This is a genomic window from Planctomycetota bacterium (assembly GCA_039182125.1).
GTDB lineage: Bacteria > Planctomycetota > Phycisphaerae > Tepidisphaerales > Tepidisphaeraceae > JBCDCH01.
This window is the reverse complement of record JBCDCH010000010.1, coordinates 1-57,671: the sequence shown is the minus strand read 5'-3', so window position 1 is coordinate 57,671 and position 57,671 is coordinate 1. Positions and strand designations below refer to the sequence as shown.

Genomic DNA, 57,671 nt, shown 5'->3' with positions numbered 1-57,671 from the left:
TGGACGTGCAGTGCGGTCGAGACGCTCGTGCCGAACCGCTCGGCCTGAACAAGCATCGCGGCCAGACCCTGCAACGGCGGGTTCTGCGTGCGTTGCCCGAGGTTCTTGAGCGCGTCGGACCGGCCGATGCCGATACGGGTCTCCATGTTCATGATGCCGAACTCACGCGCGATCGCCGGGTGAGCGACGGACAACTCCTCGGCCACGCGCTGCATGGCCGCGTCGATCGTCAGGCCCGCCTCGACACAAACCACCAACAAGTCCAACGCATCGGGCAGGCCGAACTGCAACTCCTTCTGGTTGCCGCTGATCTTGTTCTTGAGCCAGAAGCTGGGCAGGAAGTATCCGATGAAGCCGAACACGGCGATGAACAACGCGAACTTCCCGAAGATCGAACCGAGTAGCAATCCGAGGATGGCCCCGCCCATCAGGCCGGCGACGCGGAAGCCGATGAACACATGCACCGCGCTGGGCGAGTAGATCCCGGCGGCGATCATCTTGCCTCGCAGGTTGCCGAGCGCGCCGCCGTCTTCGGGCAGGAACGGCTTGGCGACCTTCTGGAACAGCGCCTTGATGTGGGTGGCGGCCGACGGCTTTTCCTTGGTGATCGCAACGGCCTGCCCCTTGCCACCGCGGAGGCGGTCGCCGAGCTTGTTGCCCGTACCGCTAAGCACGAGCTGTCCGACACCATAAGCGATCAGGCCGACGGTCCCCGCGGCACAGATGGCGAACATGATCGGCATCGCACCGGACGCGGCCAGATGAAGAAGTGAGTGTGTCATATGAAAATCCCCGTGCGGGTTACACCTTGAGCGTGGTCATCTTGCGGATCATGAACAGCCCCATGAGCTGCATGCAGAACGCACCGCCGAGCATCATCTGGCCCAACGAGTCTTCGAGCAGCACGCCCCAGTTGTCCGGTGCCATGACGTAGCAAATCACGAACAGAACGGCGGGGAAGGCGGTGAGGATGTAGCCGGTGAAGCGGCCTTCGGCGGTCTTGGCCTTGACCGACTTCTGCAGCCGGATGCGCTGGCGGATCATCTCGGAGATGTTCTCGAGCACTTTGCACAAGTCGCCGCCCGTCTGGCGTTGGATGAGTACCGCGGTGACGAAGAACGCGAAGTCGGTCGACTCGACGTGCTTGATCATCTGCTTGAGCGCGTCCTCCATGCTCGTGCCGAGCGAGTGCCGGTCGTAGGCGCGGGCGAACTCCTCGTTGATCGGCGCGGGCAGTTCCTCGCCCATCATCTGGAAGCCGGTCGAGAGCGAATGGCCGGCCTTGAGGCTTCGGGCGAGGAAGTCGAGCGAGTCCGGAATCTGGTCTTCCATGAGCCGCTGACGCTTGTTGCGTTTGCGGGTGAGCCACATGAACGGCATGAGCCCGAACATGATCGCCGCGACCAACGCAACGAAGGCCGATCCGGTAAAGAGCAGGACGATCAGCGCCGCCCCGCCGCCGAAGCCGGCCACGAGATAGAAGAACTTGTCGAGCCCGAAGTCCGGGTACGCCTGCACAAGCAACTGGCTGACGTTCTGAACTAGACGGTACTTGGCGATCTTGGCCGTCCAGCCGGGGAAGTCGTCCTCGGCGCTGATGATCATCGAGCGCGGGTCGACGAGTCGGCCTTGCTTGTCCTCGGCTTCCTTGGGTTTCTCCGTGCGGTCCAGACGCCGTTTGAGCTGCTTGGCGTCCTTGTCGGTCATCGACAGGATCACCTGCGTTGCCCCGAACACGAGACAACCCACGGCGAGAAACGCGAAGATGGTGAGGATGATGGGGCTCATGGCGGGAACGTGTCGGAAGTAAATCGAACAGGCAATCTGGAACGTGTCACACTTCGATCCGCCGCTTCTCGAACATGTCGGCGGGCAGGCGGATGCCGCGGTGTTCGATGCGATCGCTCACGGCAGGTCGCATGCCGGTGGCTTCGAAGTGGCCGCGGGCTTTGCCGTGTTCGTCGATGCCGTCCTGGTTGAACCGGAACAGATCGTGCATGGTGATCTGCTCGCCTTCCATACCGACGACTTCGGTAACGTGCGTGACTTTTCGGGGGCCACCCGTGAGTCGGCGAGCCTGAACGATGATGTCGACTGCGCTGCCGATCTGTTGCCGCATGCCGCGGACGGGGATGTCGTAGCCGGCCATGGCGATCATCACTTCGAGACGGCTGATGGCATCGCGTGGCGTGTTGGCGTGGATCGTGGTCATCGAACCGTCGTGACCGGTGTTCATGGCCTGGAGCATGTCCAGTGCCTCACCCGCACGACATTCGCCGACGATGATCCGGTCCGGACGCATACGCAGACAGTTCTTCACCAGCTCGCGAGCGGTGACCTCGCCCTTGCCTTCGATGTTGGCCGGGCGGGTTTCGAGGCGGACGACGTGCGGTTGTTGCAGTTGCAGTTCCGCGGCGTCCTCGATCGTGATCACACGTTCGTCGGCCGGCACGTAACGGCTCAGCGAGTTCAATAGCGTCGTCTTACCAGAACCCGTACCACCGGAGATGAGAATGTTGCAGCGGGCCTGCACCGCGGCGGCGAGGAAGTCCATCACTTCCGCCGGGAACGCCCCGAATCGAATGAGGTCCTCCAACTGCAACGGCTTGGAACCGAAGCGACGAATCGACATCGCACAACCGTCGAGTGCCAGCGGCGGGATGATCGCGTTCACACGAGAGCCGTCGCTCAAACGCGCGTCGACCATCGGCGAGGTTTCGTCCACGCGCCGACCCACGCCCGCACAGATGCGGTCGATGATCTGACGCAGGTGGGTGTTGTCGCGGAAGTTGACGTCGGAGACCTCAAGCTTGCCGCCCTTCTCGACATAAATCTGGTCATGGCGGTTGATGAGGATGTCGCTGACCTTGGGATCCTTGAGGATGGTTTCGAGCGGGCCGAGACCGAACGTCTCGTCCATCACCTCTTCCATCAACGTTTCCTGTTCGCTTCCGGTGAGCAACGAATCTTCATCGCGACACAGTTCGCGGACCAGGTTGCGCACCTCGGCGCGGACGACGTCCGCGGGGAGGTTGCGCATGTTCTGCATGTCGAGCCGATCCACCAACTGTTGGTGGATGCGCACCTTCATCTGCGTGAGCTTCTGCTGGCGTTCGGGGGCGGCCGGCGGGACGACGAGTTTGGTCCGCTTGGCCTCGGCGGCGGCGTGGGCGGCGGCGCTGAAGACCGGCTTGTCACCGTCTCCTCCCGACGCGGGCGAAGGTGCTTTGGCAGACGGCGCGGATTCGGGCGCGGCCTGCTGATCGTCTTCCTTCTTTCCGTCGAAGCTCGGGAGCATCTTGGGGTCCGGGAGCGTGACGCCGCTGCTTTTGGTGAATAGGCCCATGGCTTATGTCCTCGGTGTGGCTACTGCAGTGTCCAATTCGGTGTCCGACTTGGCAGCGGGTTCAGGCGGCCTGTTTGGTGTCGGCCAGCGCGTTGATCGAGTTGGCGAACTGACGCAGTGACTGTGAAATCTCGCTACGCGGCGCACGCAGCACCACCGGCTCGCCATAGTTGATCGCGGCGATCGCGTTCTTGAAGTCGTTGGGCACCATCCAGGCGATCTCCAACCCCAGGGCCTTCTCGACCTCACGCGGATTGATGTCCCAGCCCTTTTTCACATAGCGGTTCACGACGACCTTGATCTTGCTGCTTTCGACGCCCATGCGGCGGAGCGTGCCTACGAAACGTTCCGCGTTACGCGCACTAGGCACGTTGAGCTGCATCACGATCACGTTCATGTCGGCCAACTGGATCGTCGTCGAATAAACCGGGTCGATGCTCATCACCGAGTCGACCACGGTGTAGTCGAACATGCGGCCGAGCAGGTTCATCAGCTTGTTGATGCCGGCCTGGTTGATCCGTTGGGTGTCCTCGGGGAGGTCGGGGCGCGGCAGGATGTTCAGGCCGCTGTTCTCGTGAACCCACAGGGCACGATCGAGCACTTGCGGATCGACCTGCTGGGCATTGTCCATCACATCGGCGAGGTTGTAGCGCGGCTCGGCGTCGAAGGCCGAGGCACAGCCGCCACGAACCAAGTCCATGTCGACGAGGCACGCCTTGCCCTGTTCGGCGAGGCTCGCCGCGATGTTGCACGCAACGGTGGTGCTACCACAGCCGCCGATCGTCGGGATGACCTGAATGATCTTGCCCTTGCGGCCGACGTTGTGAACCTTGGCGACACGCTCAAGGCTCGCGCCGAACTTCTGTTCCTGGATTGGCAGCGGAACGAACTCGCGGAAGCCGTGGGCCATCGCGTCCATCAGCAACTGAGGATCGAGCACCTGGCTCATCACGAAGAACGCCACGCCGGGGTACTTACCCGGCAGGTCGCTGATCGTGTGGAGCATGTCCGCCGCGTTGGGATCGAGGTTGACGATCGCAAGCTGCGGGGCTTCAGACCGTGCGAGGTAAGTGTCGAGGTGCTCGACACTGTCGAGTTGCTGGGCGACGTTGACGCCGAGCCCGTTGAGGAACTCGCACAGTTCGACGCGGTTTTCGGCGTCGGAGTCCACGATGATGGCGGAGAGCTGAATGAACATGGTTTGTCCTATTGGCCGGTCATTTGCCGGCGGATTGCTGCGTGTCTAACTACTTGCGTGCGTGGATGGGTGGGCGTGCTTATTTTTCGCTGAAGCCGATGAACCCGATGAAGCGCGGCCCGGTGGGCAGCTCGCGTTGCGTGGTCGCCGAGAATGGCGTCGGCTCGGCGGCGTCTTTTGCGGTGGCGGGTTCGATGACCATGGGTGCAGCCGTCTCGCGACGGGGCTGATCGTCGATCGCCTCGGTGCTCTGCTCGATCGCTTCTTCCACCTCGGCCGGTGCTTCGAGCTTCGCGTCTTCGGCGGCGGGCACGGTGTCGGTCTCGACGGCCTGGTCTTCAACCATGACGTCTTCGTCTTCCTTGACCGCGATCACTTCGGTGACGTCGGGTTCTGCTTCGCCTTCGTTGGCCAGCACGGTTTCGGTATCGCTTACTTCACCATCGACGACGGGCTCGACCACCGGTGCCGGCTCGGGTTTGTTGGAGATGTCCTCACCGAACTCGCCGAACCCGAAGAGTTCAAGATCATCCGGGTGCCGCCAGCGATCGCCGGGGACTTCCGGTGTCACGTCCGGGTTCATCCCTTCAACGAGCGTCGGCGTGACCATCACGACTAGCTCGGTCTCGGCACGCTCGTAGCGAACCGAACGGAACAGTGCACCGACGATCGGAAGTTCGCCCAGGCCCGGCACGGACGAGCGGTTCGCGGTGACCCGGCTCTCGAGCAGCCCGCCGATCATCAGCGTCTGGCCCGGGGCGAGTTCGACCGTGGTCGAGTTTTCCTTGGTGTTCAGGGCCGGGATCTGCAGGCCGGCGATCGTGACCGCTCGGGCAAAGTCGAGGTCGCTGGAACGTGTGTCGAGCTTGAGACGGATACGCCCGTCGCCGAGCACGGTCGGCACGTAGTCGAGCCGCACACCGAACTCTTTGTATTCGATCGTAATCGTTTCTTCCTGCGGCACAGGGACGGGGATTTCGCCACCGGCGAGCATCGTGCCCTTCTGGCCGCTCATGACGGTGACGTTCGGCTCGCTGAGCATCCGCAGAAGGTTGGCCTCCTTGAGCGCGTTGACGAAGCCGAAGAACGGATCGCCATCGATGCTGCCGGTGGCGAAAGCCTGCACGCCCGGCGAACTGCCCAGCGGCGTGATGATCGAACCGCCGGCCTGGCCGATCGGGGCGATTGCGCCGATGTTGCTGCCGAAGATCGTCGGTCCGTCCTGGAAGCCGAAGTTGATGCCCAACTCGCGTGACATGTCACGGCTGACCTCGGCGAACCGAACGCGAAGCATCACGGTCTGTCCGCCACCGATTTCGAGCAGGTTCACGACTTCATCGGCGAACGTACTGGCGACTTCGAGGATCTGCTCGGCGGTGTCGATGTCCGACACGCGGCCCTGCAAGGCGATCGTGTTACCGACCGGCGTGATGCTGATGTCTTCGTTCGGAAACGCCACGAGCATCGCATCCCGAAGTGCGGCAAAGTCCGGCTCCACCGCGAGCTGGATCATCTCGCTCTGATCGTCCTCGTCCCACAGGATGAGCTGCGTGTGGCCGGTGGCCTTGGCGGTGACGAGCAGGGAGTCGACGCCCAGCGGATTGACCTCGGCGATGTCGGGCGAGCCGACGCTCACGCGGGTGAACGGCCGGTTGGTCGTGATGACCTGCGAACCGGCGACGGGCATACGCACATCCCCCCGCTCGGAGAGGCCTTCGCGGACGAAACTGTCAGTGGCTCCGTCGATGTCGGCCAGCGGGGCCGGCTCGATCTCTTCGGTGGCCTCGGCGACCTTGATGGGCGCGGGTGTTTCGATCACGACGGGCGTCGGAACAGGCTCGGCCAGCGGTTCGGCGTCCGCGACGATGTCGGTCAGCGACACGGTCGATAGTTCGATCTGATCGATCGGCTTCTCGAAACCGTCGGCCTCGACAACCTCATACGGGTCGACGATCTCCTCGAACGTCTCGGCTTCCGCGACAGGCGTGGGCGCGGCGATCGCGGTAGCGACGGCGTCGCGGACGAACCGCGGGGCACCGATCGCCGTTTCGTCGGTCGTGTCGGCGGGGATATCGATGGGAGCTGCGATCGCGGCGACCTCGTTGGTCGGCTCATCGCTCACTTCGCTCTGGAGCATCGCGGTCTCGGCCAGGAAGTCCGGCGACGCCGACAGCGCATCGGCCGGGCCGTTGAACATGCTGTGGGCCGCGAGGCCGATCAGGCCGACCGCACCGGCCGCCATCAGAATGGCCGGCACAACCTTGCGCGTCTGGGTGTTGTCTTGGTTCAGGTTGCTCATCGTTTTGTCCCGTGAGGGTGTCAGTCGTATTTGGGTCAGCGCCGGCAAGCCGCACGGCGCAAGGGGTGGGCGACGGAGCACCCGATTAGTCGGTCAGTTCCTCGAAGCCGGTGTGATCGCCGGCGATCACCGGTGTTTGCTCGTCCCGTTCTTCGTTGTTCCACATCCAGGTCCAAAAACTGCCAGGGGTCTTGGGCGTGACCGGCTCAACCTCACCGGCGGCAGGCGTGGCTTCGGTCTCGGCGTCCGCTTTCTTCTCGCGGACCGGCACGGTGATCCGGGTCTCGACGCCGCCGCGAATGACGGTGATTTGGCGTGTCTTCGGCTCGGGGGCAACGTCGGCGAACATGTCCGCATCGCCCTGGGCGTCGAAGTCACGCTCGGCGAACGGGTCGTTGTCGGCACCGACGCCGGCAAAGCCGAGCTCGTCGCCGAAGTCGCTCTGACCGCGAAGGTCGTTAAGCGTAAAGGCCGGAATCTCGATCGGCTCACCGTCGTTCATGGGCCGCAGCACCAGGCGGGCTTTGGCACTGCGGAAGGCCAGTTCCAACACCTGCGCTTCTTCGGTGGTCACTTCCAGCGTCGCGGTCGGCGTCTGCAGTTCCTGAGGCTCGGTGCCTTCGCCATTCTCGGCGAGGTGTCGGCTGGTCTGCCGGCCGATCGCGATGACCTTCACGTCCTTCACGAACGTGCGGCTGATGTCGGGCAACTCGCCCGAGCCGAACACGGTGCCGACCACGTCGACGCGGCTCTCGGGCATCAGCACACCGCTCTTGGCGATTTCGTCGTCAATCTTCACGACGACCGCGCGGGTGCCGGGCGAAAGCAGCGCGGCGATACCGGCGGGGCTTTCGGGGTCCGCAGTCTGGTCGGCGAGGACGGTCTGCCCTTCGCCGTAGCTGACCAGTGCGATACGCTTGGCGACCTCGCTCGGATCGGCGAACGCGCCCGGGGCGACGTTCTCGATCTCGACGCGCGAAACTCGCAAGGCGTCGGGCGTGATGCGCGTGCCGGCCGGGATGGGCCGGACGGTCACGACGATGTCGGCGTACTGGGGTGCTTCGACCTCGGGAGCCGCCGCTGGGGCGCTCGCGAGGTTCAGGGCCATGAAGGCCGCGACCAAGCCGAGCACGACGGCCAGTATCAGGGGTAACCAGATCTTGAGATTCATGTCTATCCTCGGTCTTGTCTGAGGTCGTTTCGATGCACTGCCTCCGGAGCGCTCGCCGGGCACGGGCCGCAACGAAAACACATCCGTTTCCAACATCTGCGTCGGCGATACGCCTGTACCGGTTGAGACGGCCGTCCCCGACAAATCGAAATTCCCGGCACCCGCCCCAGCCCAGTGCTGCAGGGGGAATCTCGACGTTTCTCGGACGTTGGCATTTTGAAGAAATGGACCCGCGACAACGCGAACAGCCCGACACTCACGTGTCGGGCCGTCGGCTCCTCCCAAAATGTTGATGGCCGTCGGAGATGCGTCCCAGGCGTCAGCCCTCTTTCCGCATAACCGTGCTGCCGTGAACCTTCGACGGGAGTATCGCGCCGTACGCGAAGCTGCCGAGCTTCACGAGCGAGGCGTCCTGCCAGTTGATATCGACCTCGACCGCGACGGACGAACCGGCAGAGGCCGACTCGGCGGCAGTCACCGTGCCACTGCCGTCGTGGATCTTCACGGTGTAGTTGATGTTCTTGAGAGACGCGTTATCCATGGCTTGGGCGATGGCGGCGTTGACGTCGGTGTTGGTTCCGCCATCGACCGCACCGGCGCGGGCGCCCTGGCGGGCCGCGCCTTGGACAGAGTGGTGGACGTAGAAGAAATAGCCGTACTCGATGATCCCGAAGGTCAGTGCCGCGAGCAGCGGCAGGACCAGTGCTGTTTCGAGCACACTAACGCCGCGTTTGCGTTGGCGGCGTTGTTGTTTGAGCTTCCTGAACATGGGTCAGTCCTTTGAGTGTCCGAAACCTGTCATACAAACAACGGCCAGGCCAGGCCGGTGAGCACGGCCAATAACACGGGCACGGCGTACGGCAGCGGCTTATCCACGCTGCGGCTGGTCTCGGCGGTGGCGACGTGGTTGCCCAGATCGGCGACGTGGTCGACGCCGATCTTGCGGACGTTGATCAGCTGTCCGATGAGCAGCGCGGTGTTCTTGAACAGACGCCCGAGCGTGCCGGCCCTGGCGGACTGGGCGAGAATGATCACGAGGCCGAAGATCGCGCTGATGCAAAAAACACTCAACACGCCCAGCGGCCCGAACCATGCGCCGACGCCGGCGAGAAGTTTGACGTCCCCCCCACCCACGGCACGAACGACGAACGCGGGAAAGGTGAGCCCGAAGCCGAGCAGCAACCCAAGCCATGCCGAGCCGAAGCCGGCGAGCCCGCCGTGCCAGAACGAGTGTCCCAACCCGCCGAGCAGCAGGATCGCGACCAGTGCGTTGGGAATGCGTCGGGACCGAATGTCGGTCACCGCCGCGTAGGCCAATAGCGCGAGCATCGGCACCAGCGTGATCAACGGGGCGTCGGTCGGGGGAGATGTGAGCCAGTCGAGGTTCATGGTGTTGGACTCGGCGGTCTATTCGGGAGCACCGGTGGCGAACTCTTCCTGGGCGGCTTTCCACATCTTCGCCGGCGCGGCCGAGAAGGTCAGCAATACCGCGATCGAAGCAACGATCAACAGACCGACGACCATCGCGTACTCCAGAACTTCGCCGCCGTGGTCTTCATGTACCAATCGCTCGAGAGAACTCAGCATTTCTACTCCGTTTTTGACGAATGCTCCCCATGGCTGACATCGGTTGGTTGCGGCGGGCGCTGAACCTTGCTTGGCGGAAAGGCCAGGCCGGTAAATGCCACCGCACCGCGATCAAGCGGTGCGGGGCGTGAATCGAGTTGGCAACGAAAGAGCCAGACTCTGGTTGGTCGGTCGCCCGCTTAGGAGCTGGCCGAGGTGAAGTCGGTGTTGATCTTCGTCCAAGTCGCCTTGACCTGCTTACCGACCAGACCAATGACGGCGATGGCGGCGACAACGATCAGACCGGCGATCAGAGCGTACTCGAGCATCTCGCCGCCCTGCTCGTCCTTGACAAGACGATCGAACTGGTTCTTCAAAGTCTTCATGATGACTCTCCCGATGGTGTCCTTGGGCCGAATAGCGTTGCCACGTTGCCGGCTCCGCGGACGTTTATGTCTTTCCCCTGCCGACAACCGCCGGAGCATTTTCGCCGGGCAACTCATCGGCCCCAGGGACAAACGCTTATTGCGCCAAACCGATCCGCTCGGACCGATCCGCCCCGAAACGATCGGGGTTGCATTTCCAACATCGACTTCGAATTGGGTCAGCTTGATTGCAAGCCAACAGGTTCTCCCGCTCACGACGAACGCGCACACGAACTGCTGACCTGCAAGCCCGATTAGGGAAGCTCAGGCCGGTTTTCGCGCGAAACAACCCTGGAAAACAGTGCGTTATCGGGCGGTGAGAAAATCAGTACGCCACGAACTTCGCACCCGGCACGCACACGACGTTGACTATCATGCCGGTCTCGATCTGCCCGCTGTTGAGGTCGATCGCGTCGGCCGTTCGGGGCAGTTCGACGATGACCGTGCAGCCCGCATGCAGCACCAACGTCCGGTCATCACCGGCGATGACGCGGCCCTGCACCGTGCGTGGCTCGCCGACGATCGGGGCGATGAAGTTTCCGCCGCTGGGCACGCTGTACATCTTGCGAGCCTTCACCTGCACCGCGCCCTTGAGCAGCTTGGCGGTCGCGCCGTCGAAGCCGGCCGCGTCGAGGTGAAACTTGTACGTCGTGCCGCTGGGTGCGAACACCAGCGTGTCGCCGTCGACCGAGAGCACCTTGCCCTTGGTGCCGTGATCACGGGCGAACTCGGGGATGGCGGCGTTGGCGGTGGAGGTCTCGGGCATGGCCGATGATCGTTGCCGTTCGACGCAGGGAATCAAGCGGGGAATCAAGCGGGGAATCACGCCGACGCCGGTTCCCCGGACGTGCGAAAACACTACCCTGCCCACCATGTCCCGCGTACGCAAAGCCGTCATCACCGCCGCCGGCCGTGGAACCCGCCAGTACCCGGCCACCTCGGCGGTTCAGAAAGAGATGCTGAGTCTGGTCGACCGCGACGGGCTGACCAAGCCGACGCTCCAACTCATCATTGAGGAGTGCGTCGAATCCGGCATTGAGGAGATCTGCATCGTCTGCAGCCCAGGCGGCGACGAGGCACTACGCAACTACTTCAAACGTCTCGACGACAAGGACGTCCGCGCGTATCGCGGCAAGGACTGGGCCATCCTCGAATCCGAACGCCTCGGCAGTCTCGGCGAGCGGCTCTCCTACGTCATCCAGCACGACCCGCAGGGCTTTGGCCATGCCGTATATCAAGCCAAGGACTTCGTCGGCGACGACCCGTTCGTCTTGCTGCTGGGCGACCACGTCTACATTTCCGACGTGCAGGACCGCTGCGTGCTGCAGCTGGTGAAGGTGTTCGAGAAGTACGGCCTCGACGCGGTGACCGGCGTGCAGCCGACGCTTGAAAAACAGCTACACCTGTTCGGCACGATCAAGGGGAACCCCGTCGACCAGGACGCGGGCATCTACAAGGCCGAGTTGATCATCGAAAAGCCCAGCATCGAGGAAGCCCGCGCGAAACTCACGACGCCGGGCCTACAGGCGGGCAACTACCTGTGCCACTTCGGTATCCACATCTTTTCCCCGGCGATTATGGACTCGTTGGGCTACCACATCGACAACGACCTCCGCGACGGCGGCGAAATCCAGCTCACCTCCAGCCAGGAACACCTCCGCGCCAACTGCGGCAAGTACTGGGCCGTCATCAACCAGGGCCAGCGCTACGACACCGGAATCCCTCTGGGATTGATGGAGACGCAACTCGGCCTGGCACTGTCCGGAAAACACCGCCAGGAGATGTGCGAATCCATCGCACGGATCCTCGCGACCCAGCAGCGCGTGTGAGCTTTCAGTTCCGACCGCATTTTGCGATGGCGCGAACACATCGACGCCCGCCCGCGTACAACATGATGGCGAATGGCGTAAAGGTGGTGACACGCCGCAGTAATCGCCGGTAACTGCAAAACTCGTCGCGGTATTGGACGCTTGTGGTTGATGCGGAGCATCCCATGAAAATTTTAAGCCATCACATTTCGGGACAGTCGGGTAACGAGAAGCCGTTGCGGTCGGGACAGGGACTGGCGACGAGCCAAGCGCTCAATCCCGGGCTCGCCCAGAGCATCGTGGCCAGCCCGGCGGTCAACGCCAAGCGTCGTGCGTTCCACGACGGCGAGACGATCGTCGACACTCACGAGCCGGCGGACGAAGTGTTCCTCATCCACCGCGGACAAGTTCGGCTCTACCACGACATCTCGCATACCGAGCAAGCGCGGCCGGAGCAGGGTCTGGCCGACACCCCCACCGGGCTCCGCGGCGAGCGGCTCGTGTCCATTCTCGGCCCGGACGATTGGTTCGGGTTCGCCGCCGTCGCCGGCAAACCGCAGGCAGAACTCCGCGCCGTGACCCACGGCCCGGCCGTGGTGAGCAGCATCGACGTCAATCGCTTGCTCGCGGCGCTGGCCGATGAGCCGGCGGCGTTGCTTGCGTTTACCCGCGACCTCGCGGCCAAGCTCGAAGACGCCTGTACCGAAGCCACGAGCTTGATGTTCGACGACTGTCACCGCCGGCTCGTTCGCAAGCTGCTCACGCTGAGCAAAACGTCTGCCGCCACCGCGTTCTCCGACGGCACGATCGAACTACGCGTCACGCACCACCAGATCGCACAGGCGATCGGCGTCGCGCGTGAATCGGTTAGCCTGTGCCTCGGCGAGCTGCGGACGAGAAACGTGCTGACCACCGGCCGGAATCGCGTGACCTTCGCACCCAGCGATCTCGCCGCCCTGCTGTGATTGGATTGCCTTAACTACGCCGCGTCGGCACGGGGCATGGTGAAGTCTGGCCCGGCGATGCAATCACGGCCGGCCGCCTTGGCGCGGTACAGCGCCTCATCCGCCGCGGCGATCAGCGCCTCGGGTGTCGACACCCCGCTGCCCGCCACGTCGGCGATGCCGATGCTCATCGTCAGGCCCACCTCGCGGGCCAAGGCTTGGCCGCTGCGGTTCCAGAACGAGTTACGCAACCGCTGCATGATCCCCGCCGTCGTCTGTGCGTCGGCCTTCGGGAACAAGAGAACGAACTCGTCGCCGCCGTACCGACTCGCGACATCCATGGTTCGCAGCACCTCGGCGATCGTCTTGCCGGCCAGCACGATCATGTCGTCGCCGACCTGATGGCCGAGCGTGTCGTTGATCGATTTGAAGTGGTCGAGGTCGAGCATCACCGCGCTGAGATTGCTCGGATAACGCTGGCACTCGGCGAAGAGTTGGTTGAGGTGTTTTTCGAAGTTCCGGCGGTTGTACAACCCGGTCAACGGATCGGTCGCGGCCTCCTGCTCGGCACGCTGGACGTCGCTTTGCAACTGCGACAACGCCTGCCGGTGAACGGTTTCGCGCTCACGCAACATCTGCGTCATCGCGAGGCTTTTCTGCACGACGAGCGGGACGGTGTCGATGTAGTCGGGCGTCTTGACAACGTAGTCGGTCGCACCGTTGCGGATCGCGCTGGTGGCGATGTCGACGGCATTCTCGCCGGTGACCATGATGACGGGCGTCGAGCAGGTCGCGCGGATATCGGCGAGCATCTCCAGCCCGGTCCCGTCGGGCAGGTTGTAGTCGGTGAGGATCAGGTCGAAGGCCTGGAAATCATGTCCGAGCGCGTCCTTGCGGCAAACCGCGCTGATGACGCAGCCCTCGCCGAGACTGTCCTCGAGCGTCTCGGTCATCAGCTCCAGCTGGTCCGGATCATCCTCGATGACCAGGAGCCTGGCGAGCCGGTCGGGTTGTTCAGGTGCAGTGGGCACGGGGTGGGATCTCCGATACAAAGTCCGATCGAATCACGAGCAAGACAAACGCCTGCTCAGCCGTCAGTGCCGGTCCTGGCCGGCCGACGGTGAACTTGTAGCCAGTACCCCACGGACTGGCGGACCATGTCGATAAACGTCGCCCCATCGCTGGGCTTGACGGTATAGCTGTTGGCACCGAGCTCCGCGGCGGCATTGATCCGCTCGGCATCGTCGACGCCGGTCATCATCACGACCGGAACATGATGCAAACGCGGGTCGGACTTGATCCGCTCGAGCGTCTCCAGCCCGTCCATCCGCGGCATTTCGAGGTCGAGGAAAATCAGATCCGGCGGCGCACCGCGCCGCAAGACTGCCAACGCATCCGCGCCGTTCTCCGCCTCGGTCGCGTCAAAGTTCACGCCGGTCTCATCGAGCGCATCGCGCACGAGCATGCGGCAGTCCGGGTCGTCGTCGATCAACATGATCCGAACCGGCGGCTTACCAAATTCAACAGTCTTCCTGGACATAAAGCACCTTTGATTTGGGGCAGCGTTCCCAACGGGGTCTTCAAGCTGCATCGGCCGATACGCTGGCCGGGTTGATCGGGGCAGCGTCGGACGTGGGCTGTTTGGCCAGCCCGGCCTCGACGTACTTCGCGTTGATGGTGAACCGGAACGTTGTCCCCTTGCCCAGTTCGGACTCGGCCCAGATCGTTCCGTTGTACGTTTCGACAATGCTCTTGACGCTGGCAAGTCCCACGCCCTTGCCCTGCGCGTCACCGTGATTGGACGCGCGCCGGAAGACGTAGAACACCTTGTCGATATCTTCGGCGGCGATGCCCTTGCCGGTGTCACGGACGAAGAACTCGGCCTCGTTGGGCCGCACGACGCAGCCGACAGAGATGGTCTTGTGAACCACGCCGTTGTCGTCAAGCGAGCCGTCGCCCATGTACTTGATGGCGTTGTCGATGAGGTTCTGGAGCACCTGCCGGATGCGCGGGCGTTCGCAGCGGACCTTGGGAAGCGCGGTCGCCAGCGAGACCTCGATGTGCTTCTCGCGCAGGTCGCTCTCGAACATGCCCCGCAGGTCCCAGACCATTTGCTCGAGATTCACCAACTCCATTTCCGCGAAGTCGGTCTGGCGTGTCTTGATGCGGGACAGTTCGAGCAACTCGTTGATGAGGTCCATCTCGTGCTCGACGTTCTTTTCGATCCGATCGAGGCGGTGGAGTGTGTCGTCGCTGAGCGTGTCACCGGCCTTGCGGCGAAGCATCGTGACCATGCCCGCGATGTTGCGGAGCGGCGCGTTGAGGTCGTGGCTGATGGCACGGAGAAAGTCTTCCTTCTCCGCAATTTCCCCCGCAAGGCGACCGTTGGCCGTTTCGAGCTGGGTCGTCCGGTGCGCGATGCGTGTTTCCAGTTCGCGGTTGACCTGGGCGAGTTCACTGTTGACTCGCTGGACCGACTGGCGTTGCCGCTCGATCTCGTCGGCCATGTGCTGGAACGAGCGCCCAAGGTCACCGAGGATGTCGGTGCGACGCAGGTCGAACGTGTCGACGCTTTCGCCTTGGGCGATCTTGCGACTGGCCCGCTCGAACGCCGCCAGAGGGCGCGACGTCTGCCGCACGAACAAGCTGATCAAGACCTGGCCCAGCGCACAGCACGCGAGGCCGAGAACGATGAGACGGGCTTCGATTTTCTCCAACGCCGCGTCGTGGCCGGCGGTGTCGAGGCCGACCGTGATCGTGCCCATCGGCGAGGTCTCACCACGGTCGGGGAGCAGGACGACCGACGTCCCATGTACCACGTTTTCGTAGTCCGCCACGGAGGCCGAAGCGACCGGGCGGTTGTTGCTGTCGATGAGTCGAATGAAGCCGACGCCGGCGGGTGCGGACGCGCTGTGAAGGATATCGTTGATGCGATCGACGTCGCCCGCGGCAAGGGGCTCGCTCACGGCCAACGCGACGGCTTCCGCGCTTTGCCGGGCTTGGTGAGCGAGCATCGCGTCGAGCTGTCGGCCGGCCTCCCAACGGATGCCGAAGCCGCACAACGACACCGTGAGCAACAGCACCCCCGTGGTCGCGAGCATGAGCTTGCCACCGAGTCCGATACTGCGGAACACCGGCGCTAGCGCACGACGCACGAGCGACTCCTGGTCCCAATCACGTTTTGCCCACTTACTTCGTCGAGCCACAAACTTCGCATCGGCGTGATCCGAAGCGGAGTTAATGTCACCTCACGCGGATCTGGATGGGGGTGGCCTGCTCGAACGTGCCGGGCAGGACGAAGAGCACCGTCCCGTCCGGCAATCGCGTGTGCTGGGCCGATAACGCCCCGGCGAACGTCACGATCACCTCGCCGGGGGGCAGCCCGGTCATTTCGAACGCCGGGTCGGTGATCGGTCGGCGCGGCTCGAGCATCAGCGCCGCGCGTGGCTCATTGACGACCAGCACGAACGCGCCCCGGCCGTCATCGAACCCGTCGCCGTCGATGTCGGTCGGGCTTGTGCGAACCACGCGGACGTCCGGACCAACGATCTTGCCGGGAGTCGGCAGTTGGCGACCGAGCGTGTAGCGCTGGCCGTTGCGATACACCGTTTCACCGCCGGCACGGAATCGCAGGTCGTTGGCCTCGACCACGGGCTCAACGCCGATCAGGTCGATACCGCCCGCGTTACGGACCAGGCCTCGCTGGGCGACGGTCCAGCCGTTGTCGTGGAGGTCGCGTTGGTTGTCGACGAGCATAAGTTCATCGGCGGTCCCGTCGAAGGTCAGTCGCAGTAGCAAGCCACCGCTGCGGTCGATGCCCATGTCGCGAAGCGGCTGGAGGTCCACCGCGATCGGCTGCCAGAGATCGGCACGCAGGTCGAGCTTGGAAGAACTCACCGGCGAGCCGTCGTGCAAAAGCGTGAGCGTGACCGGGCCGTCGAACCGCGGGCGAACGTACCACGCGAGGAGTTGCCAAATGCCCGGCACCGCGCCGACCTGGTCGCCGCCGGGCCAGAGATTGCCGAGCGGCACGCTCAACTCGCCGTCGACCGCGAACCCGTATTGGCCGCCAAATGCATCGCCGTAGGTGCGTTCGCTGCGCGTGAAAAACTGGTCGCTTTGCATCTCCGCGTCGAGGAGCGTGAAGTACCGCTCATCGGCAAATACGTTGTCGGGCTTGGCGATCGCGAGCACACCACCACCGCCGAGATTGACGGCGTTCTCGCTACAACCGAACGACATGCCCAACGTCGCTAGCGCGACCGCGATGATCCATCGCATGACGCTTGGATCGTTCCTCGGTCGCAGCGCAAGTCAATCGCTTGCCAACCAATCACGGCGGCCCATAACCGGATCACTTGCGTAGCGAATCGGCGTACTTGCTGATGTGATCAGGCACCGGGTAGTGCCGCATGAGAAAGTCCCGCAACTGCCCCCGCTCGGCGAGCAGCATGCTCACCGGCTCGGCGAAATGGCGGGTGGAGAAGTTGAGCCCGCGCACGAGGTTGTCCGCGTCGGTCGCGACGTTGAGGTGGCCGCTATCGCGGTTCATGGGGACGATGCCGAACTGCCACGCCTGCCGGCGGTTGATGAGCCGCAGACACTGCTCGTCGGCCTCGATTTGTTTCAGGTCGCACTCGCCGGCGATGAGTTTGTACTGCTGAATCCACGCGTCCTCGATTGCCAGCGCGTCGATGCCGTACAGCCGTTCGGCCAGATCGCCGAAAGGCCGACCGCCCCGCCGCTGGACGTCGAGGATGTGGGCGACCTGCTCGTCGGTGAGCAAGCCACGCTCCACCAGCAACTCCCCGATGGGCATGCCGCGATTCTGCTCGTCGACGGTGTGGCTGGGAGCGGGTTCGAGTTCGAGGGGGCCGTTGGTATTGAATTGCATCATCGTCTCCGTGCGACGGCTGGCGTGAGTGCCAGCCCTGTCGCTACGACGACTATCGGCCCGAACAGGTAGCCGCTTTGGTCGGCCACTGACGACGCGTTACTTCTCGTGTTCGAGCGACGCCTTCAGGGCCCGGCGCCAAGCCAGGAGTTGGCCTTTGTGGTCGGCGAGGTGATGGACGAGCATGTATGCGACGGCATGACCGACGGTCGGCCAAAACTCACGCATGCCTTCATGCGGCATCTCAGCGCCAAGATCGGCGGCCTCGATTGCCTCGACCGTGATCTCCGCGGCCTGTTTGCGGAGCACATCAACCACGTCGGCATCGGGCGGGTACTCGGTGCGGTCCATCGAGGGCATCGAACCGTTGCCGGTGTTCTCGCCCCAAGCCTCGGGACAAAGGCCGTCCTTGCCGAGGAATCCGAGCAGCATCCCGTTGCCCATCGCACAGTGCGGCAGTGTCCACGCCGGATGGTTTCGCACACCGCCGGGTTGCGAGGCCCAGTGCTCGCGATCGACCGACTCGGCGATCTCGATCATCTTCTCGGTGGTGTACTTGAACTGTTCGACGAGGTGGGCGGTGGGGATCATTCGCGAAGCTTAGCGACGTGGACTCGGAAAAAGACTGTCCACTTTTGCGGAAAAGCCGGGCAATATCTCGTAGCTGTCGACGGTGTCCTCTAAGCCGAGAATTTCCGGTGGTACCCCTCGACGATAAACCGTCAGTGTCTGTCGTGGACGGTCGAGAACCCAGACCATTTTGATGTCATATTCCAAGTAATCGTCAATCTTGTCCTGCACATCAGCAGTGCGTTCCGAGGGAGACCGAACCTCAATGGCCAAATCGGGTGGCCCCTCGATCTGGCCTTCGTTATCGACGTCATCAGGCGGGACGCGATCGAGCCGCAGGAAAGCCAAGTCCGGCAGCCGAACCACACTCGGCTCCCGATGAAGCACAAATGCCACCTCGGGCACGATCACACCAAGGTTTCGTTCTTCGACGAACGTGTCGAGCAACTTACCCAACGACAGTTGACTTCGCCCGTGGCATAGTCGGGTGGGGCCATCTCGATCACTTTTCCATCAACGAGTTCCCGTTTCCCAGCACCGGGTTTTGTCGGTAGAGCCACAAACTCTTCGACGGTCAAACGCTCAACCCGCGGTGAAGGGGAGTCAATGGATGAGGTTGGCTGGGCCGTCACGGATGCCATTGGACGATTGTAACACTCTAATCGCATCCGGCGGAAGCTCCCGTTGGTCGCCGCTCACTCGCCCGCTTCGAGGATGGCGAGGAAGGCTCCCTGCGGAATGTCGACGCTGCCGACGCGCTTCATGCGCTTTTTGCCTTCCTTCTGTTTCTCCAGCAGCTTGCGTTTACGAGAGACGTCGCCGCCGTAGCACTTGGCGGTGACGTTCTTGCCGACGGACTTGATGGTCTCGCGGGCGATGATCTTGCCGCCGATGGCGGCCTGGAGGGGGATCTCGAAGAGGTGGCGGTCGATCTCGCCCTTGAGTTTGACCAGCAGCTTGCGGCCGCGCTGCTCCGCGTTCGAGCGGTGGCAGATCATGGACAAGGCATCAACGCGGTCGCCGTTGACGAGGATATCGACGCGAACGAGGTTGCCGGCGCGGAAGCCGATGACTTCGTAGTCCATCGTCCCGTAGCCGCTGGTGGCGGATTTGAGCCGGTCGTAGAAGTCGTAGATGACTTCGGCGAGCGGGATCTCGTAGGTGAGGATCACGCGCTCGGTGCCGACGTACTCGGTCTTCTTGTACTCGCCGCGTCGGTCGTCGCAGAGCTTCATGATCGCACCGACGCCGTTGGCCGGGGTCATGATCGCCATGCGGATGAACGGCTCGCGGATCTCTTCGATGTGCGACGGGTCGGGCAACTGCGACGGGGCGTCGATCGTAAAGACCTCGCCGTCGACCTTCTCGATTTCGTAAGTGACCGTCGGAGCGGTCTGGACGACCTCGATGTTGAACTCGCGTTCGAGGCGTTCCTGGATGATCTCCATGTGGAGCAGGCCGAGGAAGCCGCAGCGGAAGCCGAAGCCCAACGCGTCGGACGACTCGGGGCTGAACGAGAAGGACGAGTCGTTGAGCACGAGCCGGTCCATGGCGTCGCGAAGTTCGTCGTACTGAGTCCGACCACCGGGGTAGAAGTCGCAGAACACCATCTGGCTCACCGGCTCGTACCCGGGCAGCGCTTCGGGAGCGGGGTTGTCGGCGTCGGTGATGGTGTCACCGATGCGGACGTCGCCGAGCTCCTTGATGTTGGCCACGACGTAGCCGACCTCACCGGTCTTGAGCGCGTCGATGTCGGTCCGCTTGGGCGTGTGTCGGCCGAGCGACGACACGACATATTCGCGTTCGCCCTGGCCCATGAACTTGATCTTTTGGCCCTTGCGGATTTCGCCATCGACGACCCGGATGTAAGCGACCACGCCGCGGTAGTCGTCGTAAAGCGAATCGAAGATCAGCGCCCGCAGCGGCTGGTCGGCCTTTCCGGACGGGCCGGGAAGTTGGGTGCAGAGGCGATCGATCAGTTCATCGATGCCTTGGCCGGTCTTGGCGGAAACGTAGATGCACTCGGTCGCGTCGATGCCCAGCACCTGTTCGAGCTCTTCGGCCATGTGCTCCGGGCGGGCACTGGGCAGATCGATCTTGTTGATCACCGGGATGATCTCGAGATCGGCCTCGATCGCGGCGTATGCGTTCGCGACAGTTTGTGCCTGCACCCCCTGAGCCGCATCGACGACGAGAATCGCCCCTTCGCACGCCTGCAGGGCTTTCTGGACCTCGTAATGGAAGTCGACGTGGCCTGGCGTGTCGATGAAGTTGAGCAGGAAATTTTCACCGTTGTGCTGGTGATTGATGGAGACGGCGGACGCCTTGATCGTGATGCCGCGTTCGCGCTCAAGATCCATGTCGTCAAGGGTTTGCGCACGGAACTCGCGCTCGGTGATGGCCCCGGCACGCATGAGCAAGCGGTCCGATAGGGTGGACTTGCCGTGGTCGATGTGGGCGACGATGGAGAAGTTTCGGATGGGCATACGGATGTGAAATCGGCCTTTGGAGCCGATCCGTTGCGATAGTAGCGCCACCGACGATCCGTCGCTTTTCACCCCGGCATTAGGCGGAATATGAAAATCCGGCTAGATTTTCGATGCCAAAGTAGCAAGATATGCCGATCTTGCCGAGGTGCATGTTCAGACCGGTCCGGCCGGGTGTTCCGTTTGTCGGCGTTCCCAGCCCAAACCAAGGCGACCCGCTCCACGCCGACACTGACCGCCCCCGACAACCGCAAACCGCGCCTGATCACACAAGACAACTGCGACCCGTGCCACCGGCACGAACTCAAACGGGACACCAACCCACTACACCGCGCGTGTGCGGGACACGGACCCATGCCCCTGAAGGAGACCCATTCCATGCGGAATCTTAAATCCAACACCCTTTTCGCCGCGGCACTCGCCGCCACTCTCGGCCTCACGGCCTCGACGTTCGCCCAAGACGCCACCCTCACCCCTGATTAAAGCGACGGCCCCAACACCGGCGGCCTTTCGTTGAGCTGGGGCGTCGACGTCACCACCGACTACTACTTCCGTGGTATCTTCCAGGAAAACGCCGGTGTCATCATCCAGCCCTACGCCGATGTCACCATCGACCTGCTCGAAACCGACCAGGGCGACCTGACGGCCACTCTCGGTATCTGGAACAGCTTCCACGAGGAGCAGACCGGTGCCGGCCCCGGTGAAGGTGCCGACTTCTGGTACGAGGCCGACCTGTTCGCCTCGTTCGACCTGGCCATCTCCGATTCCACGAGCGTCGGTGTCATCTACACCGCCTACACCTCCCCGAACGGCGCCTTCAGCACCGTTCAGGAAATCGGCGTGTACGGTTCATACGGAAACTCGGTCGAAGTCGCCGGGATTGCCCTCGATTACGAAGCTCACGCCGGCATCTACTTCGAAGTGGACAACGGTGCCGACGGCTTCGAGGAAGGCATCTACGCCGAGATCGGCTTCACGCCCAGCACGCCCGTGACCGTGTTCGACACGGAAGTGACGATGAGCCTGCCGATGGTCATCGGCCTGTCGGTCGATGACTACTACGAGCAGGCCGAGGCTGGCGGTGGGACCGACGACGACACCGTCGGTTACATCCAGGTCGGGCTCTTCGGCGAAGTGCCGATCGACGCCATCCCGGACCGTTACGGTGAATACTCGTTCGCCGCTGGTGTGACCCTGTTGTGGCTCAACGACCACACCCAGGACATCAACTCCGGCCAAGACCACGAGGTCATCGGCACGATCGGTATCTCCGGCACTTACTAAGCCGACCGGATTTCCGAATCTAAAGCAACACGGGGCGTGACCTTAGCGGGTCACGCCCCGTTTCAATTGCGAGTTGCCGAACCTGTCCGGGACACGAGCGATCACAACGCTTCGGACGATCGAACAACTCGGCGCTTCTCATCATCGATTACCGGACCAAACGGACACGGGCGCGCGAAATTCTGGCGGAATAAAGGAGTTGGGACTTGAATCTTTGCAACAACCGCCCCACACTCGTCCCCGAACCAACCGGCCCGCTGCTCACACAGGGCCAACAATCACGGGCTTCCATTGCCCCGCAGCCGGACGCTGCCGCCTTCGCCAATCAGACGTCTCGATGCCATCCCAAGATGGCTGCGCGCCGGCTGACGATCATCTGTACCACAACCCGAGACGATTTTGGCCGATCCCGGCACATGCGAATCGTCTCCGGTTTCTCGGCCCGAAGGCACACGGCCGCCTCACCCCACCGCGTTCGCCTTACATCTTCAATTCCCCGCCCCCGCGGCGGCGGTCGACCCAATCAGCCAAACCGGCTTGCCCAACCGACACGCCGCGCTTGAGGACCCCGCAGATGCTTTCGATTCAGAACAAAACACCCCGCCGTCGTCGAGACAAGAAAGGCTTCACCGGCCTGAGTCTCGCTCTGCTCGCCTTGGTCGCCGTCATCGGCCTTGCAACGACGCCAACCATGGCTCAGGACAAGCCAGACGCCTCACCCGAGGTCGAGCCCCTGGTCGAAGCCTTGACCGAAAGAGTCGCGGCCACGGTACTGCCGTCGGGCGGCGCGGTCGAGATGGTCTACGCCGGTGACGATGATGATGGTAATCCGCAGTTCGTCTCGCCCGGTCAGTACCGCGCCAACAACATCTGGGTGCTGATCGCCGCAGCTTTGGTCTTTATCATGCACCTTGGTTTCGGTTGCGTCGAGACGGGCCTCACCCGTGCGAAGAACTCGGTCAACGTGTTGACCAAGAACCTCTGGATCATCTGCACTGGTGTGCTACTGTACTGGGTTTGGGGCTTCAACGCCCACTACCCGAGCGACTGGGTGATCGACGGCATCCTTGCACTGCCGTTCCCCGCGCCATGGCTTGATCCGACCGGCGACGGGGCCGTGACTGCTTCCTACTACGGCGGCAGTTACACGATCTACACCGACTTCATTTTCCAGGCGATGTTCGCCGCCACCGCCGCGACGATCGTCTCGGGTGCCGTGGCCGAACGCATCAAGCTCCCGGCCTTCATGATCTTCGCCGTCGTGTTCGTCGGCTTTGGTTACCCGTTCGTCGGTAGCTGGCACTGGGGTGGCGGCGGCCTCGGCTCGCTGCCCACCGGCGCGTTCTACGACTTCGCCGGCTCGTCCGTCGTCCACGCCTTCGGCGGTTGGGGCGCTCTCGCGGGCGTCATCCTGCTCGGACCCCGCCTTGGCAAGTACGGCTCCGACGGTTCGATCAAAGGTATCCCCGGCCACAACCTGCCATTGGTCAACGTCGGCGTGTTCCTGCTGTTCCTCGGCTGGTTCGGCTTCAACGGCGGCTCGGTCCTCTCGGCCGATGAAGCCGGCGTGTCGTTCGTGTTTGTCACCACCGCCTTGGCCGGCTTCGCCGGTGGCATGGTCGCGCTGCTGACCTCGTGGGGTGCGATCGGCAAGCCCGACCTCACCATGGGTCTCAACGGCATGCTCGCGGGGCTGGTCGGTATCACCGCCGGTGCGGACTCGATCTCGCCGGGCTGGTCCATCGTCGTCGGCGGTATCGCTGGCGTGCTCGTGGTCGTGTCCGTCCTTGGCTTCGACCGCATCAAGATCGACGACCCCGTCGGTGCCATCAGCGTCCACGGCGTCTGCGGCGTCTGGGGCACCCTCGCCGTGGGCATCTTCTCGTCCAACCCCGATCACAGCTTCGTATCGCAGTTGATCGGTACGGTCCTCGTCTCGGTCACCGCGTTCCTCATCGCTTTCGCGATCTTCGGCATCCTGAAGGTTGCCGGCGGCATCCGCGTCTCCGAGGAAGAAGAAGTCGAAGGCCTCGACCTCGGCGAACACGGCATGGGCGCGTATCACACGCTCACGCCCGGCAGCTAAACGATCCCCACGATCGTTGCTCGAACCCGAACGTGGGTCGGCTTCACGCCGACCCACGTTCTTTTGTTGACGCCTCACCTACCCTCTGCCCGCATGCGGTTCCTCATTGCCACTTTTGGCTCCCACGGCGACGTGCATCCGTTCGTCGGCCTGGCACAAACCCTCCAAAGCCGTGGGCATTCGGCAACGTTGGTCACCGCGACGCCGTTCGTCGAGTTGGCCCGAGAAGCGGGCGTCGATGCGGTCGGCGTCGGCACTGACGAAGACTTTCACAAGTTCACCGCCGACCCCGACGTCTGGCACCCGCGCCGCGGCGGGCTGCTCGTCCTCCGCGCGGTGCTGGACACGCTGCCCGACACGTACGAAGCGGTCGAGCAACGTATCGGTGCCGCTGACGTGGTGGTCGCATCAACCTTGGCACTCGGCGCGAAGCAAGCAGCGGAGCAACACGGCATTCCGTGCGCATCGGTCCATCTCCAGCCGACGGTGCTTTGGAGCGTCCACGCCCCGCCGCGCTTGCCGGGGGTGCCGGCGATCGTCAACCGCATGCCACGGTTCGTGCTCGAGCGCTTTTACGACGGCGCGGACAAGATGGTGCTGGACCCGAAGATCGCCCCGGAACTCAACGACTTCCGCGCCGGCATCGGCCTGCCACCGGTGGCACGGGTGATGAGCAAGTATGTCCACGAAGGCGCGTTATCGCTGGGCATGTGGCCCGATTGGTTCGCACCACCCCAAGCCGACTGGCCGACCAACGCGAAGCTCGCCGGCTTCCCGTTGTACGACGAAAAGGACGTCACACCGATGCCCGAGCACTTGCGGGAGTGGATCGACGACGACGATCCGCCGATCGCATTCACGCCTGGTAGCGCGATGCGGCACGGCCGACGGTTCTTTGACGTCGCGGTTCGTGCCTGCCAAAAGGCCGGCGTGCGTGGGCTTCTGCTCACACGCCATGCGGAGAACGTTGCCGACGATCTGCCGCCGGGAATGCTGCACGTGCCGTATGCACCGTTCAGCCAACTACTGCCAAGGTGTGCGGCACTGGTCCACCACGGCGGGATCGGGACGATGAGCCAGGCGTTGGCCGCGGGCATTCCGCAACTGGTGATGCCGATGGCCCACGATCAGTTCGACAACGCCGAGCGGATCGCCCGGCTGGGCGTGGGGGAGTGGACCAGCGTCCGCCGATTCCGGCCCGGGCGTGTCGGACGGCTGCTCCCACGGGTCATCACCAAGCAGCCGGCCGCGTCGGCGTTAGCGGAGCGGCTTGCCGGGGTCGACGGACTGACCCGAGCGGCCGAGCTGCTCGAAGCGATCGCCCAACCCGCGACCGAATCGGCCAACGGCGTTGCATGAACGGGCATTCCGGACGCGCAAGCCCTTTCCCATTGATGCCGACCGCCCCTTTCCCGTAGCGTGTGCGTAATGCAGGGCACCGTTGAACCCATGACTGCCTCCGGCGGCGGCTACGAACAGCCGACCGTGCGGCAGTTCACCATCTTCCTCGAAAACCGTGTCGGCAAGCTCACGCACATGCTCTCCTCGTTCGCCAAGGCCGGCCTGCGGGTCAACGCCTTGGCCGTCGAGGAATCCGCCGACACCGCCCTGGTCCGCGTCATCTGCTCCAACTGTGAAGTCGGTCGGCAATGCCTGCGGGACGGCGAGTTCAGCTTCACCGAGACCAACGTCCTCGCCATCGAGGTGCCGCGCGACGATTCGCAGCCGCTGATCTCGGTCTGCACGGCCCTGCTCGGGGCCGAGATCAACATCCACTACGCCTACCCGCTGCTCCGCGCCAAGAGCGAGCCGGCGATGGCGTTGTACGTCGACGACATCACCCTCGCCTGCCGCGTTCTCATTCGACGGCAGTTCAAAATCCTCGGCGAGACGGACTTGCAGTAAGGCTCGCCGGCTTGAAGCCGAGGGAGCAGATTCGCGGTGCATCGAAGGAAGAAGCGCTAGAACGTTTGACGGGCGGACCTAGCCGACCGACCATTTCGGTGTCTGGTTTCGCATTCGGCATTTTCCACGACCCCACCCCCGGCCGACCGACGCATGGCCCGGCGAAAGGCATTCTCAACATGAAACACGTCAAACGAACTCTCGCCGTCCGTGCCCTGGGCTTCGCCGCCGGGCTCCTTGTCACCGGGGCCGCAGCGTTGGCCCAGCAGGTCAACCTTCAGGTCAACGTCCCCGCCGGCACGACCTACCAGTTCCAGAGCCAGGAATCGGTCGATCTGAACATGCAGATGATGATGCAGGGCATGCCGCCCCAGCAGATGCAACAGCAGATCGCGTCACGGACCGGCGGCTCGCTCAAGGTGCTCGAATCCCAAAATGGCAAGCCTTCCAAAGTCGAAGTCACCTTCGACGCCCAGTCCGGAGGACAGGTTCAGGGGCCGATGGGCAACCAGCAAATCCCCTTCGCCCTCGCCGGCCAAACCGTCACCGCGACGATCGACCCACAAGGCAACGTCTCGCTTCAACCGGCCGGCAACGCCGACCCGGCCACCATGCAGGCGATCTCCCAGATCGTGACCGTCGACGAAGAGCTCTTCCCCGGCCGACCCGTCGGCCCCGGTGACAGCTGGCAGGTCAACGCCGCCGATCTGCTCGACGCCGCGGGCGCACAGGGCTCGGTCAATGTCCGCTTCGACGGCGTGCAAAACCTCGCCGGCCGACAGGTCGCGGTCCTGCAAACCCAAACCCAGATGCAGGGCATGGACCAAGGCATGCAGACGCGTGTCGAGATGGCCGGCCCCGTGCTCGTCGACCTTGAGACCGGGCTGGTCGTCAAAGTCGATCTTCAGGGACAGATGAACCTCTCGGGCCAGCAGCAGCAACAGGGCATGGTCGCCAACGTCGAAGGCACCGGCCAGATGCGCACCGGTGCCCAGATTACCAATCTGCAAACCGGAGCCGGCGGCGGACTGGGTGGCGGCGGGTTTGGTGACGGTGGGCTAGGCGGCGGTGGAATGGGTGGCGACCTGGGCGGTGGCGGTAACGTGCCCCAACCGCCGGCCAACAACGCCATCGGCACGTACGCCGGCGACGGCCTTACCTTCGTCATCAACCCCGATCAGTCCGTGAGCATCGACCTCAACGGCCAGAAGTTCCAGGGCCAACTCCAGCAGTTCGACGGCCAGAACTACCGCGGCCAGTTCAACGCGGCCGGCAGCATGTTCGACTTTTCCGGCACCATCAACGGCAACAACGCCACCTTCACCACCGGCCAAACCACCTACAACCTCACCAAACAGGGCGGCGGTGGTGGCGGCGGCAACAACCCGCTCGGATAGTCCACCCTTGCGGATGGCACCCATCCCAAACAAAACCGGCGGCGTGTGTCGATGACACACGCCGCCGGTTTTTCACCAGAAGCCCAAAACGGTTACTGGGCCTGAGCCGCCGCACCGAGCGGGAGCAGGAGGCCGAACTCATCATCCGCCGGGTCGGCCAAGAGCATGTTCGCGCCCGGGAACGTGCCGACCGATTCGAACCGAATGCCGTCTTCGGTCGCATACGTCACGCCGCCGCCGGGGGTCAGATTCTTGAGCAGCGTTGGTAGCGTGGGCAGGATCGGGTCGATCGGATCAACCTTGAACAGGTCGGCACCGCCGTTGATGCCACGGGTGAGCGCGATGTAAACGGCGTACGCCTTCGGTGCCGTCGTGGGCACGTCGTAAAACTGCACGCCGCGTAGCTCCGTGCCTTCGGCCTGCATGGACATGGCATACTGCTGGAAAGCCGGGTTGTCGAGGATCGACCCGCCCGCGTCCATCGCGTTGGCGGCAGCCGCAGCGCTCTGGGGTTGCAGCGCGGCGAACAAGTAACCATCCTTCACCGCGAACGATGGCGAGAGCACCGGCGTGCCGAGGTAGTACACGTCGACCCCGTCGATCGTCGCGCGGCGGGCATCGAAGTCGATCGGGTCGTCGCGACCGATCTGCGAGCGAGCGCCGTTGACCAACGCGGTACCGAGCATGACGAGCGACGTGCGGAGCTTGTCCTCGTCCTTGACCTTGTTGACGGCGATCCACCCGCCGATGCCGGTCGCGACCGAATCGCTGCGATAGACGGCCCATTCGGAACCGAGCTGCTGGAAGATGTCACGCTCGATGTTGCGACCCACGAACAGATTGGCGAACCCGAGTCCCTGGCGGATGCCCGCGTCGGCTTCGGGATCGATCGCGGTCGCGGTGGCTTTGAGCGTGTCGAAGAACGCCTGCAGGTCGAACTTGTTGGCGTTGACGAAGTTCGCGTCCTGCGGCACGGCGGCGAGCAACGCGGTGTCGAGCGAGCCGTCGTTGAACCCGAGCAGACCGCTGCGCGGGGCCGGCGACTTGAGAAACGCGCGGGTGTTCCACAGCCCATCCCATTGCGCGTCGAAGCCGGCGCTGGCGGCGAAGTACTCGATGCCGGACAGGCCGAGCGTGTCACGTAAGATCGGCCAATTCTGCTGTGCCTCGAGATCATCGCCATTGGCAACGGCGTCGTCGATCAAGCGAAGCAGTCCTTGCACGTCGATGTAGGTCACGACATCACGGCCGCCCTCGGCACCATCGCCGACCGACGTGGTCGCCTCGACGAACTGTTCGTCATCGGCCAGCGCCGCCGCGCCGTTCGCGGCCTCGACCATTTCGAGATCTTCATAACCGAAGTACATCATCACGTACCGGTCGTCGTTCTTGAGCAAGGCGCGGAGGATGTCCTGGTCGAAATCGCGGAAGAGTTGCTCGAACCGGCCGCGGACTTCGAGCACTTCGTCGCCGGCGTCGATGATCAGCCCGATGCGCGGGGCCGGCTCGCCGGGATCGAAGGCGTTCTCGCCAATGCCGCCGAAGAACAACGCGCCCGGCTTGTCGGCCAGCACCTCCACCAGTTCGCCGATGTGAGCCACCAGCTCGCCGGCCCGCTCGTCTTCACGGGCAATACGGTCGGCGATCCGCGGCACGAGCACATCCAGCACCGCCGGCAAATTGCTCGCGTCGAGCAGGTTGCCCGCGGGCGTTCCTTCGATCTTCTCGACCATGGCCTCGTTGCCGGACCAGCCGACATAAACGTTGGTCTGCGCCGGGACGCGGTCGGCCAGCGGCGCGCCGAAGCCCAGCACGGGGGTCAGAATGGTCGCGGCGGCCAGAACGAGCGGCCGAGTCAGGGTTTGTAGTTTCATCAATTGGTCTCCTTTTTGTTTCCCAACATGTCTGCCATGCAGCAGGCGATGCAAGGTTGCGGGTGCGTCGAACAATCGCAAGTGGTGGGTCATTCCTCGGGTCGACGAACACCGACCCGACGCTTTGTCTGCGAGTGCCCGGTCGCTTTGTCGTGCAACGGATGCCCACTTGGTCCGCCGAACCCCCACGACAGGACGTGAGCGTGTCCGGGCTAAGCAGGCCGGGTCACCGGCGTCTAACCACTTCGGCATTTGGCACGCTGCGGAACGAGCTTCGCAATCGGCTTGGCATGAAATCACCCAAACCTCTCGGCTTTTTCCTGCTCGCCGCGTCCCTCCTCACCACCGGCCTCGTGTCCGGTTGCGCTTCGGGCGACGACACCGTCTCGCTGCAAGCAGCCACACGGCCGGCAACGCAGCCCTCGACACGCGCCGCGCTATCCAACGACGCAGACGAAATCGAAGTCGTGGAGATGGAGCCGGGCGACGACATGCTCAAGTACGCCCCTGAGCCGGTCCGCGATGCGTTCATGAGCGAATTCCCGGACGCCGAGGTGATGGAAATGGAGATGCAGGTCGACGAGCTGGGTGAAGAAGCTTACTACATCGGCTTCTACGACGGTCGCGGCATTCACCCGCAGAAGCGCCACAGCTTCCGCCGGGTTCGATTCAACCGTCGCGGCGGCATCTGGAACAAGCGATCGCGGTTCAAGTCGCGCCGCTACTACCGCGGTTACGGCCGGGGCTTTAGCCGGGGTCGCGGCGGCCGGCGTCGCTAAACCCACCCAGGAAAGCCCACGACGAGGCCTGCGGTACTGAACCGCAGGCCTCGTCTGTTTTCACGTCCACAAAACCCACCGGAAGCGCGGTGTGCGATCGCATGACCACCGAACGCATAGAGCACATCGGCAACTACACGCGACTCTGTGCTCTACGCCTCTTCACTGCCGCGGGCATCTTGCCTTCGGCGGTGTCGCTGGCTTTCCAAACCCAATCGGCAACGACACTTGTGCAAGCGCGACAACCGATGTGTCGCGGCATGAGCGCCAATGTTATCGGGCACTTGGGCCGTTACGACTGCCGGCGCGGGCGGACCTGACTCGACCGGGGAAGTCACGTCTAACCACTTCGGCATTCGGCCGCTGGTGGAACCGACTTCGCAATACCGCGAAGAATGATCACACCCCACCCTCGCGGCTCTCTCGCGATGACCGTATCTGTTCTGTCAATCAGCATGCTCACCGGCTGTGCACAGAAAAGCGCCACCTTCAGCGACGCAGGTCAAACACGTTCCACCGTACCACGGGTCGCTTCGCCAGAGACGCGGCCTTCGACCGCCGAGCTGATGACCGACGATGACATGGAGATCATCGAGGTCGACGAGCACGAAGACATGCTCGCCCACACCCCCGACCCGGTACGCAAGGCATTCATGGAAGAGTATCCCGACTGCGAAATAGTGCAGATGGAGATGCAAGTCGACGAAACCGGCGAAGAGGCGTACTTCATCGGGTTCTACGACCCCCATGCGTCCAACATTGGCGAGCGCGAGAATCTCCAACTTGTGCGCTTCGATGGCCATGGCAATCACTGGAACCGTCACTCAAGGTTCCATTCACAGAGAGTCTTCCGCGGACGTGGCTTCCGAGGCCAAGGTTTCAGGGGCCGCGGATTCCGTGGTCGCGGATTCAGGGGCCGCGGGTTCAGGGGTCGCGGGTTCAGGGGTCGCGGGTTCAGGGGCCGTGGGTTCAGGGGTCGTGGGTTCAGGGGTCGTGGGTTCAGGGGTCGCGGGTTCCGTAGCCGTGGTGGCTTCCGCAGTCGTGGCCGAGGGCGCGGTCGCCGGTGATCAGCACGCCGGCGCCAAGGGTTTTCACTTCCGACAAGAATCTCAGAAAGCGTCGTATACTGTCGTATGGCCACCGCACCGCGTGTCGCTGATCCTGCCCTCCAACCCACCGCCGAGAAAGTCGCCACCGGCGAGCCGCTTTCCTTCGAAGACGGAATGGCTTGCTTCGCGTCCCGCGATCTCCACGGCGTCGGACGCATGGCCAACTTCATGCGTGAACGTCTTCACGGCAACCGCGTCTTCTACAACCGCAACCGCCACATCAACTACTCCAACGTCTGCGCGCTGAGCTGCAAGTTCTGCAGCTTCTACCGCAAGCGTGGCGAGGCGGGCGCTTACGAGATGCCCGTCGAGCAGGTTGTCGCCACCGCCCGCAAGGCCTACGACGAAGGCGCGACCGAAGTCCACATCGTCGGCGGCCTGCACCCCTGGCTCAAGTTCGACTACTACCTCGACTTCCTGCGTGGCATCCGCAGCGAGTGCCCGGGACTGCACGTCAAAGCGTTCACCGCGATCGAGATCGTTCACTTCTCACGCATCGCCCGGATGAGCGTTCGGGAGGTGCTCGAACAGCTCCGCGACGCCGGCCTTGGCAGCTTGCCCGGTGGCGGTGCGGAAATCTTCGACGATCGCGTTCACGACGAGGCGTTCAAAGGCAAGGTCCGCGCCGACAAGTGGTTCGACGTCCACCGCAACGCCCACGACATCGGCCTGTTCACCAACGCGACGATGCTCTACGGCCACATCGAGGGCAACGAGGAACGCGTCAATCACATGATCAAGCTCCGCGAGCATCAGGCGGAGTCGCTCGCCAACGCCGGGCTCGACCCCGATGTCGCGCCGACGCAGGACGGCACCGATGTCGATGCCGCGTACTTCAACTGCCTCATCCCGCTCAGCTTCATCCCTGAGCACAGTGAACTCGGCGAACTACCCGGCCCGACCGGCCTGACCGACCTGCGCACCCTCGCCCTCGCCCGGCTCATGTGCCAGAACATCGCCCACATCAAGGCCTTCTGGGTCATGCAAGGAACCTACCTCTCGCAGGTCGCGCTCAACTACGGCTGCGACGACCTCGACGGCACCGTCGTCTGGTACGACATCACCAAACGCGCCAACAACCTCAACGCCGGCGACGGCACCAACAAGCAACAACTCCACGTCGGCACCATCCACCGCCTCGCCACCGAGTCGGGTCTCGAAGCCGTCGAGCGCGACACCATCTACCGCCAAGTCGTCCGCGACGAATCCACCGACGCAGTCCTCCAACCCAAGGACTTGGTCCACGCCGCAGCGTAATACCAGTTTTCGAAGTCTGCTAACATGCCGGCCAGATGGAGCCGTGGGGGTACAAGTTCCGACGCAAGACCTGCCTGAGCAAGCTCGCCGTGGCGACCGGGCTGATCGGCATTGGTGGTGCAGCGGCGGTGTTCCTACCAGCAGGCGCGGCGGCAGGGGCGGTAGCCCTTGGTGGCGCGGCAGCCGGCGAGGCGCTTGGCGGTATCGGCGGCAACCTTTTCGCCTCGATCTTCGAGCGTTGGTTCCCCGACGACTCGCTCACCGCCACGGAGAAGCTCAACCACGACGTCGAGTTGGTCGTTGGCAAGACGATCGAGGGCGTCATGCGAACGCTCGTCCGCGAAGGTTCGCCCCACGCAAAACTCTACGAACATCTCTTGAAGTACGAAGTCGCTGCCGAGTGGCGTGGGATGCTCATCAAGCACGACGTGGCCAGCGACCTTGAACTGCCCGACCCGCAGGGGCTTCTCGTCGCCGCTGCCGAAGCACGTGAGAGCGGCACCTCCGACAAACTTCCCCCTTGCCTCGACGAAACGACCTGGCGGCGATGGCTCGTGAAACTCGCCCCGCACCTCAAACACAGCAAGGGCTTCGGCGACAGCCTCGACGAACTCGCACCCGCGCTGGTCGAACGCTTCCACTGGCACCTTGTCGAAGCCCTCAAGCACGACTTCGCCAACGACGGTCAGGCCTACGCCGCCATCCAGCTCGCCACCAGTCACGCCACCCTCGCGCTGGCGCGGCAGCAGAAGCAGCAGCTGTCCGACCTCAAGCTCAAGCTCGACAACATCGAGCAACACGTCACGGGCCGCGCCAGCATCATCGCCGCCGTCCGGCTCGACGAACAGCAGTTCAAACAGTTCGCCGACGCTTTTGCCGAGATCGGAACCAAGCTCGACACGCTGCTCCACCTCGCCCAGGAGATTGCCAAGGAACAGGCCAAGCACACCAAGCTCATCGACACCAACGCCCGGCTCGTCGGCATGCTCGACGACGCCGGCAAGGAAACCGACGCACTGCGGGCCGAGCGCGACCGCCTGTATGAACTGCTGAAGAAAGCCGAGTTGGAAGCCGATGCCGGTGACACAGCCTACGCTGCCGCCCTCGCCGCCGCCGAGCGGGAGAAGAACGTCAACGCGATCCTCGCCCTGCTCGTCCCCGCCCATGATGACGAACTTGAACGCGTGCGCCGCAAACGCACGGCCGAGGCCGCCGACCGTGAGCATGAAAATCACAACCTCGTCACCGGCTGCCTACGCATCATCGAACAGCAGTTGGTGACCCTCGCCTTCGCCGCTGCCCAGCAGCGCCTACTCGAAACCCTCACGCTCACCGGTGACGAGTTTGTTTTGCTTGCACACCTCGCCCGTACCCACCTCGCGCTCCACGAGTTCCCGGCGGCCATCGACGTCCTTCAACGCGCTCAGGCCTTAGTAAATGACGACCGATCCCGAGCGTGGATCGCATGCGAGATTGGCAACGTGGAAAACGCCACCGACGGGTCCGCCGCCGCGCTACGCCGAGGCGCTCGACATCGCCCGCCGCATCGTCGAACAGTTCGGCGAGACGCCACAGGCGCTACGCGACGTCGCAAGCAGTCTCCAGCGGGTCGGGTACTGCACGGCTCTGACCGGGCACAAGGACGAAGGCCTCGCCGACCTTCGGGAGGCGCTCGACATCTTCACCCGACTCGTCGAGCGGTACGGCGAGACGTGGGAGAGCCGGAACGACATCGAGAAGACACAGCAGCCCATCGAGGCGGTCGAAGCGTTGCCGTGACGCCGACCCGCCCCGATGATCCGTGTCGCCGGGCGATTGCGGTAGATTCGCGGCTTTGCCCGTTCTGTCCTCCGCTGCATGAAGTTCTGGTAGTGTGTCGGCATGCCCGAGGCTTTGGAGTATGCGCACGGCAAGACGGCACGTCGGCGATGGAAGCCGGCACTACTGGTCGGCTTGCTCGTGCTGGTCAGTGTCGGTGCTTGGCAGGCTGACCGCTTGCTCGGCTATCTCAGCGACCTGCAGCGGGCCCACCATCGTCGCGCGGCCGACCGGGCGTTCGAGGCGTTGATCGCCGGCGACACGGTCGGCGGCGATGAGCCGGTCTATCGAGACATCGAGCCGCCCGGATCGCTTCCAGATCAATATCCGCGTTTTGCCGCAGATGCTCCAACGCTCGACGCGCGGTATGACGTACGGCCGGGTCCGACGGCGCTCGCCGCCGTGAACGGTCACATCGCACTCGCCAACGAGCCACACCTGAAAGCCAAGCGTCTGCTGGATGCGTTCCCGCGTTACGACCCGTTGCCCGACGAAGCGGTCGCGTTGGTCATGCCGATCGTCGACGGGGCCGACGAAGGGACGCTGCTTATCACGATCGAGCCGTACCGCATCACCGTGGCGACCGGGCCGACGCGGGATGTCGCCGGCGCCATTGACCCGATGGTGCGTTGGAAAGCCTCACTGCCGATCAACCGCGGCCCCAACGACAAACTCACGTTCTTCCCCGCGGTTGTGAAAGCGTCGGAAATCGAGCTGCCGTTCGAGATCAATGGCGAGCCCGGCGTACTCGCGATCATCCCGCCGGAGAGCACACCGATCGACGATTACCGTTGGCCCGACACCATCCGCGACGGACGCGTCGACTGGCGTGCCACGCACGGTCAGATCGGGCCAACACGGGTCTGGCACCTTGCGCCGCCGGACATGACCGTCGTCGACTTCCCCGGCATCTGGCAAACCACCCATGTCGACGGCGACGTCAGGCATATCACCACCGAGCCCGGCGGCGATTTTCTGATCTGGTTCGACGACCGCTGCCTGCGATTCAACCCGGATACGGGCAAGGCGGTGGATTGGCTCGCGATCGGTGGAGTGCGAAAGAAGCTCAGTCCCGGACTTTGGCCACTTTACGAAGACTGGGAGAGAGACTCCGAGAATCGGGGCCAGATTCGCAACACCAAAACCGGAGCGATCGTTGATCGCATCAACGGCAGCCGCCTGATCCATTTTCACGAAGGCTTTATCGAATCCGATCGAGACACCAACACGCCACGGTATCTGAACGCCAACGGAATTCACCCGCTGCCGGCCGACGATGTGCCGGACTACTTCGACTTCATCTGGCCCCACTACCTTTGGAACGACCAGACGAACCGCTTGCTAAACCTCGATCGTGCCATAAGCGATCCCGCCAACACACAATGGGAACCCTTTACCATTACCGATGACGTCGCAACTTATGACTCGGCGAGTTACCTGGCCTTGATTGATTCCATCGGGCTGATCGGTGTTTCGAGCGACACGCTCACAATCTCGCCGGTAGCCGCCCAGTCCGAGCCACGCAAGTTCTACACCACCGGCATCCATTTCCGCCGCATCAAAAGCGTCTTCGGTCAACGCGTCGTTCTCGACGGCCACACGGGCCGTGACCGATTCATGGTGGTCGACTTCGGCACCGAACCGCCAACGCTTCACCGCCTACCCAAGACACCGCACTCATGGAGCGCGACCATCTCAGGCGACGGCCGGTACCTGATCACCCACGGCAGCGAGGACGGCCGACTCGACTGGATCGAACTGCCGTGAGGCATCCTGTAACAAGGGTTGCCCCCGCATATGCGGCTCTGAACTGCTGACTCGTTGCCGTTGCGAAACAGGTCGGGTTTTGATGTGGGCTGATGGTGCAATGGTCGTGTTCGATTTCGCCCTGCTGGCCGATACGGTGATGACGTGCCGCGCGTTTCCATTGTCATTCCGACGCACAACCGCGGGCCGCTGCTTGGCGAGACGCTTGCGTCGGTGCGGGCACAAACCTTCGGCGACTGGGAGACGATCGTCGTCGATGACAACGGCACCGACGATGCGGCCGACCGGGTTGCGGGGCTCGGCGACGACCGCATCGCGTACCACAAGCTTCTCGGCGAGAACGGCGGTGCGCCAGTCGCACGCAACTTCGGCCTCGATCGCGCGGCCGGCGAGTTCGTGCTCTTCCTCGACGATGACGACCTGATCGAACTGACTTGCCTCGAACATCGACTCGATGCGTTCACCGACAAGTTGGATGCCGTCGTCTTCGGGTGCCAGCTTTTCGAACACGAGCCAGGGGATGTGAACTGTCTTTGGAACGTCCTCGACAACAGCGTGGACGATCTCGATCGGTTCCTCGCACTCGACACGGTCTGGCAGACGAGCAGTCCGCTCTGGCGACGATCGGCGGCCCCACGCTGGCTCGAGGGTTTGCCCAGCCGACAGGACATGGAGTACCACGTTCATGCCCTGTGTCGGGGGCTGCGCTACGCGAAACACGACACCATCGACCTCCACTATCGCATCACCGGTGCGACGCGTCGGAGCATCAGCGGCGACTCGTTCAACAAGCAACACGCCCGCGCCATGCCGGGGTTCGTGCAACACTTGAACCAACTGCTAACGGAGCATGATCGACTCACGCCGCGACGGCAATTGCTGTTGGAAGGCCTCGGCTGGCAGGCCGTACGGACACTCGCCGAGCGTGTGCATCGCCGCGACGCGCGAACGGAATGGACCGCACTTCGGCGCGCGGGCGTGGTCAACTGGCGACGGTACGTGCAAGGCTTGCCGACGATGTACGGCCGCGACCCACGGAGCACCAAACGCCGGGAAGACAAGCTCCGCACGAAGTGGCCCGCCGAGATGTTCCCGCAGCGTGGCAGGACCATGCACGCCGCTCCCGCCGACCCGGACCGCCCGCCGGCGATCACCGCGCTGGTCCTGACCCGAAACGATGGCCCGACCATCGACGCGGTAATGGAATCGCTCAAGCGTCAAACAACACCGGACCGCGAGATCCTCGTCGGCGATCGCGGCAGCACCGACGACACCATCGCTCGGCTGCAACGCTGGTCCGAGCGGGACGTGCGGACCAAGCTTGTCGATGTGCCCGAAGACGAAAAGTCCGCCCGTGCCGCATTACTGGACGCGTGTCGATCCGAATTGCACGTTTGGGTAAACCCGGTAAACCCACTGCCGCACGATGCCCTGCAAAAACGGGTCGCCGAGACTCGCACGTAACCCATGTCCACGCCCCGCGTCAGTTTCGTCATGTGCGTCCGCAATGCGGCGCGACACCTGCGCGAGCAGCTCGACTCGATGTTCGCACAAACCTTCGGCGACTTCGAGGTCGTGCTCTTCGACGATGGCTCGACCGACGCGACCCGCAAGATCACCGCGTCATACACCGACCCACGTTTGCGGTTCGAGCCGAGGCCCGCGGGCAACTACGTCGAACGGCTCAACCAAGCGTTGCAACTGGCACGTGGCGAGTACATCGCGCGGGTCGATGGCGACGACATCACCGACCCGAACCGGCTCGCCGCGCAAGTCGCATTCCTCGACGATCATCCCGGCATCGTTGCCGTTGGCAGCGTGATGATGGAGGTCGATCCGTACGGCGTGCCGCTGGGCCTGACCGATCACGCGACCGGCCACGCCAAGATCGAGAAACGTCTGTTGCGAGGCAGCGGCTGGGCGATGCCGCAACCGGTCACAACACTCCGAAAGACCGCCGCCGACGCGATCGGCGGATACAGGCCGGAGATGAAGTGGGCCGAAGATCTCGACTTCTTCCTGCGGCTCGCAACCATCGGCGATCTCGCCAACCTGCCGACGCCGTTGGTGAAGTACCGCCGACATCTCGCGAGCAACAACAGCACGAAGATGGACGAACAGAACCGGCTCAAGCGGATCATCCTCGCCGACGCGCGGCGTGATCGTGGCATGCCGACCGACGATTTCGAGCTTGAACCACGCACCGATCCGCCCGCCGAGAAGCGGCTGGAAAACTGGACATGGAACGCGCTTCGCAACGGTCGTCCCGACGCGGCACGCAAGCACGCGTGGAACCGGTTGAAGATGCGGCCGGCCGAACTGCTGTCATGGAAGTTGCTCGCCTGTGCGGTCCGCGGCTCGTAGTCGCACGGTAAATCATCTCTGATCAACCGCCGAGCATAAGGCGGTCGCGGAAACGGAGCAGTCCACGCCAGGCCTTGCGGCCGAGCAGCGTGTACTCGCCGGGCAGCTTCACCGACGCACGACCGCCGTAAGCCAGCGCGTCGGTCGGGGCATCGGTCGGCACGTCGTCGAGACGCACCGTGAGGCGATACCAATTGCGTTCGGGCATACCGGTGATCGGGTGCAGCGGCACGGGACCGCCCGCGTTGCTCGACAGCGCTTCGTCCGGGAGTTGTCGGCTACCCGCAGGCGCCAGTTCGGTGACGGTGCCACGCAAGAGAAGATCGGGCCGACGCTCAGGGCGGACCCAGACCTCGTCACCGACGTTGACGACGCTGCCGGCCATGGTGGATTCGTCGAGTACCGCATGCACATGCCACGGGCCTTCGACCACTTTCGCCGCCGGCTCGCCGGGCATCACCCACCGGCCGATGTCTCGCCGCGACAGCGTCGACACAAGCGTGCCGTCGGCCGGAGCGCGGACGGTCATGCGGATCTGTTTTTCCTCGATCAGTTCCCAGGCACGGACCTTGGCCGCGTGTTTGAGGAGCGCCTGCCGGACGGCGGCGGCGTCTTCACCGTCGGCGGCACGAACGCGCGCTTCCGCAACGCGGACTTCCTGCTTCGCCACAGCAAGCTCGGCGTCGAGCTGCGGATTGTCGATCCGCATGATTTCCGCACCGGCCGGGATCAACCGCCCCGCCTCCAACGCGACGGCTTCCACCAACCCCGCCTGCGGCATCGTCAACTCGTGCTCCGCCGAGCCACGGATCACGCCGACCGCCGACGCATGTCCCGGCGTCGGCGAAAAGATCAGGATCGTCGGCAACGCGAAGACCAACAACACGCCGAGCGCGACACCGCGCTTCCGAGCGGTCGCCGTGCGCGGATCGAACCAGAGAAACTTGCACGTCCGGCTGATCGCGCCGAACAGTTCACTCACGCAGTAGAACGCCGCGAGGCCGATGCCGATGAGGAAGAACTTGGCCGCGATCGTCGCACAGATGCTCAGCACCAGCACGACCCGGTAAATGCCACAGGCGATCGCGAAGACAACGAAAAAGATCCGCATGGCGATCCCGTGCGGTGCGGTCGCGGTCGTGACGCCGAGGGTGGCGCGATTGAACAGTGAAAGCGTGTATGCCGTCGATCGGCTGCGCAGGTTGGGAACGCGGATCAGGTCGCTGAGAATGAAGTAACCATCGAACCGCATCAGCGGGTTGGCGTTGAAGAGCAGCGTCACCGCACTCGCGACGAAGAACGTCTGGAACGCGAAGAAGTTGAGCATGCCCGGCGGTGTCGAAGCCCAGACGAACAACGCCGCGGCGGCGACCCAACTTTCGAAGTACATGCCCGCCAACGACACGGCGATCCGTCGCCACTGGCTCACGAAACCCCACGCCGCCGATGCATCCATGTAGGCACAAGGCGTGAGGATGATGAAGTACGCCCCCATCTCCGGCACCTGCCCGCCGAAGTGCTTGCAGCAGTAAGCGTGTCCGAACTCGTGGACGGCCTTGAGTCCGATGAGGATGATCCAGCCGAGCAGGATTCCCTGCAGGCTGAGCATGCCGGAGAAAGTGTTCGCCAGTGCCTCCCATTGCCGCGCGACAGTGATGGCGGTGATGAACATCAACACGGCCCAGAACATCAGTGCGACCGGATGAAACAGCGGTGCGAACCAGTGCTTGGTCCGCTCGAGATAGTTGTCGGGATTCCAGAGCGGCACGCGGAGGAAAAGGAAACCCTTGACCATCGCGCGGCGTTTGCGGGTCTGGTTCTGCTCGTGCCGTTTGTACAACGCGTTGGCGTCGTTGATCGGCAACATGAGAAAAGTCAGCCGGTGCAGTTGGAGGATGAACTTGTAGAACGACTCCTCGCGTTCCGGCGAAAGCACACCCCGACCGGCAAGCTCGGTAAAGACTTCGCCAAGCGGACGAGTTCCGGTCAGCCGGCTGAGCACGGCGTAGTCGCCGGCATCGAAGCTGTGGCTCTGAAAAGTGATCGGGTCACGCACGACGTAGCAGACTTCGCCGTGAAAGACGTGTCGCGAGACGTGCAGATCGCTGCGCAGACTGACGGTCACCTCGCGGAGCTGATCGGCGAGGGAGCCTGTGGCGGGTTGTGCGGGAGCGGTGCTCACGTTCGATTCACAGGAGGAACTTGAGTCGGAGCCAGTCGATGATGTCGTGGGTGGCGACCCAGCAGACGCGGCGCTCACCGGCGTCGACCTTCGCGGTGCCGTGCATGCCGGGGCGAACCCATGCTTCGGGGCTTTCCGGCGTGGCGGTGACCATGAACACGACCTTGCCATCGCGCACTTCGCCGCTGGGCGCGACACGTTTGACGGTGAACGCCTGAGGATCGTCGGGTCGGGCTTCGAGCGCGATCACTCCGGTAAATCCATCTTCGACCGCGGCACTCGCACTATCAGGCACGGCAATGTCGAACTCCATCTCGTCCCACCGCGCCAACTCCAGCAACGGCGTGCCGAGCGACACCTGTTGGCCGATGAGTTTCTCGAGATCGCCTTCGGTGACCACCCCCGCAGCCGGTGCGCGGACCACGGCGTTGGCGAGGCGATCGTTGGCCAGTGCGAGTTCGGCGGCGAACACCCGTGCTTCGGCCTTGGCGGTTTGGGCAGCCCCCATGTCGCCCTCGGCTTCGGCACGAGCCGCGGCGTAGCGCTGTACCTGAACTTCGGCTTCGAGCCGGGCCTGCTCCGCACGCAACGGCAGATCATCGAGTACCGCCAACACATCGCCGGCTTCGACGACACTGCCCGCACGGACTTTCACCTCCAGCACACGGCCGTTGAACGGCGCGGTCAGTTGGTGCGTCCGCCCGGGCTCCACCGTCGCGACGGCCGAGACGGTGTACGTCATCGTGCCGAAGAAGAACCAGATCGAAAACGTCAGCAGGCATGCCAGCGCGGTGAGCTTGACCAGGCCGCGTCCCTTGAACAGACCGGTGATGTTTCGCTTGGTCGACCATGCCGCGTGGCTCAGCAGCGAAGTGTTGGCCCGTTCGACCAGGGTCAGCGCCGACGCATAAGGCCGGACAACCTGTGAAATCTTCTCGACCTGCTCGGGTTCCCAACGTTCCCCGGGCCGGTGACGCAGGGCAAGCACGGCGGCGACCTTGCCACCGGCCTCGAGCGGGATGGTCACAACGGCGGCACCATCGGCCTCGCGATGCCAAGCCTCGTTGAGACGGTGCCGGGCGTGTTGGTTCTGGTAACCGCTCTGAACGATGATCGGCTCGCACAGGTCGGCGGCCTCTTCCGCAGCGGCGCGGATGGCCATCGCACCGGGCGAACGCGGCGTCACGTCGGCGAAGCCGGAAATGCTCACAAGTTTGAGCTTCCGCCCCTTGGTCGCCGCGAGGGCAACCTGATCACAGCCGAGCTTGGCTCGAAGGTTGTTCGTGATGGAGAACGCCAACTCGGTGACGGTCTCCGAAGAAGCACCGACGGCGAGGGCATCGAGAATCTCACCCTGCTGTGCGCCGGCGGCGGCTTTCTCGATGTGACGTTGAAAGGCGATGCGGCGATCGACCTGCTCGGCAAGCGTCGGCAACAAGCCGGCGATGCCGCGAAGCTGGGCGAGGAGTTGGTAAGCGTGATTGTCGTCGTCGACCGGCGCGGCCAGTGCGAGTGCGGCGGGTGTGTCGACGGTGGACGAGGTCAGCGGTGCCGAGAGGATGGCGACACGTTGGCCGCCCTCCTTGCCGTAGACCGTCGCGGCGGAACGGGCCGTGCTTGTCGCGACATCGAGGGCGTCGCGAACCTTCTCGTCCCAGAAGTTCGGATCGACGCCGATGGGGTGGTACTGATCCTCGATCGGTGCGACGGCGTCGAGGAGGGCAAAGCGCGCGTAAACCGCCGCACAGGACTCGGCCGCCGCTCGGAAGCCGGCACGCAACAAGGCAACGCGATCGCTCGACTCGGCGGCAAGCCGGGTCAGCCGGACGAAAACGTCCTGCTGCTCGGGCGCACCACCGGACGACGCGCCACTGCGCTGGACCTGCTCGGTCGCGTCGGTTCGGGATGTGTCATTCGTCAATGCCAAGGCTGGTTTGCTCCAAACTGCGTCAGGCCCCCCTGTGCAGTTGCCATCGTCGGGTCAGCTCATGCCGCTTGCTCTTTGGCGGGCTGGGTCGAGTTGTCGAGATCGACCGCGCGGAAGAAGGCGAAGCCTGCCTCGAACGCGGTGTCCCGAAGCACCCTGGCCCGAAGGCATCGGGCGTACGTTGGCGGAACGGATATCTGCTTGGTTTCGAAATTCACGCGGTACACGTCGCCGACCTGTAGCGGTTTGCGAAAGACGCCCATGCAGCCGCCGGCCGAGATGTCGACGAGTTGGCCGTCGATGCCGGGTTGGTCGTCGCTGAAGTTTCCGGGCAAGGCTTGCAGCCGGCCTTCGACCGGCACCCGACTGTGGGCACGGTTGAAGGCGGCACTTTCGGTGGTGCCGTGTTGAAGTTCGCGGATCAGCTCCGCGTCTTCCTTTTCAGTTTTGCTCCGCAGAGATTCAAACATGCCGGGTTCCTCACGACGTGCGGACTAATGCCAAGACTGACCGCCAGCGCACGTGCTGGCGTCTTGATTGGGCATCGGACCAAGGGGGAAGCAACTCAACCCCAACAACCGGCACAACTGGCCGTCAGCACTTCCAGGTTGTGGCAGGCACGTCCACCCGATCGCGATTCGCTTAGCCAAACTCATGCAGGCACGCGACTTAGCTGACGCAGCCTCCAACGTCGCGAATCAACATTCGGATAAATGCGTATCCAATATCGGACTGCATTCATGCCCTTTGACGCATGTTGCGCATCAAAACGGCCCGCCCGGATGTCCGAGCGGGCCGTGGGGAAATGTCGTGCGTGGCCGTGTCAGCCGTCGGCGCGGCCGATTTCGAGGCTGTCTTCCTCAAGGAAGTGATCCAGGTGATGGGCGCGATCCTCGGCATGCACGAGCACTTTCTTCAAGATGCGTTCGGTACCGAAGTCGCCATGCTTGCCGGCTTCTTGAATCGTTTTGCGCAGGTTGATCGCGATGATGCCCTCACTCTCACGATCGCGCTTGAGCGAGTCGCGGATGTGGAACATGCCTTCCGGCTCGGGGTCGATGTAGGAGAGCGCTTCCTGGGCTGCCGGCGCGCAGGTCGGGATTCCGCCGATCGCGGTCATGCGTTCGGCCACTAAGTCACCGTCCTCGGCTATTTCGTCGTAGTTGGCTTCGAGGTACTTGTGCAGGTCCATGAACTGCGGACCGGTGACAAGCCAGTGATGCTTCCGGTACTGGTGCCACATCGTGTAGAGCGAGGCCAAGTGCCGATCGAGTTGCGCGCTGAGTGTTTCGCACACGTCGCGCGGCAATCCGATCGGATTGGCCTCGAGTTCGGACTGCGGCCGCCAGGGCTTGGTCGGGAGGTCGCCGGTGCAGAGCGTGTCGAAGTCGCCGGTGGTTTGGGTTGACATGCTGTGAGGACAGCAACCGGCGCGCCAGAGCGGCCCCGATTCAAGCGGCTTCGGCCTCGGCGGCGGAGAATGCCCGAACACAGTTGCGACCCGCCGCCTTCGCGGTGTAAAGCGCCGTGTCGGCATTACGCACCACGGCCATCGGGTCGATCCGATCCGCCTCGGCGACACCAAAACTGGCCGTCACGCTCAACGTCTCGACGCCTTTGCGAAACTCGATCGCCGCCACCGCTTCACGCAGACGACCGGCCAGTTTGACCGCTCCCTGCATCGGAACTTCCGGCGTGAGCACGCAAAGCTCCTCACCTCCGTAACGGCACAACACATCCTCGGCGCGGCAGGTTTGCACGAACGCCTCGGCCACCTCGACGAGCACCTCATCGCCGAACGCATGACCGTACTGGTCGTTGACGCTCTTGAAGTGATCGATGTCGGCCATGATGCAGCTGAACGGGGAACCGCCACGCCGCATGAGCGATGCCAACGAAGCAAGTCGTTCATCGAGATGCCGGCGGTTGCGCAGACCGGTCAGCCCGTCGACCTGGGCCTTCTCACTCAGCAGGTCGAGCAGGTGCTTGGTCCGCAGGGCCGCGCGGACCCGGGCCCGGAACTCGGCCGGGTGGAACGGTTTGCTGATGTAATCGACGGCACCGAGGTCCAGCCCCAGGATCTTCTGCTCCACGTCCGACGACGCGGTCAGAAATATCACCGGAATGCCGATCGTGTCGGCGTTGCTCTTGAGCGCGCGACAGACCTCAAACCCGTCGCGGTCGGGGATGTCGATGTCGAGCAGAATCAGATCCGGCTCGTTTTCGAGGGCAAAGTCGAGCCCCTCCTGGCCTCCGACGGCGATGCTGACGCGGTGACCGTCGTGTTTGAGCCAACTGGCCACGAGCCGATGGATGCTGCGGGCGTCGTCGATGAGAAGGACGTGGCTCGACCGGGTGTTCGAAGTGCCGTGCCAACTCGACATGGCCGACCGATTTCCCGACGGCTGCTCCGACTCGTTGCCGTCCGTGCGGAACGTTCCCCCGAACATGGCGTGGCTGTCTGATTTATCGGACATGAACGACTCCGCTACCGATATCGAGGCCCGCACGGGCATCCTTGCCGCGCGAACGCAACGATGGACCTAACGGGGTCATCGGCCCCTTTGGGGCGGGCGCTTGGCATTTTAAGTAGCCCATTTGGCGATCGACCTGAAACAGTACCGCCCCGGACGGGTCTACCATGTCCGCGTGACCGAGGAAACGGCCCCCCAACCCGCACCCGGCCCGACCGATGTTCCGGCCTACCGACAGCGCGGTGCTCTGCTCGTTTTCGGGCTCGCTTTCGCGCTGGGGCTCACGGCCGACTTGCTCATCAAGTACATCTCGTGGCAGGCGCTTTACCCCAGCGAGCCGGATGTCATCTTCATCGGCCCGCGGAGCATCGAAGCCATTCCGGGCTACCTCAACTTCACAGCCGTCAAGAACTATGGCGCGGCGCTTGGCATCGGGCAGGGCATGCGTTGGCTGTTCGTCATCGGCTCTCTCTTCGCCATCGGACTGCTGGCGTACTTTTTCGCGCAGTCCGGGAACAAGCGTTTCTTCCAACTCGTGCTGGGGCTTTTACTGGCCGGCGTTGCGGGCAACCTTTACGACCGGGTCGTCTACGGATACGTCCGCGACATGTTCCACGCTTTTCCCCATCGCCAGTGGTCTGAGTTCTGGAGCAGCCTGCCGGACACCGATGTGTTTCCTTGGGTGTTCAATCTGGCCGACATGTTCCTGTGCGTCGGCGTGGCGATCGTGGTGATCTTCCACGGCGTCCTCGCACCCAAGGATGAGGCCAAGCCGGAAGCCGTCGCCGCATGAACCACGGCATGAATCTGGACCCGCTGCTACGACGCGCGATCGAGCTTGCCAAGGCCGGCCGAGGTCACGTCGAACCTAACCCGATGGTCGGCTGCGTACTCGTCTCCCCAGGCGGCGAGATCATCGGTGAGGGGATTCACGCACGCTTCGGTGAGCCGCACGCGGAGCCGACCGCACTGGCCGACTGTGCCCGGCGCGGCAACGACCCGGCCGGCGCGACGGCGGTGGTCACGCTCGAGCCGTGCTGCCACATTGCCAAGAAGACGCCGCCGTGTGTGCCGACGCTGATCTCGGCCGGCATTGCACATGTCGCCATCGGTGCCCTTGATCCGAACCCCGCAGTCAACGGCGAAGGCATTCGGCAACTGCGCGACGCCGGCGTGGAGGTCACGTTCCTCGACAGCCCCGCGGCGCGACAACTACTCGCACCGTTCATCGCCGGGACGGTCCGGAAACGGCCGTACGTCACCGCCAAGGTCGCGGTCAGCGCCGACGGACTGATTGCGGGCCCCGCCGGCGAACCCGTCCGCATCACCGGCCCCGAGTCGGACAAGGTCGTGATGCGACTGCGGTCCCGCTGCGACGCCATCGCCGTCGGTGGACGCACGCTGCGGAACGACGATCCGGCCCTAACCGTGCGAGGCATCGACACCCCGCCGCGCACCCCGCTCCGCATCGTCCTCACACGCAGCGGCGATGTCCCGCCCCGTGCAAAACTGCTTAGCGATGGCGGCCCCGAAACCCTCCTCCATCAAGGCGATTTCGGCGCACTCCTCGCCGACCTCCACGGCCGTGGACACACGCACCTCCTGCTCGAAACGGGCCCGCGACTGCTCGACGCACTCCGGCGGCACGTCGATCGGCTCTGGACATTCACCAGCCCTCGCACACTCGGCGAGGGGATACCGATCGACCTGCCGGACTGGCCGGGCCACGAAACCCGACTCGGGATCGACACGCTCCGCGAGTCGTTTAATCCTGACAGCCCGGTCTACTTCGCGGCAGAACCGTCGGCAGACTTTCCGGGCGGTTCACCCGAGTCATAAATCCGCGTCGGCGTCGTCGATGTCCGTGTCGCCAGGATCGGTCGGTACGCGATGGATGCGTCGGCCGATGCCGGTGAGAACCTCGTACGGAATCGTCTGGGCGTGCCGGGCCCATGCGTAAGCACTGGCGGGGCTTAGCGGATCGTCGTCGATCACCGTGACCTCGTCGCCAAGCGCCGCGTGGGGCGCGTCGGTCAGATCGACGGTGACGTAATCCATACTGAGGGTTCCGACGACCGGGCAATAGATCGGACGTTCGCGGCTACCGATGCGGACGGCGCCCTTGTTGCTGGCCAGCCGCGGCAGGCCATCGGCGTAACCCAGCGGCAACAACCCGATCCGGCTCTGCCGCCGCGCGGTCCACGTTCGTCCGTACCCCACGCTCTGCCCGGGGCTGACGTCGCGCATGTGGATCAACGGTGCGACCAGCCGCATCACCGGCCGAAACGGTCGACGGACGTCCGGCGTGCCGGTCGGGTCCAAGCCGTACAACGCGATGCCCGGTCGGACGAAGTCGAACACGCCACGATGGCAGAAGAACGTTCCGCCGCTGTTGGCCGCGTGCCGCAGCACGCCCTGATCGGATAGCGTCTCGGTGGCGTCGGCAAACGCTTCGGCCTGGATCTGCGTCAGCGGCTCGTCTTCCGTGGCGGCATCAGAGAAGTGCGTCGAAACGCTGTGCAACTTCAACGGCGGCGTCGCACGGACCTTCTCGATGAGCGCGGCGAAGTGATGGCGGTCGGTGTTTTCCCGACTCATGCCCGTGTCGAGGCCGACGTGGACGTTGGCCCGCATGCCGACTCGTGCCGCGGCCCGACCGATGTCGTCGGCACCGCCACCGTCGAGCAGCGTCAGGATGTACCCGCGACGGATGGCGTGTTCGATGAGTTTGCGGTTGCGGCCGGCGTAGGTGTTGGCGACCGGGCGTAACACGATGATCGGGATCCCGATGCCGCCGAGCACCGCGTCGATCTCGGCGGCCTCGTCGATGGTGACCACGGCGAGCATCGCCGCCGCCGGGCGTTGCGGGCCGTCGGACTTGCATAGCCGGCACAAGGCGTCGGCGACGATCGGAGCCCCGTGGCCGTAGGCGTCGGCTTTGACAACCGGGCACAACCGAGCCGGGGCGGCCTGTTCGGCCAACAGCTGCGCGTTGTGCAGCAGCGCGGCCCGGCTGATCAGCGCACGCGCTTCGCCGCCGGTGGTCGCCGGGTCCGACCAACCTCCTGACGACAACCCGCTCAACGCATCCGCTCCATGATCCAAGGTGCATTTACCTTCCCGCGGAACCGACCACCGGCGCCGCCGGCCTAGTTATACACGACGTCGGGACCACGGGCCGGGTAAATGTCCGTGCGGCCAGAGACATCGTCTGCCGCCGCGCCAGCACCGCCGACAGGTTCGACATGGCCCGCTTTGCCGCCGCAGTCGTTACGATCGCGACCATGACGTACGGCCAGCCCAACCGCATCACCCCCGTGACCGTCGCACCGCAGTCGGGCGGGCTCACGTTCGTGGGCATCCTCAGCATCGTTGTCGCGGCCGTGACGATGCTCCTTGCGATGGGCGGCGGGCTGTTCGTCGGTTCCATGGCCGCGATCGTCGCGAGCAACACCGCCGTCACCTGGACCCTCACACCCACCGGTGCGACACTCGGCAACGTCGGCTTCCTCGACACGACCGCGACCGACACCGAAGTCGAGTTCATGCTCACCGGTATGCAAGCCCTCCAGCCGCTTGGGGATGTGCAGGAAGACCACCTCCGCAGGCTTCTCGCCGCTCATGGCCGTAGCGCTTTTCCGGACGCGGCATCGGCCGACGACGTCACCGCCGCGATCCAGATGGCCGCGCCCGACGGCGTCGGCGGCGTCTTCTACGCGCTCAACTCCGCCGGCCGGTTCAACGTCGACGCCGACGGGGCCGAGTGGCTCGACCCGATCGGCAACCGACACGCCTCGGCCGACCTGCTCGACCCGGAAGACGTCGCAGGCATGCAGACCGGTTACTACGGTTGGAAGATTGAGGACGACGTGCTCGACGCGGCGGTTCGGCGGATCAATGCCGACCTCGACACGCCGCTCGAACCCGACGTCGCCGAGCTTGTCCGGGGCCATCTCGCCGACGAAGCGGCGATGCCGTTGGGCTGGGCATACGACGCGTCGGTCGTCGACGAACAACTACTCTCCTGCGAGCGCGACGCCGACGGTGCGCTGGTGCTGCAACTGGCACAAGGCACCTACACGCTGCCGGCCGGCTCGACCAACGCCACCTACGTCGCGCACAATGGCATGCCGACCGACCCATCGGCGGCGACCGGCGGCTGGTTCGCCTTGCTGGGCGCGATGGGCTTGTTCGCCGGGAGCGGCGTCCTGCTCACCGCGGGAATTCAGACCGTGCGTCTCAAACACTCGGGCACCTGGTTGCACTGGCTCGCGGTTGCGGGATTGCTCCTGTCGGCCGCGCTCGCCATCGTCGGCAGCGCGATGTTCAGTAGCGCCATGCCCAACGGGTCTTCGGCCACCGGACTTATCGCGTCGGGAGCGATGGTGGCGGTGCCGGTGTTGTACGCGCTTGTGCTGATCGGCGTGCTGCTGTTCGGGCCGCTGCGGAAGCCGGAGCTACTCTGACCACCCTGCTACCCTGACCAGCCCTGCCTGATCGCGTCACGAACGACCGGCCGGCTTTGCACGACGAAGTTGTCTCGGCCCTCAAGGCGTTCGTGGTCGCCGCCGCTGAACCACTTCCACACGAACACGCCGACCATGAAGTCACGCTTGGCACATTCCTCAAGCGCGACCCGGTACAGGCGTGCCTGGTAGGAAACGTCCGGGTCGTTCACGTCGTACGCCCACGGCTCGGCGGCGGCAGTCGCGCTGGCGGTGTAGCCGAGCTCCAGAAACGCGATCGGCTTGCCCGTCTTCCGGTGAAACTCGGCCAGCTCGTCGTAAACAACCGCCCAGCCCCGGCGAAGTTCATCCTCGGACGCGAGCCGTTCGTCGGAGAGTTTGAAGTACGCGCTGATACCCACCACGTCGACCGCGTCCCACCAGTCGATGTTGGGGTACTCTCCGAACGCTGCGCTGTAGGTGAGCGGGCCGTCGTACACCTCACGCACCTCGGCGATGAGCTTGCGCCAATCGGCGCTGCGGTGCGTGGTGCCCTCCATCTCGACGCCGATGCATAGCGCGTCGGCCCCGGTCTCGGCGGCGATTCGTGCCTCGACCAGAACGTACTCGGTGTAGTTTTCGAAGAACGCTTCCCAGTCCGCTTCGCTGGTCATCGCGATATCGCCGTGCCACTTGCCGCGATAGAACGAACTCGCCCAGATGTGCGGTTTGAGCAACACCTTGAGCTGCTCCTCATGGGCGTCGGCGACGGCCTTACGCATGTCGTCGTCGGTGAGCGTTCGGTCACCGCCCCAGCGGACCATCGGCTGCTCGATGTCGGGCATGTAGCAGAAGTTGTTGAGCGCGATCCAGTTGGCACCGAGCTCGCGCAGCTCGACCAACTGCTTCTCGTATGCCACCGACCCGTAACCACTGCCGCGCCGGTGCAGGTGCGCGACGGTAACGCCGCGCACGTCGAGCATGCCCATCAACGGCAGAATCAGCACCAACGGCAGATATCGCATCATGTAACGGTAACGCCCGGGCATTCGACGATGTTCGAAAATCTTCACACGTCTCGAAGGATCGCCGCGACCTGGTCGACTTCCTGGGCCGTGTTGTGCAGGTGCGGGCTAAACCGAAGACGCCCGCTCCGCACGGCCAGTTCGACGTGATGCTCCTCGCGCAGCTTGACGAGCAGCGCGTCGAGGTCCGCCTCGGGATGTGTGAAGGTGAGGATCTGGCTCCGTGCCGCCGGCGGGGAAACGCGTACCCATTGGGTGTCCCGCAGCGCGGCAGCGAACTGATCACCGAGTTGCGTGACGTGCTCGTAGATCGGTTCGATACCGATCTCGTGAAGCAGCTTGTGGTTCTCCAGCAGCACGAGAAAGCCGGACAGGTTCGGCGTGCCGCAGGCGTAGCGGCGTGCGTCGTTCTCGAAGGTCAGGTCGATCGTGCCCCAGTCGAACGGGTCCTTCACCGAGAACGCCCCGAGGCTCAACGGCCGCACCCGATCCATGACCTCTCGGCGACACCAAAACACGCCGACCCCCATCGGCCCGAGCTGCCACTTGTGACAGCCGGCCCACAGGAAGTCGCACTGCGCCGCCTCCACGTCGACCGGCATCACGCCCAACGACTGGATCGCGTCGACACCGAACAGGATCCCACGCTTCCGACAAACCCCGCCGATCGCCGGCAGGTCCATCCGTTGGCCCGTCGACCATTGCACATGGCTCACGCTGCACAGCTTCACGCGGTCATCATCGAGTGCCGCGAGGATCGCTTCGGTCGGGACGTGACGGTTGCTGCCGTCGTCGTTGGCGACTTCCGGCACTTTGACCACTTCGACGCCGAAACGCTCCTCCAACGCGAGCCAGGGATACTGGTTCGCCGGGTACTCGCTCTGGTTGATGACGATGCGGTCGCCCCGCTGCCAGTCGAGCCCGAAGGCGACCGTGCTGATCCCCTCGGCGGTGTTTTTGAGCAACGCGACTTGCATCGGGTCGCCGTTGATCAGCCGCCCGGTGGTGCCGCAGAGCTCGGGGATCTTGCCGAACCAGTCGCCGCCCATGATGCAATCGTCCTGCCAAGCGTCGACCCAATGCTTGAGCACGTCGCCGCCACGGGTGTTCATCGGGCTCACGCCGGCGTGGTTGAAGTACCGCCACTTCTTGCGAACGGGGAAAAGCGTGTCGTTGCCGATGACGTCGGAGAGCTGCATGCGAGGCAGGTTACACATTCCCGACGACCGGGCGATTGGGTGATAAACTCGGGTCGTGATGCGACAAGCTTTTTTCCTGTCGTTTGCAGTAGCCGCCGCGACTTTGGGCTCGCCGTTGCACGACGTGCTGCCGCCGGAGTGGCGCGCGCAGACGCTGCCCGAACGGGGCCGCGCGCTGGAACACCCCGCGTACTTCGAGCAACTCGACATCGCGGCCGCCGAAGTTCATGCCGGGCGGTATCGGCAAGCGCTGATCACGTTGCACGAACTCGACGACACGCCGGAAGTTCTCACGCTCCGCGGCGAAGCGCTGGGCCGGCTCGGCAAGCTCGACGAAGCCCGCGCCGTTCTCGAAGCGGCCAACACCGCCGACGCGGCCGTGGTGCTCGGTGACCTGCTGATCCGTGACCTGCGCCCCGACGACGCGCTCGAGATTCTTCGGCCACATGGCGATGACCTGAATGCGAAGGTCGTCATGGGCCGTGCGCTCGAAGAGGTCGGCGATCTGGACGGCGCGCGTGAGATCTACCAATGGTTCGTCGACGAGCCGCAGAGCTTTCTCGAACGATGGACCGATGGCGACACGGGGGGTCGGTGGTCGGCGGCGTTCGAGGACGCCGCGACGCTCACGGCGATCGGAACCGCGCTCGACCGGTGGGCCACGCTCAACGGCAAGTACCGCGAGTTCTTCGACCTCAACGACACGATCCTGCGCACTTTCACCACCAGCTACGACCTGCTCGACCGTGAATATTGGCCGGCACGGGTGGCGGCCGCACGGTTCCTGCTGGAGCGTGGTGATGCCCAAGCGGCGACCGAGGAACTCATCGCCGCCTACAACGCCAATCCGCACGACGCCGACGTGCTCGCGCTGCTCGCCGAGACCAACACCGCACGTTGGGACTTCGCCAAAGCTGACCGGGCGATCACCGATCTGGCCCAGGTCAATCCCGCCAGCCCCATCGTGGCGCTAGCGCGGATCGACAACCTGCTCAAACAACGCCGCACCGACGCGGCCGAGCAAATCGTCGAAGAACTCACGACCGTACGTCCGAACCACCTGCGTATACTGGGCGTCCGGGCCGCGCTGCATGCCTTACAGTTGCGAGACGACGAAGCCGCGACGGTCCTCGAACAAGTCGAGGCACTCGACCCGGACAACGCGACGGCTTTCGCCACGATCGGCCGACACCTCGCGGGGCTGCGGCAGTACGACCGTGCCGAGGCGATGCTGACCAAAGCCGTCGAGCGGGCACCGTGGTGGTCGGTGCCGCGCAACGACCTCGGCCATCTGCTCGTGCAGAGCGGCAAGGAAGACGCCGCCCGGCTCGTCCTCGAAGAGGCGTTCGCCATCGACCCGTACAACCGGCAGACGCTCAACTACATGCGCGTGCTCGAACAGATGTCTCGGTTCGACAGCTTCGAGACCGAACACTTTCGCATCAGCTATCACCCGGACTTCGACGAGCCGCTCGCGCGGATATCGGCCGAGTATCTCGAATCGGTTTACGACGAAATGACCGAGCGGTTCAACTACGAGCCCCCGTTCAAGACGCACATCCAATGGTTCCCGACCAACGACGCGTTCGCGGTCCGGGTCACGGGCGACCCGTTCGTCGGCGCGCTCGGTGCCTGCACCGGGCCGGTCGTGGCGATGCGCTCGCCGGGCGATCCGAAGGTGAGCACCTACGACTGGCAGGAAACGCTCCGCCACGAGTTCGCCCACACGATCACGCTCACCAAGACCGGCAACCGCATCGCCCACTGGATGACCGAAGGCCTGAGCGTGACCGAAGAGTACGGGCCGATCACCTGGAGCTACGTCCCGCTGCTCAACATGGCGGTCAGCAAGGACGAGCTGTTCCCGCTGAACCGATTGACGTGGGGCTTTGTCCGGCCGCGTCGACCATTCGACCGGCAGCTCGCCTACGCACAGTCCGGCTGGGTGTGCGAGTTCATCGACGAGACGTACGGCCCCGACGCGATCAACGAACTGCTCATCGGCTTCCGCGACGGCAAAGCGCAAGGGCCGCTGTTCGAGGAAGTGCTCGGCGAGGACGAAAACACGGTCTTCGAGAAGTTTCGCGCCTGGGCGGTGACGCAAACCGAGTCGTGGGGCTACGACGAGAAAACCGCCAAGCGATACGGCGAGCTTCGCCCCGAGGCCGACGCCTTGGTCAAGGCACGTCAGTGGGAGGACGCGCGGGACGCCTGGGAACAACTGCTCGCGATGCGGCCCAACGATCCGCTGCCACACCAGCGTCTCGCCGGCCTGTACATGCGGACGGGTCAGCGTGATCAGGCCATCGAGATGCTCGTCGCGCTGACCGATCGCGAGGAGCAGGACAACCGCTACGCAAAACTCGCCGGCCGCCTGCTCAAGGAAGATGGCCGACTCGCCGAAGCGCGCGACGTCCTCGAACACGGCACCCGCATCGACTTCTACGACCCGGCCGTGCATGCACTGCTCGGCGATGTTTACGAAGCACTCGGCGACGATGCCGCCGCCGACCGCAGTCGCGAGATCATCGGGTACATCGAGCAGATGAAACAGCGTCGCAAGGACGGACACACCAGATGAAGCCATCACTGACCCTGGCGGAGTTCCAACGGCACATCCGCGAGAAGTACCACGACACCGACGCGGCTCGCGGGACGCCGGGGACGTGGATGTGGTTCATCGAAGAGGTCGGCGAACTGTCGAGCGCGCTGGCCAAAGGCGATGATCGTGCGAACATCGAAGAAGAGTTCGCCGACGTCGTCGCGTGGCTGTGTACGTTGGCGAACATCAACGACGTCGACCTCGAAGCAGCGATCCGACGGAAGTATCTCGACGGCGATGGGCCGACCGGAGTGAAATGATCGGGGAACGAACCGTGTTGCGGAGCAACGCAGCTTGGCGCGGTGGATTCTGATCTCGACGCGGGGAGGCGCACAGCCGCGTTGCTCTGCAACGTGGTCTGTCCCGCTATCCTCCGCACCTTGCCGGCCGACCTGCCCCATCTCCTACTCCTCACCGCAGCGGTGGCGTTCGGGGCGTTCGTGCAGGGGGCCATCGGGTTTGCGTTTGTTCTGCTGGTCACACCGTTGTTGATCGCGTTGGGCATGTCGCTGCCGCAGACGATCGCGATCGGGCTGGTGTGCGTGGTGGTCCAGACCGCGCTGTCCTGTTGGCAGGCACGTGGCGAACTGCCGTGGCGTGACGTGGGTACGGTGATCGGCTGGCGGCTGCTCGGGCTGCCGCTCGGCATCGCGGCGCTGACAAAGCTCGCCGTGAGCGACCCGCAGATCGTCAAGCAGGTCGTGGGGGCTGCGCTGTTGCTGGCGGTGGCGCTGCTCGCCGTCGCCCGGCCGCGACCGGCTGAACATGTGCCGATCTGGGCCACCGCAACGGCGGGCACGAGTTCGGGCTTCCTCGCCGGACTAACCGGCATGGGCGGCCCGCCGCTGGTGCTCTGGCTCACGCTGCGTGACTGGCCGACACGTCGGACGCGCGGGTTTCTCTGGCTCAGCTTCGTGCTGATGATTCCCGTCCAGTTCGTGTTGCTCGCATGGCAGTTTCCAACCGACACACGAACCGGTGCGATCTACGGCCTGGCCGCGTTGCCGGTGGTGGCGGGGGCGTCGTTCATCGGCGTTCGGGCCGGCGATCGGCTGCCACGGGAGCGGTTGCGGCAAGTGATGCTCGGCGTGCTCGTGGTCCTCGGACTGATCCACGTCACCGCGCCGCTGTGGTGAGTCACGCCGAGGTTTTGGCGTACATCCGTGCGTGGTCGAGCGTGCCGTCGGTGTGTCGGCGATAGTTGCGCAGCACGCCTTCAAACGTGTACCCACACCGCTCGGCGACGGCCCAACTGCGCACGTTGTTGTCCGACGAGGTGACGATGATGCGGTGGAAGCCGAACGTCTCCATGGCGAGGTCCGTCACCACATTACAGGCTTCGGTCATGTAACCCTTGCCGACGTGGTCGGTCCGCATCCAGTAGCCGATCTCGCCTCGCGGGACGTCCCACTCGACGTCGAACAGACCGACGTTGCCGACATGCACGCCGTCGAGCAGGATCAAGTACGGCACGCCTTTGCGTTGATGCCATTCAGCGAGGGTTTGGTGGATCCACGTCGTCGCGTCGTCGACGCCGTAGTCCTTCTTCGCCCACGGCATCCATTCATGCAGTTCTTCGATCGACGCCTGCACGCCGGCCGCCACGATCTCGGCATCGGCGAGCGTCGGCAGACGCAGGACGAGACGATCGGTTTCAAGGCGTTCGGGAATGTTGATTGTCATCGGGTTCATCGGTCTGACTCCTGCAGCGTCCAGGCGTACATGCACATGTGTTGGAATCGGCCGTCAGCGAACTTGCCGTAGCGACGCATCGTCGCCTCGCATGTGAAGCCGGCACGTTCGGCGACGGCGCGGCTGGGAGCGTTGGGTTCTTCGATGCGTAGGTCGACGCGCTGGAAGCCGAGCCGCTCGGCGAGCAGGTCACGAAACCCGGCGAGTGCTTCGGTCATCAGCCCCTGACCGCGTGCGTCGTTGCGGAGCCAGTAACCGATCTCGCCACGGGGCACGTCCCAGTCGAGAGCGAACACGCTGGTGTTTCCGATGTGTCGGCCGTCGCGGAGAATCATGTATGCCAGTTCGGTACGCCCGTACCAGCGCCCGAGCACTTCGCGGACCCACTCGTCCGCCACGCTCCGCGGCATGTCCAGTTCCGCCCACGGCATCCACTCCGCCAGCGCCGGCATCGCCGCGAGCGCCGACCCATGGATCACATCGACGTCCTTCAACTCCGGCCGGCGAAGCACGAGACGCTCGGTCTCGAACTGCAGCGGGATGTCGAGCGTCAACGGTTTCATGTCATTACACTTCCCGATCGACCGCCACCGCGACGCGCTTGATGCCGGCCATCATGTCGGCGAACGCTTCGTGCGTGAGGCTTTGCGCGCCGTCGGTCTTGGCGTGCTCCGGATCATGGTGGACTTCGACGATGATCCCGTCGGCACCGCAGGCGACGCTCGCCTTGCACATGCTGTCGACGAGGTAGCTCTTGCCGGTGCCGTGCGACGGATCGACGACGACGGGCAAGTGCGAAAGGCGGTGCAACTCCGGAACGATGGCCAGCGGCAGCGTGTTGCGGACGTAGTTCTCGAACGTGCGGATGCCGCGCTCGCAGAGGATGACGTTCGGATTGCCGGCGTTGATGATGTACTCGGCGGCAAGGAGGAACTCGTCCAGCGTTGCCGAGAGGCCACGCTTGAGCAACACGGGCTTGTCGCTCAGCTCGCCGATCTTGGCCAGCAGGTTGAAGTTCTGCATGTTCCGCGCGCCGAGTTGCAGCATGTCGGCGTACTCGTTGACGACCTCGATCTGGTCGATGCTCATCACCTCGGTGCATACGAGAAGCCCGGTCTGGTCGCGGGCCTCGGCGAGGATCTTGAGCCCGTCTTCGGCCAGCCCCTGGAAGGCGTACGGCGACGTGCGTGGCTTGAACGCCCCGCCACGCAAGCCGACCGCCCCCGCTTCCTTGACCGCGTGGGCCGTGTCGATGAGCGATTCACGATCTTCCACGCTGCACGGGCCGGCAATGACGCCGACCTTCTTGCCACCAAAGCTCGCACCGTTGGGCGGGCACTCGACGATGGTGCGCTCCTGCTTGATCTCGCGGGAGGCCATCTTGTACGGCGCGAGGATCGGCACGACCTTCTCGACACCGGCGACGGATTCGAACTTGGTGCGGTCCTTGGCCCGCTCATCGCCGACACACGCGACGACGGTGCGCTCGGTGCCCTTGATGACGTTGTCGGTGAGTCCCATTTCGCGGACGAGTTGCACGACGTGCTCCACTTCTTTTTGCCCGGCCTCGGGCTTCATGACGACGATCATCGGAGGGCTCCGTTGTTGAGGTGCGGTGTTGGTTCGGCGGACAATGGCCGGGAAAAAACACCGGCCCCAGGAGCGAATCCTGAGGCCGGTGGGTTTGCTGGTTCGTTGGTACGAGTTGCGAGCCGGTCAGGATATGCATGGTGGCGGTTTAACGGCTTTTTTGGCCGTGCCTCCACTCGTACATCCTG

The 57,671-nt window shown here is 64.1% G+C and carries 51 protein-coding genes and 1 pseudogene (1 of these 52 running past the window's edge); 20 read left to right on the top strand and 32 right to left on the bottom strand.

Annotation, left to right across the window (positions count from 1 at the left end; genetic code table 11):
• The 11 genes from AAGD32_04345 to AAGD32_04295 form a co-directional block, all read right to left on the bottom strand.
• Positions 1–782, bottom strand: the 5' portion of a protein-coding gene (locus AAGD32_04345) for a type II secretion system F family protein (GenBank protein MEM8873470.1). Its footprint begins 169 nt before the window's first position; the window shows 782 of its 951 coding nt (coding positions 1–782); its start codon is at positions 780–782; its stop codon lies beyond the left edge, outside the window.
• A gap of 19 nt (positions 783–801) precedes the next feature.
• On the bottom strand, positions 802–1,788 hold the full coding sequence (locus AAGD32_04340; protein MEM8873469.1) for a type II secretion system F family protein: 987 nt from the start codon (positions 1,786–1,788) through the stop codon (positions 802–804).
• 46 nt (positions 1,789–1,834) lie between these two features.
• Positions 1,835–3,091, bottom strand: a complete 1,257-nt coding sequence (locus tag AAGD32_04335) for a CpaF family protein (GenBank protein MEM8873468.1) — start codon at positions 3,089–3,091, stop codon at positions 1,835–1,837.
• A gap of 316 nt (positions 3,092–3,407) precedes the next feature.
• Positions 3,408–4,544, bottom strand: a complete 1,137-nt coding sequence (locus tag AAGD32_04330) for an AAA family ATPase (protein ID MEM8873467.1) — start codon at positions 4,542–4,544, stop codon at positions 3,408–3,410.
• A 79-nt stretch (positions 4,545–4,623) separates the two neighbouring features.
• Positions 4,624–6,843, bottom strand: coding sequence for a pilus assembly protein N-terminal domain-containing protein (locus AAGD32_04325; protein MEM8873466.1), 2,220 nt, complete (start codon positions 6,841–6,843; stop codon positions 4,624–4,626).
• Positions 6,844–6,928: 85 nt separating this feature from the next.
• Positions 6,929–8,014: a Flp pilus assembly protein CpaB gene (gene cpaB, locus AAGD32_04320; protein MEM8873465.1), complete on the bottom strand. Its 1,086-nt coding sequence runs from the start codon at positions 8,012–8,014 to the stop codon at positions 6,929–6,931.
• A gap of 319 nt (positions 8,015–8,333) precedes the next feature.
• The gene (locus AAGD32_04315; GenBank protein MEM8873464.1) at positions 8,334–8,783 is read right to left on the bottom strand and encodes a TadE/TadG family type IV pilus assembly protein; all 450 of its coding nucleotides are present in this window, start codon (positions 8,781–8,783) and stop codon (positions 8,334–8,336) included.
• 29 nt (positions 8,784–8,812) lie between these two features.
• The gene (locus AAGD32_04310) at positions 8,813–9,403 is read right to left on the bottom strand and encodes an A24 family peptidase (GenBank protein ID MEM8873463.1); all 591 of its coding nucleotides are present in this window, start codon (positions 9,401–9,403) and stop codon (positions 8,813–8,815) included.
• An 18-nt stretch (positions 9,404–9,421) separates the two neighbouring features.
• Complete coding sequence (locus AAGD32_04305; GenBank protein ID MEM8873462.1) at positions 9,422–9,601, bottom strand: hypothetical protein; 180 nt, start codon at positions 9,599–9,601, stop codon at positions 9,422–9,424.
• 179 nt (positions 9,602–9,780) lie between these two features.
• Complete coding sequence (locus AAGD32_04300; GenBank protein MEM8873461.1) at positions 9,781–9,966, bottom strand: Flp family type IVb pilin; 186 nt, start codon at positions 9,964–9,966, stop codon at positions 9,781–9,783.
• Positions 9,967–10,330: 364 nt separating this feature from the next.
• Entirely contained in the window at positions 10,331–10,771 is a 441-nt protein-coding gene (locus AAGD32_04295; GenBank protein MEM8873460.1) for a hypothetical protein, read from the bottom strand.
• 106 nt (positions 10,772–10,877) lie between these two features.
• Between AAGD32_04295 and AAGD32_04290 the strand changes: the two genes are divergently transcribed.
• Both AAGD32_04290 and AAGD32_04285 read left to right on the top strand, forming a co-directional pair.
• Positions 10,878–11,834 (top strand): sugar phosphate nucleotidyltransferase, encoded by a 957-nt coding sequence (locus AAGD32_04290; GenBank protein MEM8873459.1) that lies wholly within the window; start codon positions 10,878–10,880, stop codon positions 11,832–11,834.
• A 164-nt stretch (positions 11,835–11,998) separates the two neighbouring features.
• Complete coding sequence (locus AAGD32_04285; GenBank protein MEM8873458.1) at positions 11,999–12,778, top strand: Crp/Fnr family transcriptional regulator; 780 nt, start codon at positions 11,999–12,001, stop codon at positions 12,776–12,778.
• 14 nt (positions 12,779–12,792) lie between these two features.
• Here the strand turns inward: AAGD32_04285 and AAGD32_04280 are convergent, their stop codons facing one another.
• The 8 genes and pseudogenes from AAGD32_04280 to lepA form a co-directional block, all read right to left on the bottom strand.
• Entirely contained in the window at positions 12,793–13,788 is a 996-nt protein-coding gene (locus AAGD32_04280) for a diguanylate cyclase (GenBank protein ID MEM8873457.1), read from the bottom strand.
• A 56-nt stretch (positions 13,789–13,844) separates the two neighbouring features.
• On the bottom strand, positions 13,845–14,297 hold the full coding sequence (locus tag AAGD32_04275; GenBank protein ID MEM8873456.1) for a response regulator: 453 nt from the start codon (positions 14,295–14,297) through the stop codon (positions 13,845–13,847).
• A 40-nt stretch (positions 14,298–14,337) separates the two neighbouring features.
• Positions 14,338–15,912 carry a HAMP domain-containing sensor histidine kinase gene (locus tag AAGD32_04270; protein ID MEM8873455.1) on the bottom strand — a complete coding sequence of 525 codons (1,575 nt, stop codon included), beginning with the start codon at positions 15,910–15,912 and terminating at the stop codon, positions 14,338–14,340.
• Between the two features lie 88 nt (positions 15,913–16,000).
• Entirely contained in the window at positions 16,001–17,038 is a 1,038-nt protein-coding gene (locus AAGD32_04265) for a hypothetical protein (GenBank protein MEM8873454.1), read from the bottom strand.
• A 73-nt stretch (positions 17,039–17,111) separates the two neighbouring features.
• Positions 17,112–17,651 (bottom strand): hypothetical protein, encoded by a 540-nt coding sequence (locus tag AAGD32_04260; GenBank protein ID MEM8873453.1) that lies wholly within the window; start codon positions 17,649–17,651, stop codon positions 17,112–17,114.
• Between the two features lie 99 nt (positions 17,652–17,750).
• Complete coding sequence (locus tag AAGD32_04255; protein ID MEM8873452.1) at positions 17,751–18,242, bottom strand: DinB family protein; 492 nt, start codon at positions 18,240–18,242, stop codon at positions 17,751–17,753.
• A gap of 9 nt (positions 18,243–18,251) precedes the next feature.
• Positions 18,252–18,692, bottom strand: a pseudogene (locus AAGD32_04250) (Uma2 family endonuclease).
• A gap of 224 nt (positions 18,693–18,916) precedes the next feature.
• Positions 18,917–20,707, bottom strand: a complete 1,791-nt coding sequence (lepA, locus tag AAGD32_04245) for a translation elongation factor 4 (GenBank protein ID MEM8873451.1) — start codon at positions 20,705–20,707, stop codon at positions 18,917–18,919.
• Between the two features lie 354 nt (positions 20,708–21,061).
• On the opposite strand from lepA, the gene AAGD32_04240 reads away from it, so the two are divergent.
• The 6 genes from AAGD32_04240 to AAGD32_04215 all read left to right on the top strand — a co-directional run bounded on the left by AAGD32_04240 (position 21,062) and on the right by AAGD32_04215 (position 27,379).
• On the top strand, positions 21,062–21,190 hold the full coding sequence (locus AAGD32_04240) for a hypothetical protein (GenBank protein MEM8873450.1): 129 nt from the start codon (positions 21,062–21,064) through the stop codon (positions 21,188–21,190).
• Between the two features lie 30 nt (positions 21,191–21,220).
• The gene (locus AAGD32_04235; GenBank protein MEM8873449.1) at positions 21,221–21,991 is read left to right on the top strand and encodes a hypothetical protein; all 771 of its coding nucleotides are present in this window, start codon (positions 21,221–21,223) and stop codon (positions 21,989–21,991) included.
• A gap of 574 nt (positions 21,992–22,565) precedes the next feature.
• Positions 22,566–24,077, top strand: a complete 1,512-nt coding sequence (locus AAGD32_04230) for an ammonium transporter (protein MEM8873448.1) — start codon at positions 22,566–22,568, stop codon at positions 24,075–24,077.
• A 93-nt stretch (positions 24,078–24,170) separates the two neighbouring features.
• Complete coding sequence (locus tag AAGD32_04225) at positions 24,171–25,436, top strand: glycosyltransferase (GenBank protein ID MEM8873447.1); 1,266 nt, start codon at positions 24,171–24,173, stop codon at positions 25,434–25,436.
• 90 nt (positions 25,437–25,526) lie between these two features.
• Positions 25,527–25,982 (top strand): acetolactate synthase, encoded by a 456-nt coding sequence (locus AAGD32_04220; GenBank protein MEM8873446.1) that lies wholly within the window; start codon positions 25,527–25,529, stop codon positions 25,980–25,982.
• 98 nt (positions 25,983–26,080) lie between these two features.
• The gene (locus AAGD32_04215) at positions 26,081–27,379 is read left to right on the top strand and encodes a hypothetical protein (protein ID MEM8873445.1); all 1,299 of its coding nucleotides are present in this window, start codon (positions 26,081–26,083) and stop codon (positions 27,377–27,379) included.
• 92 nt (positions 27,380–27,471) lie between these two features.
• On the opposite strand, the gene AAGD32_04210 is transcribed toward AAGD32_04215, so the two are convergent.
• On the bottom strand, positions 27,472–29,253 hold the full coding sequence (locus tag AAGD32_04210) for a hypothetical protein (GenBank protein MEM8873444.1): 1,782 nt from the start codon (positions 29,251–29,253) through the stop codon (positions 27,472–27,474).
• Positions 29,254–29,543: 290 nt separating this feature from the next.
• Between AAGD32_04210 and AAGD32_04205 the strand changes: the two genes are divergently transcribed.
• Positions 29,544–30,032 carry a hypothetical protein gene (locus tag AAGD32_04205; protein MEM8873443.1) on the top strand — a complete coding sequence of 163 codons (489 nt, stop codon included), beginning with the start codon at positions 29,544–29,546 and terminating at the stop codon, positions 30,030–30,032.
• 446 nt (positions 30,033–30,478) lie between these two features.
• On the opposite strand, the gene AAGD32_04200 is transcribed toward AAGD32_04205, so the two are convergent.
• Entirely contained in the window at positions 30,479–30,835 is a 357-nt protein-coding gene (locus AAGD32_04200; protein MEM8873442.1) for a hypothetical protein, read from the bottom strand.
• A gap of 330 nt (positions 30,836–31,165) precedes the next feature.
• On the opposite strand from AAGD32_04200, the gene AAGD32_04195 reads away from it, so the two are divergent.
• The 5 genes from AAGD32_04195 to AAGD32_04175 all read left to right on the top strand — a co-directional run bounded on the left by AAGD32_04195 (position 31,166) and on the right by AAGD32_04175 (position 38,347).
• Positions 31,166–32,398, top strand: a complete 1,233-nt coding sequence (locus AAGD32_04195; GenBank protein ID MEM8873441.1) for a CofH family radical SAM protein — start codon at positions 31,166–31,168, stop codon at positions 32,396–32,398.
• 35 nt (positions 32,399–32,433) lie between these two features.
• On the top strand, positions 32,434–34,389 hold the full coding sequence (locus AAGD32_04190) for a hypothetical protein (GenBank protein MEM8873440.1): 1,956 nt from the start codon (positions 32,434–32,436) through the stop codon (positions 34,387–34,389).
• The gene (locus AAGD32_04185) at positions 34,280–35,983 is read left to right on the top strand and encodes a hypothetical protein (GenBank protein ID MEM8873439.1); all 1,704 of its coding nucleotides are present in this window, start codon (positions 34,280–34,282) and stop codon (positions 35,981–35,983) included. The genes AAGD32_04190 and AAGD32_04185 overlap by 110 nt, the downstream gene beginning before the upstream one ends.
• Positions 35,984–36,127: 144 nt before the next feature.
• Entirely contained in the window at positions 36,128–37,447 is a 1,320-nt protein-coding gene (locus AAGD32_04180) for a glycosyltransferase family 2 protein (GenBank protein MEM8873438.1), read from the top strand.
• A 3-nt stretch (positions 37,448–37,450) separates the two neighbouring features.
• Positions 37,451–38,347 (top strand): glycosyltransferase family A protein, encoded by an 897-nt coding sequence (locus AAGD32_04175; GenBank protein ID MEM8873437.1) that lies wholly within the window; start codon positions 37,451–37,453, stop codon positions 38,345–38,347.
• 22 nt (positions 38,348–38,369) lie between these two features.
• On the opposite strand, the gene AAGD32_04170 is transcribed toward AAGD32_04175, so the two are convergent.
• The 5 genes from AAGD32_04170 to AAGD32_04150 all read right to left on the bottom strand — a co-directional run bounded on the left by AAGD32_04170 (position 38,370) and on the right by AAGD32_04150 (position 44,933).
• Positions 38,370–40,529, bottom strand: a complete 2,160-nt coding sequence (locus AAGD32_04170; protein ID MEM8873436.1) for a hypothetical protein — start codon at positions 40,527–40,529, stop codon at positions 38,370–38,372.
• Between the two features lie 7 nt (positions 40,530–40,536).
• Positions 40,537–42,456: an HlyD family efflux transporter periplasmic adaptor subunit gene (locus tag AAGD32_04165; protein MEM8873435.1), complete on the bottom strand. Its 1,920-nt coding sequence runs from the start codon at positions 42,454–42,456 to the stop codon at positions 40,537–40,539.
• 59 nt (positions 42,457–42,515) lie between these two features.
• The gene (locus tag AAGD32_04160) at positions 42,516–42,926 is read right to left on the bottom strand and encodes a PilZ domain-containing protein (GenBank protein MEM8873434.1); all 411 of its coding nucleotides are present in this window, start codon (positions 42,924–42,926) and stop codon (positions 42,516–42,518) included.
• A 353-nt stretch (positions 42,927–43,279) separates the two neighbouring features.
• Positions 43,280–43,867: a DNA starvation/stationary phase protection protein gene (locus tag AAGD32_04155; GenBank protein ID MEM8873433.1), complete on the bottom strand. Its 588-nt coding sequence runs from the start codon at positions 43,865–43,867 to the stop codon at positions 43,280–43,282.
• 40 nt (positions 43,868–43,907) lie between these two features.
• Positions 43,908–44,933, bottom strand: a complete 1,026-nt coding sequence (locus tag AAGD32_04150; protein ID MEM8873432.1) for a diguanylate cyclase — start codon at positions 44,931–44,933, stop codon at positions 43,908–43,910.
• A 172-nt stretch (positions 44,934–45,105) separates the two neighbouring features.
• On the opposite strand from AAGD32_04150, the gene AAGD32_04145 reads away from it, so the two are divergent.
• Together AAGD32_04145 and ribD are read left to right on the top strand one after the other, a co-directional pair.
• On the top strand, positions 45,106–45,723 hold the full coding sequence (locus AAGD32_04145) for a signal peptidase II (GenBank protein MEM8873431.1): 618 nt from the start codon (positions 45,106–45,108) through the stop codon (positions 45,721–45,723).
• The gene (gene ribD, locus AAGD32_04140) at positions 45,720–46,769 is read left to right on the top strand and encodes a bifunctional diaminohydroxyphosphoribosylaminopyrimidine deaminase/5-amino-6-(5-phosphoribosylamino)uracil reductase RibD (GenBank protein MEM8873430.1); all 1,050 of its coding nucleotides are present in this window, start codon (positions 45,720–45,722) and stop codon (positions 46,767–46,769) included. The genes AAGD32_04145 and ribD overlap by 4 nt, the downstream gene beginning before the upstream one ends.
• Here the strand turns inward: ribD and alr are convergent.
• Positions 46,764–48,035, bottom strand: a complete 1,272-nt coding sequence (gene alr, locus AAGD32_04135; GenBank protein ID MEM8873429.1) for an alanine racemase — start codon at positions 48,033–48,035, stop codon at positions 46,764–46,766. The genes ribD and alr overlap by 6 nt on opposite strands.
• A 179-nt stretch (positions 48,036–48,214) precedes the next feature.
• On the opposite strand from alr, the gene AAGD32_04130 reads away from it, so the two are divergent.
• Complete coding sequence (locus tag AAGD32_04130; protein ID MEM8873428.1) at positions 48,215–49,396, top strand: hypothetical protein; 1,182 nt, start codon at positions 48,215–48,217, stop codon at positions 49,394–49,396.
• A gap of 8 nt (positions 49,397–49,404) precedes the next feature.
• On the opposite strand, the gene AAGD32_04125 is transcribed toward AAGD32_04130, so the two are convergent.
• Complete coding sequence (locus tag AAGD32_04125; GenBank protein MEM8873427.1) at positions 49,405–50,400, bottom strand: hypothetical protein; 996 nt, start codon at positions 50,398–50,400, stop codon at positions 49,405–49,407.
• A gap of 44 nt (positions 50,401–50,444) precedes the next feature.
• Positions 50,445–51,599: an aminotransferase class V-fold PLP-dependent enzyme gene (locus AAGD32_04120; GenBank protein ID MEM8873426.1), complete on the bottom strand. Its 1,155-nt coding sequence runs from the start codon at positions 51,597–51,599 to the stop codon at positions 50,445–50,447.
• A 58-nt stretch (positions 51,600–51,657) separates the two neighbouring features.
• On the opposite strand from AAGD32_04120, the gene AAGD32_04115 reads away from it, so the two are divergent.
• The 3 genes from AAGD32_04115 to AAGD32_04105 all read left to right on the top strand — a co-directional run bounded on the left by AAGD32_04115 (position 51,658) and on the right by AAGD32_04105 (position 55,337).
• Positions 51,658–54,180 carry a tetratricopeptide repeat protein gene (locus tag AAGD32_04115; protein ID MEM8873425.1) on the top strand — a complete coding sequence of 841 codons (2,523 nt, stop codon included), beginning with the start codon at positions 51,658–51,660 and terminating at the stop codon, positions 54,178–54,180.
• On the top strand, positions 54,177–54,461 hold the full coding sequence (locus AAGD32_04110; protein ID MEM8873424.1) for a MazG nucleotide pyrophosphohydrolase domain-containing protein: 285 nt from the start codon (positions 54,177–54,179) through the stop codon (positions 54,459–54,461). The genes AAGD32_04115 and AAGD32_04110 overlap by 4 nt, the downstream gene beginning before the upstream one ends.
• A 120-nt stretch (positions 54,462–54,581) precedes the next feature.
• Complete coding sequence (locus AAGD32_04105; GenBank protein ID MEM8873423.1) at positions 54,582–55,337, top strand: sulfite exporter TauE/SafE family protein; 756 nt, start codon at positions 54,582–54,584, stop codon at positions 55,335–55,337.
• Between the two features lies 1 nt (position 55,338).
• Here the strand turns inward: AAGD32_04105 and AAGD32_04100 are convergent, their stop codons facing one another.
• From AAGD32_04100 to aroF, 3 genes are read right to left on the bottom strand one after another with little or no spacing between them, the layout of a single operon-like run.
• Positions 55,339–55,893 (bottom strand): GNAT family N-acetyltransferase, encoded by a 555-nt coding sequence (locus tag AAGD32_04100; protein MEM8873422.1) that lies wholly within the window; start codon positions 55,891–55,893, stop codon positions 55,339–55,341.
• A complete protein-coding gene (locus AAGD32_04095) occupies positions 55,890–56,456 on the bottom strand; it encodes a GNAT family N-acetyltransferase (protein MEM8873421.1) in 567 nt (188 codons plus the stop codon). Before AAGD32_04095 ends, AAGD32_04100 begins: the two co-directional genes overlap by 4 nt.
• A gap of 4 nt (positions 56,457–56,460) precedes the next feature.
• Entirely contained in the window at positions 56,461–57,471 is a 1,011-nt protein-coding gene (gene aroF / locus AAGD32_04090; GenBank protein ID MEM8873420.1) for a 3-deoxy-7-phosphoheptulonate synthase, read from the bottom strand.
• Positions 57,472–57,671 lie beyond the last annotated feature (200 nt).

Excerpts from the sequence above, each read along its gene's own strand:
- AAGD32_04340 (MEM8873469.1), bottom strand. The coding sequence starts at position 1,788 with ATGAGCCCCATCATCCTCACCATCTTCGCGTTTCTCGCCGTGGGTTGT.
- AAGD32_04335 (MEM8873468.1), bottom strand. The coding sequence starts at position 3,091 with ATGAAGGTGCGCATCCACCAACAGTTGGTGGATCGGCTCGACATGCAG.
- AAGD32_04330 (MEM8873467.1), bottom strand. The coding sequence starts at position 4,544 with ATGTTCATTCAGCTCTCCGCCATCATCGTGGACTCCGACGCCGAAAAC.
- AAGD32_04325 (MEM8873466.1), bottom strand. The coding sequence starts at position 6,843 with ATGAGCAACCTGAACCAAGACAACACCCAGACGCGCAAGGTTGTGCCG.
- cpaB (MEM8873465.1), bottom strand. The coding sequence starts at position 8,014 with ATGAATCTCAAGATCTGGTTACCCCTGATACTGGCCGTCGTGCTCGGC.
- AAGD32_04315 (MEM8873464.1), bottom strand. The coding sequence starts at position 8,783 with ATGTTCAGGAAGCTCAAACAACAACGCCGCCAACGCAAACGCGGCGTT.
- AAGD32_04310 (MEM8873463.1), bottom strand. The coding sequence starts at position 9,403 with ATGAACCTCGACTGGCTCACATCTCCCCCGACCGACGCCCCGTTGATC.
- AAGD32_04305 (MEM8873462.1), bottom strand. The coding sequence starts at position 9,601 with ATGCTGAGTTCTCTCGAGCGATTGGTACATGAAGACCACGGCGGCGAA.
- AAGD32_04300 (MEM8873461.1), bottom strand. The coding sequence starts at position 9,966 with ATGAAGACTTTGAAGAACCAGTTCGATCGTCTTGTCAAGGACGAGCAG.
- AAGD32_04295 (MEM8873460.1), bottom strand. The coding sequence starts at position 10,771 with ATGCCCGAGACCTCCACCGCCAACGCCGCCATCCCCGAGTTCGCCCGT.
- AAGD32_04290 (MEM8873459.1), top strand. The coding sequence starts at position 10,878 with ATGTCCCGCGTACGCAAAGCCGTCATCACCGCCGCCGGCCGTGGAACC.
- AAGD32_04285 (MEM8873458.1), top strand. The coding sequence starts at position 11,999 with ATGAAAATTTTAAGCCATCACATTTCGGGACAGTCGGGTAACGAGAAG.
- AAGD32_04275 (MEM8873456.1), bottom strand. The coding sequence starts at position 14,297 with ATGTCCAGGAAGACTGTTGAATTTGGTAAGCCGCCGGTTCGGATCATG.
- AAGD32_04265 (MEM8873454.1), bottom strand. The coding sequence starts at position 17,038 with ATGCGATGGATCATCGCGGTCGCGCTAGCGACGTTGGGCATGTCGTTC.
- AAGD32_04260 (MEM8873453.1), bottom strand. The coding sequence starts at position 17,651 with ATGCAATTCAATACCAACGGCCCCCTCGAACTCGAACCCGCTCCCAGC.
- AAGD32_04255 (MEM8873452.1), bottom strand. The coding sequence starts at position 18,242 with ATGATCCCCACCGCCCACCTCGTCGAACAGTTCAAGTACACCACCGAG.
- lepA (MEM8873451.1), bottom strand. The coding sequence starts at position 20,707 with ATGCCCATCCGAAACTTCTCCATCGTCGCCCACATCGACCACGGCAAG.
- AAGD32_04240 (MEM8873450.1), top strand. The coding sequence starts at position 21,062 with ATGCCCCTGAAGGAGACCCATTCCATGCGGAATCTTAAATCCAACACC.
- AAGD32_04230 (MEM8873448.1), top strand. The coding sequence starts at position 22,566 with ATGCTTTCGATTCAGAACAAAACACCCCGCCGTCGTCGAGACAAGAAA.
- AAGD32_04225 (MEM8873447.1), top strand. The coding sequence starts at position 24,171 with ATGCGGTTCCTCATTGCCACTTTTGGCTCCCACGGCGACGTGCATCCG.
- AAGD32_04220 (MEM8873446.1), top strand. The coding sequence starts at position 25,527 with ATGACTGCCTCCGGCGGCGGCTACGAACAGCCGACCGTGCGGCAGTTC.
- AAGD32_04210 (MEM8873444.1), bottom strand. The coding sequence starts at position 29,253 with ATGAAACTACAAACCCTGACTCGGCCGCTCGTTCTGGCCGCCGCGACC.
- AAGD32_04205 (MEM8873443.1), top strand. The coding sequence starts at position 29,544 with ATGAAATCACCCAAACCTCTCGGCTTTTTCCTGCTCGCCGCGTCCCTC.
- AAGD32_04200 (MEM8873442.1), bottom strand. The coding sequence starts at position 30,835 with ATGGCCATCGAAGCGCACAAGTTGGAGATTCTCGCGCTCGCCAATGTT.
- AAGD32_04195 (MEM8873441.1), top strand. The coding sequence starts at position 31,166 with ATGGCCACCGCACCGCGTGTCGCTGATCCTGCCCTCCAACCCACCGCC.
- AAGD32_04190 (MEM8873440.1), top strand. The coding sequence starts at position 32,434 with ATGGAGCCGTGGGGGTACAAGTTCCGACGCAAGACCTGCCTGAGCAAG.
- AAGD32_04185 (MEM8873439.1), top strand. The coding sequence starts at position 34,280 with ATGCCCGAGGCTTTGGAGTATGCGCACGGCAAGACGGCACGTCGGCGA.
- AAGD32_04175 (MEM8873437.1), top strand. The coding sequence starts at position 37,451 with ATGTCCACGCCCCGCGTCAGTTTCGTCATGTGCGTCCGCAATGCGGCG.
- AAGD32_04160 (MEM8873434.1), bottom strand. The coding sequence starts at position 42,926 with ATGTTTGAATCTCTGCGGAGCAAAACTGAAAAGGAAGACGCGGAGCTG.
- AAGD32_04155 (MEM8873433.1), bottom strand. The coding sequence starts at position 43,867 with ATGTCAACCCAAACCACCGGCGACTTCGACACGCTCTGCACCGGCGAC.
- AAGD32_04150 (MEM8873432.1), bottom strand. The coding sequence starts at position 44,933 with ATGTCCGATAAATCAGACAGCCACGCCATGTTCGGGGGAACGTTCCGC.
- ribD (MEM8873430.1), top strand. The coding sequence starts at position 45,720 with ATGAACCACGGCATGAATCTGGACCCGCTGCTACGACGCGCGATCGAG.
- AAGD32_04130 (MEM8873428.1), top strand. The coding sequence starts at position 48,215 with ATGACGTACGGCCAGCCCAACCGCATCACCCCCGTGACCGTCGCACCG.
- AAGD32_04125 (MEM8873427.1), bottom strand. The coding sequence starts at position 50,400 with ATGCGATATCTGCCGTTGGTGCTGATTCTGCCGTTGATGGGCATGCTC.
- AAGD32_04120 (MEM8873426.1), bottom strand. The coding sequence starts at position 51,599 with ATGCAGCTCTCCGACGTCATCGGCAACGACACGCTTTTCCCCGTTCGC.
- AAGD32_04115 (MEM8873425.1), top strand. The coding sequence starts at position 51,658 with ATGCGACAAGCTTTTTTCCTGTCGTTTGCAGTAGCCGCCGCGACTTTG.
- AAGD32_04110 (MEM8873424.1), top strand. The coding sequence starts at position 54,177 with ATGAAGCCATCACTGACCCTGGCGGAGTTCCAACGGCACATCCGCGAG.
- AAGD32_04100 (MEM8873422.1), bottom strand. The coding sequence starts at position 55,893 with ATGAACCCGATGACAATCAACATTCCCGAACGCCTTGAAACCGATCGT.
- AAGD32_04095 (MEM8873421.1), bottom strand. The coding sequence starts at position 56,456 with ATGAAACCGTTGACGCTCGACATCCCGCTGCAGTTCGAGACCGAGCGT.
- aroF (MEM8873420.1), bottom strand. The coding sequence starts at position 57,471 with ATGAAGCCCGAGGCCGGGCAAAAAGAAGTGGAGCACGTCGTGCAACTC.